Source organism: Streptomyces violaceoruber (genome assembly GCF_033406955.1).
GTDB lineage: Bacteria > Actinomycetota > Actinomycetes > Streptomycetales > Streptomycetaceae > Streptomyces > Streptomyces violaceoruber.
In genome coordinates this window covers 3309232-3366902 of sequence record NZ_CP137734.1, presented here as the reverse complement: position 1 = coordinate 3366902, position 57671 = coordinate 3309232, and the positions used below count along the sequence as shown (strand labels likewise).

Genomic DNA, 57671 nt, shown 5'->3' with positions numbered 1-57671 from the left:
CGGCTGAATGGGGCACCGCTTGTGATGAAACGGCGCGGGTCCCACCCGCATGTCTGCTGCGTGGCCGCCCCCTCACGTAGAGTGCCGAAGACGACACACAGCCCCGTAACTCTTTCGAGTGACCATCGTTGAGAGTGCGGAGGCGGTTGAAGGAACAAGTGCTCGGGCGGGCGTCCGGGACGGTCGACCGCACAGGTGACGATTTCGTACCAGCCTGGAGGCTCAACGTGACGCGCAAGAGCTGCGGAGGACGGCCATGACTTCCGTCCTCGTCTGCGACGACTCCCCGCTTGCCCGAGAGGCGCTCCGCCGCGCGGTCGCGACCGTGCCCGGCGTCGAGCGCGTGACGACGGCCGCCAACGGCGAGGAAGTCCTCCGCCGCTGGGGTGCCGACCGCTCGGACCTGATTCTGATGGACGTGCGCATGCCCGGCCTGGGCGGCGTCGAGACCGTCCGGCGGCTGCTGTCCGCCGACCCCGGCGCGCGCATCATCATGCTCACCGTCGCCGAGGACCTGGACGGCGTGGCCCTCGCGGTCGCCGCCGGTGCCCGTGGCTATCTGCACAAGGACGCCTCGCGCGCCGAGCTGCGCGCCACCGTGACCCAGGCCCTCGCCGACCCGACCTGGCGGCTCGCCCCGCGCCGGCTGCGCTCGGCCGAGATGGGCGCCGCGCCCACGCTCACCGCGCGGGAGATCCAGGTCCTGGAGGGCATGAGCCACGGCCGCTCCAACGCGGAGATCGGCCGCGAGCTGTTCCTCTCCGAGGACACCGTCAAGACCCACGCCCGTCGGCTCTTCAAGAAGCTCGGCGCCTCGGACCGGGCACACGCCGTGGCGCTCGGCTTCCGGTGGGGCCTGGTCCGCTAGGAGCGCCCCCGTGCGAGGGAGTCCGAAAGGGCCCGTCGGGGACGTGACGCTCCCCGCTTATCGCGAGGTGAGCGGGGGTGACAAGGCGACCCGCCGGACGCCCGCTGCTCGTTTCGCCGCGGATGACGCATCCTTGAGGTGTGGAGTTCCTCGGGGACGAGTCGGTCGAGCGGAAGGGGAGGGCGCAGGGGATGAGTGCCGGCGCACCTGCTCATAACGCTTCGGTGCACAACAACGGGCACGGAGCCACGGATCGGACGGCCGCAAGGCACCATGGACCGATGCGTGACGACGATGCGCCCCCGGACCAGGGGACGGTCGGTGGGCTCGTCCACCGCGCCGTGGACGGGGACGAGCAGGCCACGCACGACCTGCTCGCCCATGTCCACCCCCTGGCGCTGCGCTACTGCCGCACGCGCCTGTCCCGGCTGCCCGGCGACGCCCGGCACTTCGTCGAGGACCTCGCCCAGGAGGTCTGCGTCGCGGTGCTGCTCGCCCTGCCCCGCTACAAGGACACCGGACGCCCCTTCGAGGCGTTCGTCTTCGCCATCGCCGCCCACAAGGTCGCCGACCTCCAGCGCGCCGCGATGCGCCACCCCGGCTCCACGGCCGTCCCGTCCGACGAGATGCCCGAGCGGCCGGACGACTCGCTGGGCCCCGAGGAGCGGGCGCTGCTCAACAGCGACGCCGCCTGGGCCAAGAAGCTGCTGGCCAACCTGCCGGAGAACCAGCGCGAGCTGCTTCTGCTGCGCATCGCGGTCGGGCTCACGGCCGAGGAGACCGGACAGATGTTGGGAATGTCACCGGGGGCCGTGCGGGTCGCCCAGCACCGGGCGCTGAGCCGGCTGCGGGCGCTGGCGGAGCAGTAGTCCGGACGACGCCCCGCGCAGCGGCCCCTCTCGTACGAAAGCACGAAGGTCGCACGCTTCCTTGATCGTGGAATGAGCCACGTCCACTTCCCGTTAGCATGGACATCCGCACCGATCAAGGCCATTTGGGGAAGGTGTCATGACTGCCAACGTCGACGGAGTGCCCGAGAAATTCGCGACACTCGGGCTGACCTACGACGACGTGCTGCTGCTGCCGGGCGCCTCCGCGGTGCTTCCGAACGCGGTCGACACCTCGTCCCGCATCTCCCGCAACGTGCGGGTCAACATCCCGCTGCTCTCCGCGGCCATGGACAAGGTGACCGAGTCCCGGATGGCCATCTCCATGGCCCGCCAGGGCGGCGTCGGCGTCCTGCACCGCAACCTGTCCATCGAGGACCAGGCCAACCAGGTCGACCTGGTGAAGCGCTCCGAGTCGGGCATGGTGGCCAACCCCATCACCATCCACCCGGACGCCACCCTCGGCGAGGCCGACGCCCTGTGCGCCAAGTTCCGCATCAGCGGCGTCCCGGTCACCGACGGCGCGGGCAAGCTGCTCGGCATCGTCACCAACCGCGACATGGCCTTCGAGACCGACCGCAGCCGGCAGGTGCGCGAGGTCATGACGCCGATGCCGCTGGTCACCGGCCAGGTCGGCATCTCCGGTGTGGACGCCATGGAGCTGCTGCGCCGCCACAAGATCGAGAAGCTTCCGCTGGTCGACGGCGACGGCATCCTCAAGGGCCTGATCACGGTCAAGGACTTCGTCAAGGCCGAGCAGTACCCGCACGCCGCCAAGGACGCCAAGGGCCGCCTGCTCGTCGGCGCCGCCGTCGGCGCCAGCCCCGAGGCCCTCGACCGCGCCCAGGCGCTCGCCGAGGCCGGGGTGGACTTCCTCGTCGTCGACACCTCGCACGGCCACAACAGCAACGCGCTGAGCTGGATGTCGAAGATCAAGTCGAGCGTCGGCATCGACGTCGTCGGCGGCAACGTCGCCACCCGCGACGGCGCCCAGGCCCTGATCGACGCCGGCGTCGACGGCATCAAGGTCGGCGTCGGCCCCGGCTCCATCTGCACCACCCGCGTCGTCGCCGGCATCGGCGTCCCCCAGGTCACCGCGATCTACGAGGCCTCCCTCGCCGCCCGCGCCGCCGGGGTGCCCCTGATCGGCGACGGCGGTCTCCAGTACTCCGGCGACATCGGCAAGGCGCTCGCCGCCGGCGCCGACACCGTGATGCTGGGCAGCCTGCTGGCGGGCTGCGAGGAGTCGCCGGGCGAGTTGCAGTTCATCAACGGCAAGCAGTTCAAGTCGTACCGCGGCATGGGCTCGCTGGGCGCCATGCAGTCCCGCGGCCAGGGCCGGTCGTACTCGAAGGACCGCTACTTCCAGGCCGAGGTCGCCTCCGACGACAAGCTCGTGCCCGAGGGCATCGAGGGCCAGGTCCCCTACCGGGGTCCGCTGGCCAACGTCCTGCACCAGCTCGTCGGCGGTCTGCGCCAGACGATGGGCTACGTGGGCGCCGCCACCATCGAGGAGATGGAGTCCAAGGGCCGCTTCGTCCGGATCACCTCGGCGGGCCTCAAGGAGAGCCACCCGCACGACATCCAGATGACGGTCGAGGCGCCGAACTACAGCCGCAGCAAGTAAGCGGACGTAGCAAGCAAGCACACGGGCAGCGGCCTCCCGAGGGCGGCTCCGGAGCATCCGGGGCCGCCCTCAGCGGTGCCCCGGCGGGTCCGTCGGGGATACTGGAAGGCGCTGCAACGCATCAGGGAAAGGCCACAGACGTGACTGAGATCGAGATCGGGCGCGGCAAGCGCGGCCGCCGGGCGTACGCCTTCGACGACATCGCCGTCGTCCCCAGCCGCCGTACGCGGGACCCGAAGGAGGTCTCGATCGCCTGGCAGATCGACGCCTACCGCTTCGAGCTGCCGTTCCTGGCCGCTCCCATGGACTCGGTCGTCTCCCCGGCCACCGCCATCCGCATCGGCGAGCTGGGCGGCCTCGGCGTCCTCAACCTGGAAGGGCTCTGGACCCGGCACGAGGACCCGCAGCCGCTGCTCGACGAGATCGCCGAGCTGGACACCGACAACGCGACCCGCCGCCTCCAGGAGATCTACGCGGCTCCCATCAAGGAGGAGCTGATCGGGCAGCGCATCAAGGAGGTGCGCGACTCGGGCGTGGTCACCGCCGCCGCGCTCTCCCCGCAGCGCACCGCCCAGTTCTCCAAGGCCGTCGTGGACGCGGGCGTCGACATCTTCGTCATCCGGGGCACCACCGTCTCCGCGGAGCACGTCTCCGGCTCGCACGAGCCGCTGAACCTGAAGCAGTTCATCTACGAGCTCGACGTCCCGGTGATCGTCGGCGGCTGCGCCACCTACACCGCCGCCCTGCACCTGATGCGCACCGGCGCCGCGGGCGTCCTCGTCGGCTTCGGCGGCGGCGCCGCCCACACCACGCGCAACGTGCTGGGCATCCAGGTGCCCATGGCCACCGCGGTCGCCGACGTGGCGGCGGCCCGCCGGGACTACATGGACGAGTCCGGCGGCCGGTACGTCCACGTCATCGCCGACGGCGGTGTCGGCTGGTCCGGCGACCTGCCCAAGGCCATCGCCTGCGGCGCCGACTCCGTGATGATGGGCTCCCCGCTGGCCCGTGCGACCGACGCGCCGGGCAGGGGCAACCACTGGGGCATGGAGGCCGTGAACGAGGAGCTGCCGCGCGGCAAGAAGGTCGACCTCGGCACGGTCGGCACCATCGAGGAGATCCTCACCGGCCCGTCGCGCAACCCCGACGGCTCGATGAACTTCTTCGGCGCCCTGCGCCGCGCCATGGCCACCACCGGCTACAGCGAGCTGAAGGAGTTCCAGCGCGTCGAGGTCACGGTCGCGGACTCGCAGCACCGGCGGTAGCCGCGCTACGGCATGTGAAGGGGCCGGTCACCTGGTGGGTGACCGGCCCCTTTCGCGTGCTCGGGGGCTCTTGAGGGGGCGCGAGACGCGGCGCGGGGGCGTGCGGTGGTGTTCGGGGCGAATACGCCGGGGAGGGCCGTGCCGGATCGGTAATGTCCCTGCTCGGCGACCCAGTTCTCTGGGGCGCCCCCTTCCAAGGAACCGTTCCGGACCCCGCTCCTCGGGGCCCGGCCCGAATTCCAGACGGACCGCCTCACCGGGATATGGGCGGCATCGTGGAAGGGGGCGCGCCATGGGCCGTCACCGCAAGCCCACCCGCTGGGACCGGATCCGTCTGCGGATGGTGAAGTTCCGGAGGAGGTGGATCCTGCGGATTCACGGGAAGTGAGCGGCCACCCCTAAGAGAAGTAGGGGTGGACACTCCGTTCACTTCTCTGGAGCCTGCCGCAGGCCCACTGCGGTGGGCTCCACCTGCTCCCCCACCGTACCGGCGCAGCCTCCCTCTCACCACCAGCTCCGTGGCGCGGTCACCCCCGTGCGCCCCCGTCTCACAACCGGTGCGCCGCCCCCGTCGGTGTGGCGCCTCGCGTGTCCAGGAGCAGCTGGGCCTTGACCGACAGGCCCTGGAGGTCGTACGTGCGGTGCTGCTGGAGGAGGATCGTGAGGTCGGCGTCGGCGGCGGCCTCGTAGAGGGAGTCGGCGCGGGGGACGGGGCGGTCGGCGACGTTCCAGGACGGGATGTGCGGGTCGTGGTAGCTCACGGCGGCGCCCATGGACATCAGGCGGGTCGCGATCTCCTCGGCCGGGGTGGCCTGCTGGTCGGCCAGGTCGGCCTTGTAGGTGACGCCGAGCAGGAGGATGCGGGCGCCGCGTGCGGACTTGCCGTGCTCGTTGAGCAGGGCGGCGGCGCGCTGGACGACGTAACGGGGCATCTGGGCGTTGACCTGCTGGGCCAGCTCGACCATGCGCAGGCTGTGCGGGGCCCGGCCGGTGAGGTCCTGGGCGACGGAGTGGCCGCCGACGCCGGGGCCGGGGCGGAAGGCGTGGAAGCCGAAGGGCTTGGTCTCCGCGCAGCGCAGGACGTCCCACAGGTCGACGCCGAGGTCGTCGCAGAGCACGGCCATCTCGTTGACCAGGGCGATGTTCACGTGCCGGAAGTTGGTCTCCAGGAGCTGCACCGTCTCCGCCTCCCGCGGGCCCCGCGCGCGGACCACCTTGTCGGTGAGGCGGCTGTAGAACGCGGCGGCCGACTCGGTGCAGGCGGGGGTGAGGCCGCCGATGACCTTGGGGGTGTTGGCCGGGGTGAAGTCGCGGTTGCCGGGGTCGACGCGGCTGGGGGAGTAGGCGAGGTGGAAGTCGCGGCCGGCGCGCAGCCCCGAGCCCTGCTCCAGGAGCGGGCGCAGGAAGTCCTCCGTCGTCCCGGGCCGCACCGGCGACTCCAGGATGACGGTGGTGTGCGGGCGCATGTGGGCGGCGAGGGTGCGGGCCGCGGCCTCCACCTGGGTGAGGTCCAGGCCGCCGTCCGCGCCCGGCGGGGTGGGCGCGCAGATGACGGCGGTGCGGACCCGGCCCAGCTCGGCCGGTCCGGCCGGTCCGGTCGGGGTGCGGAAGCCCGTGGCGAGCATCCGGCGCACCTCGGCGGGGGTGAGCGGGTCGGCCTCGGGGCCGGTGCGGTAGCCGAGGGTGGGGATGCCGGCGGCGACGGCGGCCTGGGCCAGCGGCAGGCCGTACGGGCCGAGTCCGATGACGGCGAGATCTGCGGGCATGGCGTGGGCCGTCCTTCCCAGTAGCCGAAGCGGGACAGGTGCGCAAGCCCGGTGGACAGGACGGGCGAGCACAACGTCAGACTAGGAGTAAATATGACCGATTTGCGGTATTGATCTGCGGAGTTTCGGCGAGTGTCGACGGCGCGCTGCCTGCCGGTACGGGCCGGTGGGGAAGTTGTCCACAGGTTGGGGCCTGCGGCTGCCGAAGTCGGGCAGGCCGGTCAGAATCTGGGCATGGTGGGTACCAGGAACCGGGCTCGCCCGACGGGTGCGGCCGACGCGACCGACAGCGGGAGGCAGCAGTGAGGACAGCGACCCTTGGGCCGGCGCAGCGCGCCGAGTCACTCGCGGCCATGGCCGAGCGCGAACTCGACGTACTGGTGGTGGGCGCCGGCGTGGTCGGTGCGGGCACCGCCCTCGACGCCGTGACGCGCGGCCTGTCCGTCGGCCTGGTCGAGGCGCGGGACTGGGCCTCGGGCACCTCCAGCAGGTCCAGCAAGCTGATCCACGGCGGCCTGCGCTATCTGGAGATGCTCGACTTCGTGCTCGTGCGGGAGGCGCTGAAGGAGCGCGGACTGCTGCTGGAACGGCTGGCGCCGCACCTGGTGAAGCCGGTGCCGTTCCTGTACCCGCTCCAGCACAAGGGCTGGGAGCGGCTGTATGCCGGATCGGGCGTCGCGCTCTACGACGCCATGTCCATGGCCCGCGGGCACGGGCGGGGCCTGCCGCTGCACCGGCACCTGAGCCGCCGTCACGCCCTGCGCGTGGCGCCCGCGCTGAAGAAGGACGCGCTGGTCGGCGCGTTGCAGTACTACGACGCCCAGATGGACGACGCCCGCTTCGTAGCCACGCTGGTGCGCACCGCGGCGGCGTACGGCGCCAAGGTCGCCAACCGCGCCCGGGTCACCTCCTTCCTGCGCGAGGGCGAACGGGTGGTCGGCGCCCGGGTGCAGGACGTCGAGGCGGGCGGCGAGTACGAGGTCCGCGCCAAGCAGGTGGTGAACGCGACCGGGGTGTGGACCGACGACACCCAGGCGATGGTCGGCGAGCGCGGCCAGTTCCACGTCCGGGCCTCCAAGGGCATCCACCTGGTCGTGCCCAAGGACCGCATCCACTCCAGCACCGGGCTGATCCTGCGCACCGAGAAATCCGTGCTGTTCGTCATCCCCTGGGGCCGGCACTGGATCATCGGCACCACGGACACCGACTGGGACCTGGACAAGGCCCACCCGGCCGCGTCCAGCGCCGACATCGACTACCTGCTGGAACACGTCAACTCGGTGCTGTCGGTGCCCCTCACGCGCGACGACGTCGAGGGCGTGTACGCCGGACTGCGCCCGCTGCTGGCCGGCGAGTCGGACGCCACCAGCAAGCTGTCGCGCGAGCACACCGTCGCCCACCCGGTGCCCGGCCTGGTCGTCGTGGCCGGCGGGAAGTACACGACGTACCGGGTGATGGCCAAGGACGCCGTCGACGAGGCCGTGCACGGGCTCGACCTGCGGGTCGCCGACTGCGTCACCGAGGAGACGCCGCTGCTCGGCGCCGAGGGCTACCACGCGCAGTGGAACGCCCGGGCCCGGATCGCCGCCCGCACCGGACTGCACGTCGTACGCGTCGAGCATCTGCTCAACCGCTACGGCTCGCTGACGGAGGAACTGCTCGAACTCGTCGCCGCCGACCCCTCCCTGGGCGAGCCGCTCACCGGCGCCGACGACTACCTGCGCGCCGAAGTCGTCTACGCCGCCTCGCACGAGGGCGCCCGGCACCTGGACGACGTACTGACCCGGCGCACCCGTATCTCCATCGAGACCTTCGACCGGGGCACGCGCTGCGCCCGCGAGGCCGCCGAGCTGATGGCACCGGTCCTCGGCTGGGACAAGGGCCAGGTCGAGCGGGAGATCGAGCACTACGAGAAGCGGGTCGAGGCCGAGCGGGAGTCCCAGCGCCAGCCCGACGACCTGACGGCCGACGCGGCCCGGCTGGGGGCGCCGGACATCGCGGCGCGGTGAGGAGGGCGGGGCGGGAACCCTGCGGGCACCCTGGGCGTAGAGCACTTGTCGGGTGAGGGACAATGAAGGCTCTGTCAGGGCGGGTTGCATGAGGGGACGCATGTCGGAGGCGGAGCGGGCGGGGACATCCCGTACGGACAAGAGCGCACGTCTCCTCGCCGGGCGGTACCGGCTGGGAGACGTGCTCGGCCGCGGCGGCATGGGGACGGTGTGGCGCGCCGAGGACGAGACCCTCGGACGCACGGTCGCCGTCAAGGAGCTGCGGTTCCCGGGGAACATCGACGAGGAGGAGAAGCGGCGCCTGATCACGCGCACGCTGCGCGAGGCCAAGGCGATCGCGCGGATCCGCAACAACAGCGCCGTCACGGTCTACGACGTGGTCGAGGAGGACGACCGGCCGTGGATCGTGATGGAACTCGTCGAGGGCAAGTCGCTCGCCGAGGCCATCCGTGAGGACGGACTGCTGGAGCCCAGGCGCGCCGCCGAGGTCGGCCTCGCGGTCCTGGACGTGCTGCGCTCCGCGCACCGCGAGGGCATCCTGCACCGCGACGTGAAGCCGTCGAACGTACTGATCGCCGAGGACGGCCGGGTCGTGCTCACCGACTTCGGCATCGCCCAGGTCGAGGGCGACCCCTCCATCACCTCCACCGGCATGCTGGTCGGTGCCCCCTCCTACATCTCGCCCGAGCGCGCCCGCGGCCACAAGCCCGGCCCGGCCGCCGACCTCTGGTCGCTGGGCGGGCTGCTGTACGCCGCCGTCGAGGGCACCCCGCCCTACGACCGGGGCTCGGCGATCGCGACGCTCACCGCGGTGATGACGGAGAACCTGGAGGAGCCGAAGAACGCCGGCCCGCTGCGGGACGTCATCTACGGGCTGCTCACCAAGGACCCCGACCAGCGGCTCGACGACGCGGGCGCCCGCGCGATGCTGAACAAGGTCATCCACGCGCCCGAGCAGACGGCCGGGACCGAGCCGGTCGACGCCACCAAGGTCGTGCCGCTGCCCCCGCAGCCGGACGGGCGAAGGCGCCGCGGCGGCGGTTCCCAGGGCTCCGGCGGCAAGCTGGGCGAGGAGGCCGGGGAGAAGCTCCGCGGAGCGCTGCGTTCCGTGCGCAAGGCCGCGGTCGGGGCGGGTGCGGCGGGCGCCGCGGCCGCCTCGCGGGCCAAGCCCGGCGACGGCGGCCGGAGTGCGGCGGGAGCCGCGGGGACGCCCACCGCCCACGGTTCCACCGTGCACGGGTCCACGGCCCAGGGATCCACGGTCCGCCACGGATCCACGGCCCAAGGGGCCACCGCCCACGGACCCGCCGGGACGGCAGCCGCCCCGCCGGCGCCGAGGGCGGGATCGGCCTCGGGACCCGGCGCGAGTGCGGGCACGCGTCCCGGTGCTGTCGGCCCGGGGGCCGGTGCGGCGAACGCGGCCGGGGGAGCGCGGAGCTCCGGCTGGCCCGTCGTACCGCCGCCCGACCTGCCCGCCCGGCCCGTGCCCCGGGCCCCGCTCACCGACGTGGTGCCGCGCCGGACGCTGATCATCATCGCGGTGGTCGTGGCGCTGGCCGTGCTCGGCACCGTGCTGGCGCTCACGCTCGGCGGTGGCGACGACGACAAGGGCGCCGAGGGCGGCAACGGCGGCAAGGCGGTCGCCTCCGCCGGCGCGAGCGGCGACACCAAGCAGGACGAGCAGAGCGGCACGGGGACCGACGGCTCCGCCTCCGACCCCGCGGCGAACGGGGACCAGACCGGCGCCCCGGACACCGCGGCGGGCGCGTCCGGCGAGACCGGCGGCGAGTCGGACGACGCCGGGAAGTCCGACGACGACGAGGACGTGGCCACCACCCACCAGGGCGGCCAGGGCTACCGCATCGGACTGCCCGAGGGCTGGAAGTTCGCCTCCACGGGCTCCTCGGGCGACCGGTTCACCGGGCCCCGCGGGCAGAAGCTGCTGGTCGCCTGGACCTCCACGCCCAAGGGCGACCCCGTCGCGGACTGGAAGAGCCAGGAGCAGTACATGGTCCGCTCGAACTACCAGAAGGTCCGCATAGAGAAGGTGGGCTACCGGGACTGGAACGCGGCCGACTGGGAGTTCACCTACACCGACGGCGGCACCAAGTACCGCACCGTCGACCGCGGGTTCGTCGTCAACGACCACCAGGGCTACGCGCTCATGTACACCGCGAAGGCCGCCGACTGGGGCGACGATCTGCGCCGGGACACCTGGCGGACCCTGTCGAAGACCTTCGAACCCAAGTCCTGAGCGCAGGGACCCGGGCCCCGGGGCGACGGGACCCGGGCCCCGGGGCGACGGGACCCGGGTTTGAGCCGCCCGATATCTGGCATCAGCTCATTGCGGGTTGCCTCCGGCACGTATCGTGAGTGGTTGCGGACCGTACGCAGCCGGAACGGCCCGCCGGGCGAACGGAATTGACCGACGGCTGCCGGGGGTGGCGACGTGGACGACTACGCGGGACGGGTACTCGCCGACCGCTACCGCCTGCCCCTGCCGCCGTCCGACGAGTACGAACTCACCGAGACCCGCGCCTTCGACACCTACAGCGGCCAGGAAGTCCTGGTCCGGCAGGTGCCGTTGCCGGAGGTCGTCGAGGCCGAGGTGCTCGACGCGGACGGCCTGCCCGACGGCTTCACCGCCCGGGACGGCGGTGTCCGGCACTCCGGCAGGCGGCCCACGGCCTCGGGCGGGCCCAGGAGTCCGGCCGACCCGGTGGTGCGGCGTGCCGTCGAGGCAGCGCAGGCCGCGGCGGCGGTGCCCGACCATCCGCGCCTGGACCAGGTCTTCGACGTCTTCGCCGAGGGCGGCTCGCTGTGGATCGCCAGCGAGCTGGTGGCCGCGAGGCCGCTGGCCGCGCTGCTCACCGAACAGACCCTGACGCCGTACCGGGCGGCCGAGGTGGCCTCCGACGTCCTCCTGGCACTGCGGGTGCTGCACTCGTACGGCTGGGTGCACCGCAACATCACCGCGCGCACCGTGCTCGTCTGCGACGACGGACGGGTCATGCTGACCGGCCTGGCGGTCGGGGCGGCGGAGGAGGCGCTGTGCGGGTACGACCCGGTGCCCCCGCCGCCCGACGGCGAACCGGACGGTGCGCCCGAGCGCGACGCAGTCTCCGGTGCGGGCGGCGGCGTTCCCCGCGCCGGGGTCTTCGGTCCGGGGGACGCCGACCCCGAGGCCGCCCGGCGGGCGGCCATCGAGGCGCGGGGCGTCGGCGGGCTCCCGGTGCCCGGGACCCCGGCGCCCGGCACCGCCCCCGCAGGCCTCGCACCCGCCTCGCTCGACGCCGCCGCGGACGCCCGCGCCGCCCGGGCCGGCGCGATCGCCGCCTACCGTGCCGGAGCCAGGGCCGCGGCCCGCATCCAGGAGGCCCAGAACGGCCGCGCGGCCCTGCCGGGCGTCCGGCCCGCCCCCGACGGCGCCACGCAGGCCGGTGGCTCCGGCACGAGCGGCGGACGCCCGGGCCTCGCCACGGGTCCCGGCTCCTCGTACGACGACGACGGCGCCGGCCGGCCGCCGCACGGCAGCGCGCCCGGCGGGGCATGGCCCGGACACGGCGTCGAGGCGGGCGGCGGCGCGCCGGGCGCCCGGCCCGGCCAGGGAAGCGGCCGGGCCGCCTTCGCCGCCGGTTCCGGCCAGGCTCCGTATGCCATAGGGCCCGACGCCGCGTCCGGCGCACCGTGGGACGAGGAGAGCGTCGGCGACCCCGCCACGTCCGGTGCCGCCGTGCCGCCGGGGCAGATCACGGACCCCTACGGTGTAGGCACCACTGCCTGGCACGGCGCCACGCCCCGTACCCCCGGTGATCCGGCCTCCTCCGCCGCACGTCCCACGGGCGACCCGGCGTTCCCCGCCCCCCGCCCGGCCGGTGAACCGGCCGCCGGCTCCGGCCCGGCGGCCGGACGGGCCCTGCCCGGTGCCCGGCCGGAGGACACCGCGGGGTCCGCAGTTCCGTGGCGGGAGACCACCGCCGGGCCCGCCGCACGGTCGCGGGAGACCGCTTCCGAGGCCGCCGCCGGGCCGTGGCGGGCAGCGCCCCCAAGGGCGGCCGACCCGGAGCGCGAGGGCGGGCCCCGGCCCGCCGCGGGCTGGGACGACCTGGCCGGGCGTGCGCCCGGGCAGCGGAATCCGGCCACCGCGCTCGCCGCCGAGCGGGCCCGGCAGACACGGATGGCCGTGGTCGGTCCCGTGACCGAGCGCTGGGCGCCGGAACAGGCCGGGCCCGTGCACGAGAACTGGCAGTTGGCCGCGCCCATCGGTCCCGCCACCGACCTGTGGGCCCTCGGCGCGCTGCTCTTCCGTGCCGTGCAGGGGCACGCGCCCTACCCGGAGGAGTCGACCGCCGAGCTGGTGCAGATCGTGTGCGCGGAGCCGCCCGCCTTCGCCGAGGAGTGCGGGCCGCTCCGGCCGGTCGTGGAGTCGCTGCTGCGTCAGGACCCCACCGAGCGCATCGACTTCGAGGAACTGAGCGGCTGGCTGCGCTCCCTCGTCCGGTCCGCGCCCGAGCCGGAGGCCGGTCTGCACGTCATCTCGGCGCCCCCCGTCGAGACCGGCCGGCTGCCCATCGTGCGCCGCCGCGGCGAGCTGGTGCGCAGGCGGCGCGCCGGACTGCCCGCGCACCACGGACGGCACAAGCGGGGCAGGGGGGAGACCGACCGCTCGCCACGCAGCCTCGGCCGGACCCTGCTCCTGCTGATACTGCTCGCGATGGCCGGAGCGGTCGCCTACGCCATGTTCTTCATGCCGAAGAACGACACGAACGGGGCCGGGGCCCCCGACCGCACCGGCGCCGCCGGCGAGGCGAGCCAGGCACCGCCCGCGAAGTCACCGGACGCCGGCGGCGAGTCCCGGCCGGACCGGAGCTCCCCGGCGCCCGACCCCGGCGCCTCGCGGACGGCGGGCGGCTCCACCGAGCCCCAGTCCAACGTGGCCGACGGATTCACCCTGCGCAAGGACGCCGAGGGCTTCCGCGTCGCCGTCGCCGAGGGCTGGAACCGCACGCCCCGCAACGGCAGCGGTCAGGTCGTCTACGGCAAGGGCGACTTCGAGCTGATCGTCGTGCCGGGCCGCGACCGCGCCTCGGAGTTCGGCGACGACCCGATGGCCTACCAGCGCGACAGCGAACCCGAGTTGGCCTCGTACCGCGCCTCCAGCTGGGCCACCTCCAGCGGCCTGAAGACCATCGAGGTCGGCGGACGGACCATGGCGGAGGGGCAGTTCACCTGGACCGGAGCCGGCGGCGAGCTGTACGTGCGCAACGTCGCCGTCCTCATCGACGGCCGCTACCACGTGGTGCAGGTCCGCGGTCCGGAGGGGGAACGCGACGAGGTGACCCGGCTGTTCGAACAGGCCTCGGCCACCTACCAGTACACGCGCTGAACGCAGTTCGGCCCGATGGTTGCCTCCCGTCACGGAAAGCGACAACCGTCACAGAGCGGTTTCCATGCCACCCCACCCGTTCCCCGGGCGGGGGCCGGTCCCTAGTCTGACCCTGACAAGACCATTGCGGGGCAACGTGAATCAGATGCAGGGCCGGCTCGTCGCGGGACGCTACCGGCTCGGGGAAGCCATCGGCAGCGGCGGCATGGGCCGGGTGTGGCGCGCACACGACGAGGTGCTGCACCGGACCGTCGCCATCAAGGAGTTGACCGCCGCGCTCTACGTCTCCGAGAGCGACCAGGCCATCCTCCTGGCACGCACCCGGGGCGAGGCGCGCGCGGCGGCACGGATCAACCACTCGGCCGTCGTCACCGTGCACGACGTACTCGAACACGACGGCCGGCCGTGGATCGTGATGGAGTTGGTCGAGGGCCGCTCGCTGGCCGACGCCGTCAAGGAGGAGGTGCGGGTCGACCCGAGGGAGGCGGCCCGCGTCGGTCTGTGGGTGCTGCGCGCCCTGCGCGCCGCGCACACCGCGGGAGTCCTGCACCGCGACGTCAAGCCGGGCAACGTGCTGCTCGCCGACGACGGCCGGGTGCTGCTCACCGACTTCGGCATCGCGCAGATCGAGGGCGACTCCACCATCACCCGGACCGGCGAGGTCGTCGGCTCCGTCGACTACCTGGCGCCCGAGCGCGTCCGCGGCCACGATCCCGGCCCGTCCTCCGACCTGTGGGCGCTCGGCGCGACGCTGTACACGGCGGTGGAGGGCAGGTCGCCGTTCCGCCGCACCTCACCGCTGACCACCATGCAGGCGGTCGTCGAGGAGGAGGCCACCGAGCCCCGGTACGCCGGTGCGCTCGCGCCGGTCATCAGCGCCCTGCTGCGCAAGGACCCGGCCGAGCGGCCCGACGCGACCGAGGCCGAGCACCTGCTCGCCCAGGCGGCCGAGGGCCGGCGCCCGGACGCGGCCCAGGCCTATGTGCCGACCACCCGGTACGAGGGGCCGCCGCGCGCGGGCGACACGGCCGTCCAGGGGATGCCGGCCGGCGGGACCGGCGCCACGCCGTACCCGCAGGCCGGCGGGAGCGGCGCCACGCCGTACCCGCCGACGACCGGTCCCACGGCGGCCGGCCCCGCGCCGACCGGACACACCCGGGGTGGGTACACCCAGGGCGGACACACCGAGGGTGGGTACACCGCGCCGGGCTACGCGCCGGCCCCGGCGGTGGGCGGCGCCGCCCCCGGACGGGCACGGCGGGTCCGTATGCGCACGCTCGCCCTGGTCGTCGCCGTCGCCGCGCTGATCGGCGCGGGTACCGCCGTGGTGCTGCACCAGCGCGACGAGGGCGGCTCGTCGGCCGGCGCCGACCCCACCCAGGGTGCTACCGGTTCGGCCGCTCCCTCCCCCTCTGCCTCCGCCACGACCGGCAAGGGCCCCGGTGGTTCCGTCCCGGCCGACTGGACACGCCGCGACGACCCGCTGGGTTTCAGCCTCTACCTGCCCGAGAACTGGCAGCGGAGGGACTTCGACGGCGACAGCGGCGAACTCCGGCAGATCGACTACACCCCCGACGGCGGCAACCACGTCCTGCGCATATCCGTCGACACCGCTCCCGACTACAACGACCCGTACGCGCACCAGCAGGACCTGGACGCCCAACTGCTCCAGCGGCTCGTCGACTACCGGCGCGTCAAGCTCGAACGCGCCGGCTACCGCGACCGCGACAGCGCCCGTTGGGAGTACACCTGGACCGCGCTGGCGAAGGACACCGAGTTCCCCGGCCCGCGCCGCGCCGTGTCGCAGATGCACATGTCCCGCGACGGCGTCGAGTACGCCCTCAACATGACGGGACCGGCGGGCGACTGGCCGACCACGCAACGGCGGTTCAAGGCGGTGCTGCAGGGCTGGCAGGAGAAGACCGGCTGAACCACGCCCCCGTCGTGGGACCGTCCGCACGCCCGTCGGTTGTCGGCCACCCGTGTGACAGCGGCCCGGAGCCGGTGCGTCCGGTGGGGCATGATGGGGCGCATGGTGACCGAGGGGGCGGGCGGGCGTGTCATCGCGGGCCGTTACCGGCTCCATGAGCGGCTCGGCCGCGGCGGCATGGGCATCGTGTGGCGGGCCACCGACCAACTGCTCGCCCGCGAAGTGGCCGTGAAGGCCCTCCCCCTCGACGAGAGCCTCTCCGCGGCGGAGGCCCGACGGCGCCGTGAGCGCACCCTGCGCGAGGCCCGCGCCGTCGCACAGTTGCGGCATCCGCACGTCATCGTCGTGCACGACGTGGTCGAGGACGACGGACGCGCGTACATGGTCATGGAACTGGTCGACGGCGGCTCGCTCGCCGACCGCGTCCTCACGCGCGGTCCGGTCGACGCCGTCGAGGCGGCCCGCATCGGCGTCGCCCTGCTCGACGCCCTGGACACGGCCCACGCGTCCGGGATCCTGCACCGGGACGTGAAACCGTCGAACGTGCTGGTCGCCGACGACGGCCGGGTCGTCCTCACCGACTTCGGGGTGGCCCAGGTCGCGGGCGCCACCACGCTCACCGAGAGCGGTTCCTTCGTCGGTTCCCCCGAGTACACCGCGCCGGAGCGGATGTCCGGGGCCGGGACGGGTCCCGAGTCCGACCTGTGGTCGCTGGGCGTGCTGCTGTGCGCGGTCCTCAGCGGCGCGTCCCCCTTCCACCGCGACTCGCTGGGCGGTGTCCTGCACGCCGTGGTCACCGAGGAGATCCGCCCACCGGCGCAGGCCGGGCCGCTCCTCCCGGTCGTACGGGGCCTGCTGGAGCGCGATCCGCGACGGCGGCTGGACGCGGCGTCGGCCCAGCGGATGCTGCGCGCCTTCCTGAGCACGGGCCGAACGCCCGCGACACCGGAGGAGGCCACCGCCGCCCGGCCCCTGCGTGCGCGGCGGAGCGTGAAGCGGAGCGTGCTCCTGGCGGTGCTGCTGGTCGTCGCGGCGGCGGGCGCGGGCGTGTCCGCGGCCGCGCTGTTCGCCGACGGAGGCGACGACGGGGGCGGTACGCCGACCAGTTCGGTGCCCGCCACGCCGACATCGACACCGCCGACGTCGACACCGACGACGGCGAATCCCGGGCCTCCGGCCGCGTCCGGTTCCGGCAACAGCACCTAAACGGGAGATAAGCGGCATCGTGCGTCACGGGTCTGTGACCACCGGGCAACCGCGCTGGAAAGGGGCGCGTCCGGCGCGATATGGATGGACGCATGAGCAGCAACGGGGGGCCCCGCAGTGGGGCGGACGAGCCGACGAGTTTTGACCTGCAACCGCCGAACCGGCCGGCCGCGGTGCCGCATCCCGGCAATCCGTACGCGACACCGACCCAGGTCGTGCCGCCGCGGTCGCAGACCCCGCCGTCCACTCCTGCGGCGGCACCTCCGGCGGCTCCTCCGGCGACTCCGTCGTCCACTCCTGCGGCCGCGGTCCCGGACCCGGGTGCCGGGCGGCTGATCGCCGGCCGCTACCGGCTGATCGCGAAGCTCGGGCACGGCGGCATGGGCACCGTCTGGCGGGCCAAGGACGAGACCGTCGACCGCGAGGTCGCCGTCAAGGAGCCCCGCGTCCCCGACCACCTTCCCGGACGCGAACGTGCCAACGCCTTCGAGCGGATGCGCCGCGAGGCGCGCGCCGCCGCCCGGCTCGACCACCCCGCGGTGGTCGACGTGCACGACGTGGCGGTCGTGGACGACCAGCCGTGGATCGTGATGGAACTCGTGCGCGGACGCTCGCTCGGCGACGCCCTCCAGGAGGGCACCCTGAGCGCCCGCGAGGCCGCCCGGATCGGCCTCGAGGTGCTCGGCGCGCTGGAGGCCGCGCACGCCGCCGGTGTCCTGCACCGGGACGTGAAGCCGGACAACGTCCTGCTCGGCCGGCACGACCGGGTCGTCCTCACCGACTTCGGCATCGCCCAGATCGAGGGCGAGACCAGCCTGACCGACACCGGCGGCTTCGTCGGCTCGCCCGAGTACATCGCCCCGGAGCGGGTGCTGGGCCAGCGCCCCGGCCCGGCGAGCGACCTGTGGTCCCTTGGCGTGGTGCTGTACGCCGCGACGGAGGGCGTCTCGCCGTTCCGCCGCAGCAACACCCCGGCCACGCTCCAGTCGGTGCTCAACGCCACGCCCGCGCCGCCCGCCTCCGCGCAGGGCCCGCTGGCCGAGGTGATCACGGGCCTGCTGGACAAGGACCCCGCGCGCCGCCCGGACGCCGCCCGGGTCCGCGCCCTGCTGGACGCCGCGGTGAACCCGCCCGCGCCGCAGCCCGCGCCGCAGCCCACGCAGGTGGTTCGGCTCGACGGGCCCGAGGGGCCGGGCGCGGCGCCCGCGTCCCGCTGGAGCGTCCGGCTGGGCCGCAACGCGTGGATCGCCCTCGGTTCGGTGGTCGTCGCGGCGGCGGTGGCCTCGTACCTGGTGCTCGCGGACCCCTTCGCGGGGCCGCTGCCCGACGGCTGGAAGACCCCGCACGAGAAGCAGCTCGCCGCGACCCTGGCGGTGCCCGAGAACTACAAGCGCACCGTTCCCGAGGAGGCCGGCCAGCACTGGGTCACCTACACCGACGAGAGCGGCGCCGTCTGGATCGGTCTGACCCTGGACAAGAAGCGGGAGGACACCCTGGGCAACATCGCCGGGTCCGCCGCGGCCGAGATGTACGACGACGACGGGAAGTACAAGGAGAGCGGGGCGTACGACCTCGCCATGCCCGAGAACCCGAAGACCGCCCCCAGGGAGACCGAGTACCGGGGTGGCAAGTCCGCCGAGAACACGGTCGTCTACACCACCACCGACAGCCAGAACCCCCGCCCGCGCGAACTGCGGATCTTCTACTACCGCACGTCCGCGGGCGACATGTACAAGCTCACCGTCAGCTACCCGGGCAAGGGCGACTTCACCGCACGGGGGCGTGAGGTGGCCAGTACGGCCGTCGCCAATCTGGACATCGACGGCACCTGAGCGCTCCCGCTCGCACAACGCCCTGATCAGCGGGTTTGTTGCCAGCGATCACTGGCGGTGTGTGAGCACTCGGTGAATCACCGTGAATCACCGTTACCGACGGGTACACAAAGCACGCCCGGCGTCATACCCTGCGGCTCATGACGGACGCGCAGGCCCCGGAACTCACCGGCACGAACCCCCTCGCCCCCACCCCGGAGGGCGCCCGCACCGCTGCCGACGTGGTCACGCCCGAGCTGGTCGCCCAGCTCACCAAGGGCGTGGCCGGGTCCGGCCGCACCGCCAACCACACCCCGTTCACCGGCGAGAAGCTGGCCGACCTGCCCGAGTCGACGCCCGAGGACGTGGCCGGAGCCTTCGAGCGGGCCCGCGCCGCCCAGGCCGTGTGGGCGCAGGTGCCGGTGCGGCAGCGGGCCGCGGTCCTGCTGCGCTTCCACGACCTGGTCCTGGAGCGGCAGGCCGAGGTCCTCGACCTCATCCAGCTGGAGACCGGCAAGGCCCGCCTGCACGCCCACGAGGAGGTCCAGGCCGTCGCCGTCGCCGCCCGGCACTACGGCCGCAAGGCCCCGGCGTACCTGCGCCCCAAGCGGCACACCGGCGCCGTACCGACCCTCACCAAGGTCACCGAGCTGCGCCACCCGCGCGGCGTCGTCGGCCAGATCGCCCCCTGGAACTACCCGCTGGAGCTGTCCGTCGGCGACGCGCTCCCCGCCTTCGTCGCGGGCAACGCCGTCGTGATGAAGCCCGACACCGAGACCTGCCTGACCGCCCTGTGGGCCCGTGACCTGCTCATCGAGGCCGGGCTGCCCGCCGAGGTCTTCCAGGTCGTGCTCGGCGACGGCCCGGTCGTCGGCCCCGAGGTCGTCAGGCACGCCGACTACGTCTCCTTCACCGGTTCCACCCGCACCGGCCGCGAGGTCGCCCAGGGGGCCGCCGCCCGCCTGGTCGGCGTCTCCCTGGAACTCGGCGGCAAGAACGCCATGCTGGTCCTGGAGGACGCCGACATCGAGAAGGCCGCGGCGGGCGCCGTCCGCGCCTGCTTCTCCTCGGCCGGCCAGCTGTGCATCTCCATCGAGCGGCTCTACGTCCACGCGTCCGTCGCCGACGCCTTCCTGGAGCGCTTCGCCGCCCGCACCAGGGCCATGCGGCTCGGCACCTCCCTCTCCTACGGCGCCGACATGGGCTCGCTGGTGGGGGAGCGGCAGCTGGCGACCGTGACGGCGCACGTGGCGGACGCCGTGGAGCGGGGCGCGAAGCTCGTCGCCGGCGGTGTCGCCCGCCCGGACATAGGCCCGTACTTCTACGAGCCGACCATCCTCGACGGTGTCGTGGCCCCCATGACGGTGTGCGCCGAGGAGACCTTCGGCCCGGTCGTCTCCGTCTACCGCTTCACGACCGAGGACGAGGCCGTCGAGCACGCCAACTCCACGCCGTACGGCCTGAACTCCTCGGTCTGGACGAAGGACGCCCGGCGCGGCCGCGACGTCGCCGCCCGGCTGCGCACCGGCACCGTCAACATCAACGAGGGGTACGCGCCCGCCTACGGCAGCGTGCAGTCCCCGATGGGCGGCATGAAGGACTCCGGCCTCGGCCGCCGGCACGGCTCCGAGGGCATCCTCAAGTACACCGAGGCCCAGACCGTCGCCCACCAGCGCCTGCTGCCGATGGCGCCCTCGCTCGGCATGGACGACGAGAAGTACGCGGCGTTCATGAGCCGCAGTCTCCGGCTCATGAAGAGTCTCCGGTTCCGGTAGCCGACGCAGGGGCGCGCGGGGCCGTATCGATATGCGGCTCCGCCGCCTGGGCGCGACCAGCCACCAACTACCCGCACGCGACACTCAAAGAGGAGACCCCGTGCCCCAGGATGCATACGACTACGACGTCCTCGTCGTGGGATCCGGCTTCGGCGGCTCCGTCTCCGCCCTCCGCCTCACCGAGAAGGGCTACCGCGTCGGCGTCCTGGAGGCCGGCCGCCGTTTCACCCGGGAGTCGCTGCCCAAGAACTCCTGGGACCTGAAGAACTACCTCTGGGCGCCGAAGCTCGGCATGTTCGGCATCCAGCGCATCCACCTGCTCGGGAATGTCATGGTCCTGGCAGGCGCCGGGGTCGGCGGCGGCTCGCTCAACTACGCCAACACCCTGTACGTGCCGCCGAAGCCCTTCTTCGACGACCCCCAGTGGCGCGGCATCACCGACTGGCACGAGGAACTCACGCCGTACTACGACCAGGCCCGGCGCATGCTCGGGGTCCGGCTCAACCCGACGATGACCCCCTCCGACGTGCACCTGAAGGCCGCCGCCGAGCGAATGGGCTGCGGCGACACCTTCCACATGGCCCCGGTCGGCGTCTTCTTCGGCGACGGCGAGGACGCCGACGGCACGGCGAAGGCCGGGCCGGGCGAGCAGGTGCCCGATCCGTACTTCGGCGGCGCGGGCCCCGACCGCAAGGCCTGCAACGAGTGCGGCGAGTGCATGACCGGCTGCCGGCACGGTGCGAAGAACACCCTCAACGAGAACTACCTCTACCTCGCCGAGAAGGCCGGAGCCGTCGTCCACCCGATGACCACGGCCGTCTCCGTCACGGACGACTCGCGCGGCGGCTTCGCGGTCGCCACGCTCCCCACCGACCGCAAGAAGCGCGGGAAGCGCGGGAAACAGCAGGCGGGCCGCACCTTCACCGCCCGCCGCGTCGTCCTGGCCGCCGGCACCTACGGCACCCAGACCCTGCTGCACCGCATGAAGGCGGGCGGCCAGCTCCCCCACCTGTCGGACGTGCTCGGCGAGCTGACCCGCACCAACTCCGAGGCACTGGTCGGCGCCCAGACCGACGACCGGCGCTACCGCGGCGCCACCGGGGAGCCCCGGGCCGACTTCACGCGCGGCGTCGCCATCACGTCCTCCATCCACCCGGACGCCAACACCCACATCGAGCCGGTCCGTTACGGCAAGGGCTCCAACTCGATGGGCGGCCTGTCCATCCTCCAGGTCCCCTACGCCGGGCAGACCGCCTCGGGCGCCTCGCGCGTCCTGGGCTTCCTCGGCCACGCGGCCAAGCACCCGCTGCTGGTCCTGCGTTCGCTCTCCAACCGCAAGTGGTCGGAGCGGACCATCATCGGCCTGGTCATGCAGTCCCTGGACAACTCCCTGACCACGCACCTCAAACCGGCCGGCGTCGGCAAGGGCCTGCTCACCGCGCGCCAGGGCCACGGGTCGCCCAACCCCAAGCAGATCAAGGCCGCCACCGACGGTGCCTCCGCACTCGCCGCCGAGATCAACGGCTTCGCCGGCTCCAACGTCGGCGAGCTGATGGGCACCCCGCTCACCGCCCACTTCCTCGGCGGCTGCCCGATAGGCGCCTCCCGGGAGACCGGCGTCATAGACCCCTACCACCGCCTCTACGGCCACCCCGGCATCTCGGTCGTCGACGGCGCCGCCGTCTCGGCCAACCTCGGCGTCAATCCGTCCCTGACCATCACGGCGCAGGCCGAGCGGGCGATGTCGTACTGGCCCAACAAGGGCGAGAGCGACCCGCGCCCCGCGCAGGGCGCCGGGTACGAGCGGGTGGCCGCCGTCGCGCCCCGGTCGCCGGCCGTCCCGGAGCGGGCCTTCGGCGCGCTGCGCCTGCCGTTCGTGGAGATGCCGACGGTGCCGCCGAAGAAGTAGCGGCCACAACGGAGCAGCCGCTCCCCGGGCACGAGAAGGCGAAGAGGACCCGCACCCCCCTCCGAGCGCGGGTCCCCCTCACCCAGCCTGTGTCACGCCGCTCCGGCGAGCGTGAGCGTCACGTGTCCGAGCCGGCCCTGCGCCGCCGGACCACGAACACCGCACCGCCGCCGACCACCACGGCGAGCCCGCCGACGAGGCCGATCACCGGCAGCGCCGAGCTGGAGCCGGTCGCGGCGAGGCTCCCGGTGACCTCCGGGGTGCCGGCGGCCGGCTTCCGGACGGTCACGGGCGCCTTGCCGCCCTCCTGCGGCCGGGTGCCGTCCGTGTCCGTGCCGGGGGCCACGATCCTGAACCTGTAGGCGACGTCGCCGAAGCCGGTGCACTCGCCGTCCGCGTCGCCGTAGATCGTCGCGCCGAGCGTGAATCCGGCGCCGACGGGTGCGTCGACCCGCACGTTGATCCGCATGGGGACGGCGACCTCGTAGTCGGGCGCCAGCTCGTCGGTGTACCCGATGTAGCCCACCGCGTAGCCGAGCTCGTCGAGGTCCTCCCAGGTCCTGTCCTCGGGGTTCCAGGCCTGGAGACCGACCTTCTTGCTCTCGAACAGCTTCTCGCCGTCGCGGTCGGCGGAGGCGCCGGCCAGGTACTCGAGGTTCTGCAGCGTGGAGCCGGAGTCGTTCGCCACGTTCAGCGAGAACTCGTGCCAGCCGCTGCCCGCCGCGATCTCGCCGGGCAGGCCCTCGATGCCGACGTCGACCTTGGTGTCCTCGCACACGGACGGCTCGGGCGCCGGGCTCGCGGTCTCCTCCGGCCGGGAGGTGCTCGGCGAGGGGTTCGCGGGGGCGGACGTGGTCGCCTGCGTGTCGTCGGGGGCGGGGGTGCCCTCGCCCGTCGTGCTCGGGGAGAGCGGGGAGGTCGGGGAGGCGGAGGAACTCGAGGACGGGCTCGTCGAGTCGCTCGGGGCGGGCGAGGTCACGCTCGTCGACCCGCCCTGGGACGGTGCGCTGTCCGAGGAGGCGGACGGGGACGGCGACGGACCGCCGCTCGCGGAGGCGGCCGGGGCCGCGAGCAGGGCGACGGGGCAGATCACTGCCGTGGCGGCGGCTGCGGCCAGGGCGCGACGAAGCTTCATGCCCGTTTGATCACTGGAACCTGTGAAGGGTTGTCTCCGTATTCACAGAATCCTTATGTGTCCTGCGTCACTACCCGTTCCGTCGGCCGGCCCCGGGCGTCCCCGGAGCCGGCCGTTCTCATGGGTGACCGGGCTGCTGTCCCCTGCCGTCCGGTCACTTCCTGGAGCGAGGTCCCACGACGCACGGCACGATCCGTACGCCTCATCGCTCCAGCGAGCCACGCGTGGTTCTTTCGGGCCCGCCCCTGGCTGACGCGGACACCGGGACCAACGAAGCCGCTCGCGTGCCGGTCACGCGCCGTACGGGTGAGAAGGAGTCCGAACTCAGATGCGACCCCCCGGCCGCGCCGCGGCTCTCACACCTGCCCGCGGCACAGCTCCAGCATCGTCATCGCCAGCGCCGTGCCCGGCTTGCCCAGCGCCTCCCGGTAGTGGTCCAGCACCTCCATCTCGCGGGAGAGGTTCACGCGGCGGCCGCCGGAGGTGATCCGCGCATCCTGGATGACCGCGGAGACGGCCATCCGTTCCTGGATCAGCCCGATGATCCGGTCGTCCAGGGCGTCGATCCGCTCCCGGGCGCCGGTGATCACGTCGGCGGCCTCGGGGGTGCGGGCGCCGGTCTTGTCTGCTGCGGTGACGGTCATGTCGGTGGCTCCTCGCCGAAGGGTGGCGGCACCCCGGACCGGCACGGTCCGCAAACGCCAGGCGCCCCGGACCTTGTCGGCCCGGGGCGCCTGGGAAGTCGCTTGTCAGTTGCTCAAGCAGCACGACCATGGCAGCCGGTGGGCCGGTTGCCATAGGTAAACAGGAACGCCTGGTGCTTGAGCATGCGCCCAGTATGCCCCCGCGACGGTCGGTGTCCAAGCCGGTTCGCATGGTGAGACTCGGGGCAGGACCGGGGAGGGGCGCCGGCAGGGTCGACGGCCGAGGCCGACTGCGGGGCCGGGCCACCTTCCCCGCTCGGTAGAATCGGGAGCACAAGCCCCCCGCCCGACCCGCCGGAAGGCACCCCGTGTCATCAGCGACTCCCGCTGCCGCCGCCCCCGACACCGTCCTGGTCGTCGACTTCGGCGCGCAGTACGCCCAGCTCATCGCCCGTCGTGTCCGCGAGGCGCGGGTCTACAGCGAGATCGTGCCGAGCTCCATGCCGGTCGAGGAGATCCTCGCCAAGAACCCGGCGGCCATCATCCTCTCCGGCGGCCCCTCGTCGGTGTACGAGGCGGGCGCCCCCACCCTCGACCGCTCCCTGTTCGAGGCCGGCGTCCCCGTCTTCGGCATGTGCTACGGCTTCCAGCTGATGGCGCAGACCCTCGGCGGCACCGTCGACAACTCCGGCGCCCGCGAGTACGGCCGCACCGAACTGGCCGTCTCCAAGCCGTCCTCCACCCTCTTCGAGGGCACCCCGGCCGAGCAGTCGGTGTGGATGTCGCACGGCGACGCCTGCTCCGCCGCCCCCGAGGGCTTCACCGTCACCGGCTCCACGGACGTCGTCCCGGTCGCCGCCTTCGAGAACGACGAGAAGAAGCTCTACGGCGTCCAGTACCACCCCGAGGTCATGCACTCCACGCACGGCCAGCAGGTGCTGGAGCACTTCCTGTACCGGGGCGCGGGCCTGAGCCCCGACTGGACCACGGGCAACGTCATCGAGGAGCAGGTCGCGGCCATCCGCGCGCAGGTCGGCGACAGGCGCGCCATCTGCGGGCTGTCCGGCGGCGTGGACTCCGCGGTGGCCGCCGCGCTCGTCCAGAAGGCCATCGGCTCCCAGCTGACCTGCGTCTACGTCGACCACGGCCTGATGCGCAAGGGCGAGACCGAGCAGGTCGAGAAGGACTTCGTCGCCGCGACCGGCGTGCAGCTGAAGGTCGTGGACGCCAGTGAGCGGTTCCTGGGCGCGCTGGCCGGGGTGTCCGACCCCGAGCAGAAGCGGAAGATCATCGGCCGCGAGTTCATCCGGGTCTTCGAGCAGGCCCAGCTGGAGATCATGCGGGAGGACGGCCCGGAGGTCGCCTTCCTGGTGCAGGGCACGCTCTACCCGGACGTCGTCGAGTCCGGCGGCGGCACCGGCACCGCCAACATCAAGTCCCACCACAACGTGGGCGGGCTCCCGGACGACATCGAGTTCGAGCTGGTCGAGCCGCTGCGCCAGCTGTTCAAGGACGAGGTCCGGATGGTCGGCCAGGAGCTGGGCCTGCCGGACGAGATCGTCCAGCGCCAGCCGTTCCCGGGCCCGGGCCTCGGCATCCGGATCGTCGGCGAGGTCACCAAGGAGCGGCTCGACCTGCTGCGCGAGGCCGACGCCATCGCCCGCGAGGAGCTGACCGCGGCCGGCCTCGACCGCGACATCTGGCAGTGCCCGGTGGTGCTGCTCGCGGACGTCCGCTCCGTCGGCGTCCAGGGCGACGGCCGCACCTACGGCCACCCGATCGTCCTGCGGCCGGTCTCGTCCGAGGACGCCATGACGGCCGACTGGTCCCGGCTGCCGTACGAGGTGCTCTCCAAGATCTCGACCCGGATCACCAACGAGGTCACGGACGTCAACCGCGTCGTCCTCGACGTGACCTCGAAACCCCCGGGCACGATCGAGTGGGAGTGACCCTCAGGCGCGTCTGACGGTGCGCAGGGGCCTGCCGGGCTGCCAGATCTCGACGACGAGGTACTTGTCGTCCTCGACGCGGGTGCGCACGACCTCCGTCAGCTCGGTGCGGAAGAGGTGGAACGGCTCCGGCGGTTCCACCTCTCGCACGTATCCGGCCTTGGTCCGCGGGTCCTCGACCTCGACCGCCCGGCCGGCGATCCGCACGTCCCCGCCGCCCATGCCGGTGCCGTCCCCCGGGTTCGCCTGGAGGGCGAAGCGCGGATCGCGGCGCAGGTCGAGCGCCTTCAGCGAGTCCGGCATCATGCCGAGCCACAGCTCGCCGGTGAGGAACCGCACCTCCAGTCCGGCGGTGCGGGGCGAACCGTCCTTGCGGAGGGTGGCGAGCACGTGGTGCGGGTACGCGCCGAAGCGTGCCTCGACGGTGCCGGCCAGGCCCGGTTCGGCGGCGGCGAAACCGGCCCAGTTCACAGGGGAGCCTGAAGTCATACGCCGAGTGTGAACGCCAAAACCGACATCCTCTGTCGCGTATTGGCCCCCGACCCTGTCCTCCCGGCCGCACCGCCGGTAACTTCCGGCACGTAGGGCACATCCGGCGCCGAAGGACAGAGAACACATGCACGGGACGCCCGGGGCCGCCGAGCCCCCGCCGCTGCCCACCGACCGGCTGCGGTTCGCGATGCCGCCCAGGCACGACTCGGTCGAGGACGAACGCCGGCACCGCAAGGAGCGGCTCGCGGGCGCGCTGCGCCTCTTCGGGCGCCAGGGGTTCGAGGACGGGGTCTCCGGTCACATCACGGTCCGCGACCCCCAGTACACCGACTGCTTCTGGGTCAACCCCTTCGGCGTGCCCTTCGCGCACATCACGGTGAGCGATCTGGTGCTGGTCAACTCCGAGGGACAGGTGGTGGAGGGCGGCCACCACGTCAACCAGGCCGCCTTCACGGTGCACTCCCAGGTCCACGCCGCCCGTCCGGACGTGGTCGCGGTCGCCCACTGCCACTCGGTGCACGGGCGCGCGCTGTCGGCCCTCGGTGAGCCCCTCGAACCGATCACGCAGGAGAGCTGCGCCTTCTACGAGGACCACGCCCTGTACGACTCCTACTCGGGCGTCGCCGTCGACGCCGAGGAGGGGCGGCGCATCGCGGGGGTGCTCGGCTCCGGCAAGGCGCTCGTGCTGCGCAACCACGGGCTGCTGACGGTCGGCGACTCCGTGGACGCGGCGGCCTGGTGGTTCCTGTCGCTGGAGCGGTCCTGCCAGGTGCAGCTGCTGGCGAAGGCGGCGGGGCGGCCGGTGCCGATCGGCCACCGGCAGGCCGTGGCGACCCGGGAACAGCTCGGCGGCGACCTGGTGGCGTGGATCAACTACCAGCCCCTGTGGCAGGAGGTCACCCGACGCGAACCGGACCTGTTCGACTGACCGCGTCCGAGGCGGCCCGGGGCGGCCGTCAACACGGCGATCCGGGCATCACCCGCGCTGAGCAGACGTTGAGCGGGGCAGCGCGCGGGCGCGAGGCGGGATACGGCACAATTCGCTGTCGTTCCAAGGGACTTAGCGGGTGCGGGAAGGCGGGCGTCGGGCGTGGCGGTGCAGGAGGCGAGACGCGGAAGCGGCTCGGACAGGGACGCGTACGAGGCGGCGCACGGCGGTGGCTGCACCTGCGGGGACTGCCCGCACGGCGCCCGCGAGGGACACCGCCGGGCGGTCGCCGCCTTCCTGCTGCGGCGGGACGAGTTCGCGGCCGGTCAGGGGCTGCCCGCCGCGGTGGCCCACTCGGCCTCCGCCTCCCGCCAGTGGGTCTCGGAGGAGCTGACCCAGTCCGCGGAGGCCGTCGCCGAACGCGGCCGTGCCGAGGGCGACGCGTGGCTCGCGGCGCTGGGCCGCCGTACGGCGGCCGTCGTGTGGGCCGCTGTCGTCCTGCTGCTGCTCGGGCAGTCGCTCACCGCGGTCGGCACCGGCTGGTCCGCCGCGCGCACCGCCGGACTCGCGGCGGCGCTGGTGGTGGCCGGCGCGCTGACGGCGGCGTCCTGGTTCCACCGGGCCCGGGGCGGCGCGCTGGCCCCGGTCATCGGCGAGGACAACCGCCTGTCCACCTCCCGTGCCGTGGCGGCCGCCTGGGTCCTCTTCGTCGCCTACGCCGTGCTGGTGCTCGCCGGGCAACTGGCCGTCGCCTCGGGGCACGGCCGGCGGGACGCGCTGATCTCCGGTCTCGAACTCGGCCGCGGCACCGGCGCGGTGACCGTGCTCGCGGTGGTCTGCGGGATCGCGGTCCTGGTACGGCGGGTGGTCGGCCTCAGGGTGCTGGGACAGCGGCTGCAGAAGGTACGCGCCGACCGGCCGCGCGCCTCCGACCTGCTGACGGACGACGCGGGCCGCGGGACCTTCGCCGACATCCAGTACGTCGTGATCAGCACAGTGGCCCTGGTCTTTGCGGCGGTGCGGCTGGCCCGGCGCCCGGAGCAACTGCCGGACCTGCCCTGGGGGCTCGCGGTGGTGGTGCTGGTGTCGGCGGCGACCTACGTGGCCGGGAAGTACGCCGAGGGCGGCCGGCCGGTGATCCTCTCCGTGGTCCGGGCGCGCGAGGCCGGTGACCTGGACGCGCCGATCCGCACGGGCGACGACATCGAGATCCGCGGGGCGGGCTTCGTGCCGCCGGGTGCCCAGCGGGCGGACCGGCTGTCCCGCATGGTCGTCCGCATCGGCGCGGTGAACGTCCACGTCCCCCTGGTGCCGGTGACGGGCGGCTTCAGCAACCCCACGGACGACCTGCTGACGGTCCCCGTCCCGGCGGACGTGGAACCGGGCCGGGTGGACGTCCAGGTCGTCACGGGCGCGGGCGTGGAGACCAACCGGTACGCGATCGACGTGACGGACTGACACCCCACCCGCCTCCGGTCGCCGGCCTGTCGAGACCGGTGCCGGGAATCCGGGCGCCGAGGGTTGAGCCGGACCGCCGTGCCGTACGTATGGTCTGGTGGGGGGTCTGGGCACGCGCGGCGAGAGGCGGCTGGCAGTGATGACGCACGGTATGCGGACGGATGTGCACATCTCACCCGGGAGCGGGGGCGACTGGCGGGACCACGCCGCCCGGTACGCCCTTCTGCCCCTGCGGATCTTCCTCGGCGTCACCTTCGTCTACGCCGGTCTGGACAAGCTGACCGACAGCGCCTTCATGAAGGACTCCGGCGCCGGTTCCGTCGGCGACATGATGCGTACCGTGCGGGACTCCTCGGCCGTCCCCGCCCTGGTCGACCTCGCGCTGAAGAACCCGCCCGGTTTCGGGTACGCCATCGCGCTGGGCGAGCTGGCCGTCGGCATCGGCACCCTGCTCGGGCTGCTCACGCGCCTGGCGGCGCTGGGCGGTGCCCTGATCTCGCTCAGCCTGTGGCTGACCGTCAGCTGGGCCTCCGACCCCTACTACTACGGCAACGACCTCGCCTATCTGATGGCCTGGCTCCCCCTCGTCCTCGCGGGCGCCCCGCTGCTGTCCCTGGACGCCCTGCTGCGCTCCCGGCGCAGGCGGCGGACGGGCGGGTACCGCTAGGTCCCGTCCGGCGGCGGGTACCGCTAGGTTCCGTCCGGCGGCGGGTACCGCTAGGTTCCGTCCGGCGGCGCCGTGTGGAGCTCCGCGCGGCGCCGGTGCGCGGACCGGGCCACCATCCCGACCACGCCCGCCAGGCAGAGCCCGCCGTTGACGACGGGGACCACCACGAACCACGGCGTCTCCCAGAGACCGCCCGCGTCGCCCGCGTAGATGACGCCGGCCAGCATCAGGAAGACACCGGCCACCAGACGTCCGGGCTGGAACCTATGACGCAGCACGGGACACCTCCGCCTGGCCGACGCCGACCTGGAGGTCGAGGTCGAGCGTGCCGGAGCTCTTGCCGCCCTCGGCGGGGGGCAAGGTGATCTCCTTGTGCTTGCCCGGTGCCACGTCCACGTCCTTCTCGTTGTCGCCGGGCAGCTGGATGTCGCCCACCCCCACCTCGACGTACAGCCGCACGGTCACGTCCGGCGGCACGACGACCCGTATTCGGCCCATGCCCACGTCGGCCCGGGTGGTCACCGTCTGCCCCTCGGCCAGGTCGAGGCGGGACAGGTCGAGGGTGCCGCTGCCCGTGCCGAGGTCGTACTGGTCGCGGACGTCGGCCGCCACCACGGGCTTCCAGGTGGTCCGCACCCAGTCGGTGCCCACGTTCTCCGGGACGGCGGCCGACCCGGCCAGCAGGCCCGCCGTGATGACGGCCAGGAAGATCGAACCGGCTCCCGTGCGCCCGAGGAAGGAACTGACCGCGATACCGAGGCCGAAGACCGCCAGCGCGCACGCCAGGCCGGTCTGCAGGCTCGTGCCGAGCGGGTGGTCGTCCCAGGTCAGCCGGGCCCCGAGGAAACCGGCGAGCAGGGCCAGGAGGAACACCCAGCCGCCGATGCCGCGGGGGCCGCGGGTCTGCGCGGACCAGGAGTGCCGGTCGCCCGCGGTGGCGCGGTCGCGGCGGCCCGGGATGCCGCGGCCGATGTTGACGGCCGCCGCGATGTCGCGCTCCGCGGAGTCCGGCGGGCCCCACATGTAGCCCGTCCCGCCGTCGTGGGTGCCGTCCTTGACGATGGGGTCGCGCCACCAGGAGGGCCAGGTGTACATGATCGGCGGTGCCTTGGCCTCCGGCGGGGCGTCCGCGACGGCCTGCGCCGACAGCGGGTCCGGTTCGGGGGCCCTGCGGTGCCGCGACCAGTACCCGGCTCCCGCGAGGAGCAGGGAGAGGACGACGGCGAAGGTCAGCACCCCGCCGTTGCGCAGCATGGTGAGGAAGACCCCGCAGCCGACCAGGGCGAAGAGCACCGCCGCCAGCGCGTGGCCGTCCACCCGGCCGGTCAGCAGCTTGCGCACCTCGTTCTCCTCCTCGTCCTCGTAGGGGACGAAGAGCCAGGCGAAGCCGTAGAAGATCAGGCCGATGCCGCCGGTCGCGGAGAGGACCGCGAGCGTGATCCGGAAGATCACCGGGTCCATGTCGCACTGCCCTCCGAGGCCGGCGCACACTCCGGCCAGCGACTTGTGCCGCCGGTCGCGCCAGAACCGGTGCGTCGGCCCGGCGGCATCCGTGCCGCCGGCGGCGCCCGGGCCGGCCGCACCGGCATCCGCGGCGGGCGCGGCATCCTGCGGCCCGGCGCCCTGCGGGGGGCGCGGGCCGGAGCCGGGTCCCGGACCCGTCGCGGCGTGCTCGTGATCGGTCATGAGTCCATGGTGACGGCCGCGGCGCCGTGACGGCAGCCGGTTCGACCCTGGTCGGACCCTGATATCGGCCCTGACTCCGTGCCCGGGGAGCGTTCGAGCCCCGCACCGCCTTCCGCGGTCCGAAGATCAGGGGCGAGTGGGGGAACGACCCTGATGCCCCGGCTCCCGCACCCGTGTGAATATCGGTGTCATGCCGGAAGCCGCAGCAGCACCCGTCGTCGAACCGCGGCCGCCGCGCAAGCTCTACCGCAGCAGCGACGGACGCTGGCTCGGTGGGGTGGCGCGGGGGCTCGCCGGGCATCTCGGGCTGCCCGTCGTCTGGGTCCGGTTCGCCTTCGTCGGCCTGTTCATGGCCGACGGCCTCGGCGCGCTGCTGTACGCCGCCTTCTGGTTCTTCGTGCCGCTGGGCGTCGGGGGAGTGGAGGCACAGAAGCCGCCGTCCCTCGTCACCTCCGAGACCGGCCCCGACGGCCGCCGCCGACTCGTCACGCGCAAACCGGACAAGGGCCAGATAGTCGCCCTGCTCCTCATGGTCGTCGTCGCCCTGGTCTTCGTGGGCAACGTCGACCTGGGCGGCGGCGCCAAGGCCTACCTCTGGCCGACCGTGCTCGTCGGCGCCGGCGTCGCCCTCGTCTGGCGCCAGGCGGACAACGCGCGCCGAGCCCGCTGGGCCGAGGTCGGACGCCATCGCCGCACGGTCACCCTGCTGCGCTCGGTGGGGGGCGTCCTGCTGGTGACGGCCGGTGTCACCGGCATCTTCGTCCTCCAGGGATCCGCCGCCCACCTCGGCTCGGTCCTCCAGGCGGCCCTGGCCGTCCTCGTCGGCATCACCCTCCTCGCCGGTCCCTACCTGGTGCGGATGACGCAGGACCTCTCCGAGGAGCGGCTGATGCGCATCCGCGCGCAGGAGCGCGCCGAGGTCGCCGCCCACGTCCACGACTCGGTGCTGCACACCCTGACCCTGATCCAGCGCAACGCGGAGAACGCGGGCGAGGTGCGCCGCCTGGCCCGGGCCCAGGAGCGGGACCTGCGCTCCTGGCTGTACAAACCCGAGGGCAACGGCAAGGACGAGGACGACGAGCCCACCACCCTCGCCGAGGCCGTGAAGCGCAACGCCGCGGAGGTCGAGGACAAGCACGGCGTTCCCCTCGAGGTGGTCGTCGTCGGCGACTGCCCGCTCGACGAGCGGATCAGCGCACAGATGCAGGCCGCGCGCGAAGCGATGGTGAACGCGGCCAAGTACGGTGGCGAGGGCGGCGCCGTACAGGTCTACGCCGAAGTCGAGGGCAGGACGGTCTTCGTGTCCGTCCGGGACCGCGGTCCCGGCTTCGACTTCGACTCGATACCCGCCGACCGCATGGGCGTCAGAGAATCGATCATCGGCCGCATGGAGCGCAACGGCGGCACGGCGCGGCTGCGCGCGGTGCCGGACGGCGGCACGGAGGTCGAACTGGAAATGGAGAGGGCGGAGAAGACGTCATGAGCGACCCGACCGAGGCGAACGGAACGGCGGGAACGGCGGGGGCGGGCGAGGCGGCCCGGCCCGCGCAGCCGGCCGGTGACGGCGCGGGGGAGCGCCGCGTACGCGTGGTGCTCGTCGACGACCACCGCATGTTCCGCACCGGCGTCCAGGCCGAGATCGGCCAGACCGCCGAGACCGGGGTCGAGGTCGTCGGCGAGGCCGCCGACGTCGACCAGGCCGTCACCGTCATCACCGCGACCCGCCCCGAGGTCGTGCTCCTCGACGTCCACCTCCCCGGCGGCGGCGGAGTCGAGGTACTGCGCCGCTGCGCGCCCCTGATGAGCGACGCCGAGCGGCCCGTCCGCTTCCTCGCCCTCTCCGTCTCGGACGCGGCGGAGGACGTGATCGGGGTCATCCGCGGCGGCGCCCGGGGCTACGTCACGAAGACCATCACCGGCACCGACCTGGTCGACTCGGTCTTCCGGGTCCAGGAGGGCGACGCCGTCTTCTCCCCGCGCCTGGCCGGCTTCGTCCTCGACGCCTTCGCCTCCACCGACGCCCCGCCGGTCGACGAGGACCTCGACCGCCTCACCCAGCGCGAGCGCGAGGTGCTGCGCCTGATCGCCCGCGGCTACGCGTACAAGGAGATCGCCAAGCAGCTCTACATCTCGGTCAAGACCGTCGAGTCCCACGTCTCCGCGGTCCTGCGCAAGCTCCAGCTGTCCAACCGGCACGAGCTGACCCGCTGGGCGACGGCACGACGGCTGGTGTGACCGGGAGAAAATGCGATGGACGCCCTTCGGGCGGGTCGGCGAGCATCCGCGGGTGGCAGATGAAGCCCTTGCCGCGACTCCGGGCACCGTGGTTCGGGGCGTCACGCCACCCGCGTCGCCCCCGCGAACGGCATCTCGTCGACCGGGGCGACGCGGACCGGTGCCGACGGGTTCGGGGCGTGGATCATCCGGCCGTTGCCGACGTAGATGCCGACGTGGCTGATGCCCGAGTAGAAGAAGACCAGGTCGCCCGGGAGGAGTTCGGAGCGTGAGACGCGGCGGCCCGCGTCGATCTGGGCGTAGGTCGTGCGGGGGAGGGAAACCCCGGCGGCGCGGTAGGCGGCCTGGGTGAGGCCCGAGCAGTCGAAGGCGTTCGGACCGGTCGCGCCCCACACGTAGGGGCTGCCGAGCTTCTGGTAGGCGTAGGCGACGGCCGCTGCCGCGCGGGAGTCGGGGGCCGGGGACGAGGGGGTCAGGCCCTCCCGGGGGCCCGGCGCCGAGCGAGAGGCCCGGTCGCCGACGTCGGCGCGTTCCTCGGTGGTCAGCCGGGACAGCAGGCGGCGGGCCTTCTCCAGCTTGCCGATGACGGTCTCGCGGTGACGTTTCAGCTCGGCCCGGCGCGACCTCAGCGAGGCCGCCTCGACGCGGGCGGCGCCGCGCAGTTGCTCGATGTCGCGGAGTTCCTTGCGTACGCGGCCCACCTCGGCTTGCCGCCGGCTGCCCGCGCGCTCGGCGAACGCGGCGCCGTCGAGGTACCGGTCCGGGTCGGAGGAGAGCGCCAGTTGCAGGGCCGGGTCGAGGCCGCCGCTGCGGTACTGCGCGGCCGCGACCGAACCCAGCGCCTCCCGCGCCGAGTTCAGCCGGTCCTCCTTGCGGGCGGCCTCATCGCGCAGGTCCTCCAGGCGCCGTTCGGCGGCGTCCGCCTTCTCCTTCGCGCCGTTGTACTTCTCCGTGGCCACCTCGGCCTCCTGGTAGAGCTTGTCCACCTTGGCCCTGACCTGCGCTGCCGTCGGCTGCGGATCGGCGTGCACGGTCGTCCCGCCCAGGCCCGTCGCGGTGGCCGCCCCCGCGAGGGTGATCGTGGCCGCCGTACGGGCTCTGCCGCCGCCCTTCGCGCGCTGTCGCGGCCTGCGGTGCGTTCCCACCTGCGATCCACGTCCTTCCGTACGACTCGACTCCGGCCGGCGCCGGGTCGGCTCCGGTCCGTTCCGGCTGCCTGGGCCAGGACGCTAGGCGCGTCGGTAACGGTCCGGTGACGGGATGCGCGGAAGTGGCGGCAGCGGATCGGGCGGCGACCGCATCTGATCGGTACGCCCTCCGAGGCCCGGCGTCTTCACGCAGGGTGATGACCGATATGCCGGACCGGGGGCGGGTGGGGGACGTGAGCTGTTATGGGAGCGCCGGGGCGGGCCGGTGTCCGGGCGTGTCGGGTCCCTCATTAGGCTCCGGCCTCATGGACGTACTCATCCACCTCTTCGTCGGCCTGCACATCATCGGTATCGCCTCGCTCCTCGGGGGCTTCCTGACCCAGATGAAGGCGATGGGCCAGGGCGCGGCCCGGTTCACCCCCGCGATGCTGCACGGCGCGCTGACGATGCTGGTCACCGGTGCCGTCCTGGTCGGTCTCAACCAGGCCCAGGACTACTCCGTCGACAACGTCAAGATCGGCGTGAAGCTCGCCGTACTGATCGTGATCCTCGGCCTGGTCTACGTGAAGCGCGACGAGGAGAAGGTGGAGAAGCCGCTGTTCGGCCTGGTGGGCGCGCTGACCCTGGCCAACATCTTCATCGCGGTGCTGTGGACCTGACGGCCGGTCCCGGGTCCGCGTCCGCGGACCGCAGCCCGGAGCGGGCCCGGAGGACCGCTCCCGTCGCGACCGCCAGCCACCCGGCCACCGCGATCCACAGCAGCGCCCGGCCGGGCGCGTCCAGCCACGGGACGTCGAGGACGGCGGCCACCGACAGGGTCGCCGCCGCCGTCATGCCGAGCGGGAAGACGGTCGACCAGCGGCGCACGTCGTAGCGCAGGCGGGGCCAGGCGATCTCGGCGGCCAGGAGCACGGCGTACCAGGCGAGGTCGAGCGTGAGCAGCAAGACGGTCACGTCGTGCAGGACGGCCTGGTCGTCGGCGTTCCACAGGTACATGCCGGTCCCGGCCGCCGCGAGCAGCTTGGCACCGGCGAGCGCGGAGATGGCGAGCGCGCCGCCCGCCACCCAGTGGTCCCCGGAACCCCGGGCCACCTGCCGCAGGTCGAAGCGGAACAGCGCGATCAGGTAGAGCACGATCCCCAGCCAGAACGGCACCAGCGCCACGTGCGCCAGCCACGGCGTCGAGGTGGCCGCGGCCAGCGTGGCGGCGAGCACGGTGAGCCCCTCCGTGGCCACGCAGCCCAGGAACACCGCCCCGGGCATCCTCCGCCCCCAGTGCTGCACCACCAGGAACAGCAGCCACGGCCACAGCAGGGACGCAAGCGCCAGCAGCACCGCCGCCAGGAGCGTCCAGCCGAGCAGCGAGAACCGCGTGCCGAGCACGGTCGTCGCGGCGACGGCGGTGAGTGCCCCCGGCGTCCCCGCCCGCTTCACCCACTGGGCGTGGTCGGCCAGCAGCAGGTAGACGAAGTTCGCCGCCAGTATCAGCCAGGCGGCGCAGGCCAGGGCGAGGGTGATCCGCGACAGGACCTCGCGGCCCGTCAGATGGAGGGCGACCGACACGATGCCGGTCGCCATCACCGCGGCCCCGGCCGCCGGTGGACGCTGCGCCCACCAGGTGCGCAGCGCGGAGGGATGGGTGGCCGATGACATGCGCCCGATGCTAAGTACCTCGCCGATCAGGCCGGGCGCACCACGCTGTAGATCGAGGACTCGCCGTCGTAGAAGATCGACTCCTCGCGGACGTACGCGCCCGGCTTCGGGGCGTGGATCATCATGCCGTCGCCGATGTACAGGCCGACGTGGCTGATGTCGTCGTAGAAGAAGACCAGGTCACCGGGTTGCGCCTGGGAGACGGAGACGGTCGTCCCGGCGTTGACCTGGTCGTAGGTGACGCGCGGCAGCGTCACGCCGGCGGCCTTCCAGGCGGCCTGGGTGAGGCCCGAGCAGTCGTAGGAGCCGGGGCCCGTGGCGCCCCAGACGTACGGCTTGCCGATCTGGGCGCGGGCGAAGGCGATCGCCTTCTCGGCCTTGGTGCCGGTCGAGGTGCCCGGCGTCGACGAGCCCGAGGAGTCCGACGAACCGGTGCCGCCGGAGGTCCCCGAGGATCCGGAGCCGCTCTCCTGCTGCTGTGCGGCCTCCTCCCGCCGCTTGCGCTCCGCGTCCTCCTGCGCCGCCTGCTGCTTCGCCAGCTCGGCGGCCTTGCGCTCGGCCTCCTCCTGCTTCTTCCTCTCGATCGCCGCGAGCCGGGCCTTCTCCTCGGCGGTCAGTTCCGAAAGCAGCTCCCGCGCGGTGGCGAGCTTCTTCTGGACGGTCGACTTGGCCGTCTTCAGGTCGGTCTGCGAGTCGGTGAGCGTTTCGAGGCTCTCGGTGGCCTCCCGGCGCTTCTTCATCGTCTCGGACTGCTGGGTGACGTAGTCGTCGACGGCGGTCTTCTGCCGGCCGGTGAGCCGGTTCATCAGCTGGTTCTGGTCGAAGTAGTCCTGCGGCGAGTCCGCGAGCAGCAGCGTCGCGGTCTCCGGGACCGAGGCGCCCGTGCGGTACTGGGCGGAGGCGAAGGAACCCAGCTCCTCGCGCGCGTCGTTGAGCTTCTGGGTGCGCTGGGCGACGTCGTCGAGGAGGGTGTCGACCTTCTTGCGCTGCTTGGTGGTCTTCTCCTTGGCCGCGTTGTACTTCTCGGTCGCCGACCCGGCCTGGCGGTACAGGTCGTCGACCTTCTTCTCGACCTCCTCCAGGGTCGGCCGGTCGTCCGACGGCGTGGCGTTCGCCGTCTGGGACAGCAGGGCGACGGAGGTGAGGGCCGCGGTGGCGAGGGCCGGGGTCCGGATGCCCGCGACGCGGGGACCGGTGGGACGCGACTTGCGGTGCGACGCCAAGGAGGCGACTCCTTCCAGTGCTCCGCCTACCGGGTTAGCTGTCGGGTTCGGGCGGTGTGGCGCGGAAGGTTTGCCCTACGGCGGACCGTCCTCGCGTCGAGGGCGGTGAGGCCGATTCACCCCAAAGTTCTCGGTTGGGTCCCCGGCTCCGGTGCCGTGCGGGCAGGCCGGACTCGGCGGAGGCCGCGCGGCCCGGCGAGGTTCGCCGGAGGGGGTCGAGCGGCCTGCCCCGCACCGTAGCCAACTCGTGTGGCCGCTGTGAAGGTTGGTGGGTGATATGCCCGATACATTTTCGTGACCTTTCGTTCGGGTGCCTCCGGGGTGGTCGCGGGCGTCACTCTTCGTGGTTCCGCTGGTCGCAGGGCGTGTCCACGCCGGGGATGGTGGGCATTTTCCGGGGTGGCACCGGGTTGTCGGTGGGGCGCCCTAGACTCGGAGAGCGATGAGCAACCTCTTTGACGACAGCTTCCTGGCGAGCCTCCAGACCCCCCGGGGTCACGAGGAGGAACCCCCGCCGCCGCCCGAGGACGATCACGGACCGGAGCCGGTTCCGCACGATCTGTTCGGCGGGAAGTTCGACGCGCCCCCGCAGCGGGACACCCACTACCGGGACGGCGCCCCGCGGCCCGCCCTGGACGCCGCCGCGCTCCTGGAGGGGCTGAACGAGAACCAGCGGGCCGCCGTCGTCCACTCCGGCTCCCCGCTGCTCATCGTGGCCGGCGCCGGCTCCGGCAAGACCCGCGTCCTCACCCACCGCATCGCCCACCTGCTGGCCGAGCGGAACGTCCACCCGGGCCAGATCCTCGCGATCACCTTCACCAACAAGGCCGCGGGCGAGATGAAGGAGCGCGTCGAGCAGCTCGTCGGCCCGCGCGCCAACGCGATGTGGGTGATGACCTTCCACAGCGCGTGTGTGCGCATCCTGCGCCGCGAGTCGAAGAAGCTCGGCTTCACCTCGTCGTTCTCGATCTACGACGCCGCCGACTCCAAGCGGCTCATGGCGCTGGTCTGCCGCGACCTGGACCTGGACCCCAAGCGCTTCCCGCCCAAGTCCTTCAGCGCGAAGATCAGCAACCTGAAGAACGAGCTGATCGACGAGGAGGACTTCGCCGCCCAGGCCGCCGACGGTTTCGAGAAGACCCTCGCCCAGGCCTACGCCATGTACCAGTCGCGGCTGCGCGAGGCCAACGCCCTCGACTTCGACGACCTGATCATGACGACGGTCAACCTGCTGCGCGCCTTCCCGGACGTCGCCGAGCACTACCGCCGCCGCTTCCGGCACGTCCTGGTCGACGAGTACCAGGACACCAACCACGCCCAGTACGCCCTGGTGCGCGAGCTGGTCGGCGTGCCCTCGGAGCACCCCGTCGACGTGCCGCCGGAGGCCGAGGTGCCGCCCGCCGAGCTGTGCGTGGTGGGCGACGCCGACCAGTCGATCTACGCCTTCCGCGGCGCCACCATCCGCAACATCCTCCAGTTCGAGGAGGACTACCCGGACGCGACGACGATCCTGCTGGAGCAGAACTACCGCTCCACCCAGACCATCCTCAGCGCCGCCAACGCGGTCATCGAGCGCAACGAGTCCCGCCGCCCCAAGAACCTGTGGACCAACCAGGGCAGCGGCGCGCAGATCACCGGGTACGTCGCCGACACCGAGCACGACGAGGCGCAGTTCGTCGCCGACGAGATAGACCGCCTCACCGACGCGGGCGAGGCCAAGGCCGGCGACGTCGCCGTCTTCTACCGGACCAACGCCCAGTCCCGTGTCTTCGAAGAGGTCTTCATCCGCACCGGCCTGCCCTACAAGGTCGTCGGCGGCGTCCGCTTCTACGAGCGCAAGGAGGTCCGGGACGTCCTGGCCTACCTGCGGGTGCTGGCCAACCCGGAGGACTCGGTGCCGCTGCGCCGCATCCTCAACGTCCCCAAGCGCGGCATCGGCGACCGCGCGGAGGCGATGATCGACGCCCTCTCCCAGCGCGAGAAGATCAGCTTCCCGCAGGCGCTCAGGCGCGTCGACGAGGCGTACGGCATGGCCGCGCGCTCCGCGAACGCCGTCAAGCGGTTCAACACGCTCATGGAGGACCTGCGCACGATCGTCGAGTCCGGCGCCGGACCGGCGACCGTCCTGGAGGCCATCCTCGAACGCACCGGCTACCTCGCCGAGTTGCAGGCCTCCACCGATCCCCAGGACGAGACCCGCATCGAGAACCTCCAGGAACTCGCGGCCGTCGCCCTGGAGTTCGAGCAGGAGCGGGCCGAGGGCGAGGAGGCCGGGACGCTGGCCGACTTCCTGGAGAAGGTCGCGCTCGTCGCCGACTCCGACCAGATCCCGGACGAGGAGGACGGCGACGGCGTCGTCACCCTGATGACCCTGCACACCGCCAAGGGCCTGGAGTTCCCGGTCGTCTTCCTCACCGGCATGGAGGACGGCGTCTTCCCGCACATGCGCGCCCTCGGCCAGGCCAAGGAGCTGGAGGAGGAGCGGCGGCTCGCCTACGTCGGCATCACGCGCGCCCGCGAGCGGCTCTACCTGACCCGGTCGACGCTGCGCAGCGCCTGGGGCCAGCCGTCGTACAACCCGCCCTCGCGGTTCCTGGAGGAGATCCCGGCCCCGCACCTGGAATGGAAGCGGACCGGGGCGAACGGTCCCGCGCCTTCCGCTCCGGTCTCGGGCGTGGCCGCCTCGCTGTCGTCGTCCCGGTCGCGGTCCCGGTCCTCGGCGTCGGGTGCGTCCGGCTTCGCCACGGGCAGGTCGGCCGGCGCCGAGCAGCCCACGGTCTCGCTGGCGGTCGGCGACCGCGTCACGCACGACCAGTTCGGGCTCGGCACGGTGGTCGGCGTCAAGGGCACCGGTTCGAACGCGGAGGCGACGATCGACTTCGGGGACACCAAGCCGAAGCGGCTGCTGCTGCGGTACGCGCCGGTGGAGAAGCTCTGAGGACGGTTCGACGGGCGCGGCGCGGTCCCGGACGGTCGTCCGGGACCGGTCCGGGGACGGACCCGGCGATCTGCTGAGACGTTACGGCGTCACGTCGGGTTGAGACCGTGGCTGCGCAGCCACGGGAGCGGGTCGATCGACGAGCCGCCCGCAGGGCGCACCTCGAAGTGCAGGTGCGGGCCGGTGGAGTTGCCCGAGTCGCCGGAGTACGCGATCGCGTCGCCCGCCTTCACGGTGGTGCCGGAGGGAACCTGGTAGCTGGAGAGGTGGCAGTACCACGTCTCCGTGCCGTCCTTCGCGGTCACGATCATCATGTTGCCGTACGCGCTGTTGAACTGCGTCCGCACGGTACCGTCGGTCGCCGCCATCACCGTCGTTCCCTGGAGCACGGGGAAGTCGATACCGGTGTGCGAGGACATCCAGTTGATGCCGGCCTGACCGTAGTACGCGCTGAGGCCATGCTGCTTCACCGGGAGCGCGAACTTGGGGCGCAGTCGTTCCTTGCGGGCCGCTTCCTGCGCCGCCCGCTTCTTCTCGGCGTCCTGCTCGGCCTTGAGGTCGATGCGCTCCTGCGTCCGGCTGGCCCGGTCGGCGAAGTCGTCGGCCCCGGCGGCCAGGCTGGTGAGCTGGGTGTCCAGCTTGTTGTTGGCGGCGGACGGTTTCACCGGCGCCGCCTCGGCGTTGCCCGGGTCCGGTGCGGACGCCGCGGTCTCCGTGCCCTCGTCGCCGGTCAGGCTGCCGACGGAGGCGGCCGCGATACCGGCGACGCTCATCACGCAGGCCGACGGCACGGCGATGGTCAGCAACGCGGAGCGCTTGGCGGGCTGGCGGCGACGGGAGCGCGCCCCGGCGCGGGAGCCGGCGCGGGCGACCGGGATCCGCGCGGCCGGCGCGGCCTCTTCCTGGTCGTCCAGCAGAGCGGTCACGGCGGGGAGTTCACCCGTGGCGGCCAACTCCTCCCCGTACGGGGAGGGTTCGGTGCCCTCGGCCAACGGCGCGGCGTCCGGGGCGACATCGTCCGGTACGGGGTGCCCGGCCGGTCGGTCCGGATCCTCGGCCGTGCCGGTGGCGCCGGCCGGGTTCCACTGCGTGGCGTCGTAGGCGCCGGTGTCCACCGGACCACCCTCGAACGCGCCGGTGTGGAAGGTGCCGGTCGTGAAGGCGCTGGTCTCGAAGGCGCCGGCCGGGAAAGCGCCGGTGTCGAACGCGCGGGTGTCGAAGGCGCCGGTGTCGGTCGTACCCGGCTCGAAGGCGCCGGTGTCGAAGGTGCCCGTTTCGCAGGTCTGCGTGCCCCAGTCCCACTGCTGGGTCGCGTCGGCCGGAGCGGCGCAGTGGTCCGCACCGGCCCAGGCGCCGGTGTCCCACTGCCCGGTCCCCTCGGCGCCCGTGGCCTGCGGCGACACGGAGCCGGGCTGCTGGTAACCGGCCGTCCACGTCGTCGTGTCGTAGGCGCCGGTGTCGTAGGCGGCGTGGTGCTGGGCCGCGTACGCGTCGTAGTGCGGGGACTGCTCGCCGCCGGTGGACCACTGGGTGGTGTCGTACGAACCCGTCGCCTCGGGGCTCCCCGCGTAGTGGCCCGGCATGCTGCCGAAGAGGGGGTCCGCGTCGAAGGCCGAGCTGTCGGCACCGCCGGTGGCGAAACCGGCGGAGGCGTGGCCACCGCCGTACGTGGTGAGGTTGCCGTACTGGGCTTCCCCTGTGCCGTACGACGCGTAGGGCGCCGAAGCGGCGTCGGAAGCCGAAGCCGGGGCGGTCCTTGTCCCCGACGGGTGACGGTCGTTCACCAACTTCTCTTTCGCCTCGACAACAGGGGCTGCCAGAGCAGTGCGGCGACTGTACCCGGCGGTATACGGGCACGACAATCTTCGTCAGGTTTCGCGAGCGAAGGAAACGGGCAATCGGCCGTGTTTTGGGGGACGGCGGGCACGGGTTTGGCTTTGTGTTCGAGAATTGTTCGAGTCCGAACGGGTTGCTTCGTTCTCAGGCGACGGTCAGCCCGCCGGATCGTTTGCCCGGTTCCGCGTCCGTTTGCCCGGCTGTCTCCGGTCCGGCGGTGTCGAGTGCCTGCCGAATCCCGGTGGCCACGGCGGGGTGCACGGGCAGGGCGAGGTGGCCGATGCCGCTCACCCGTACGTTCTGCACGCTCAGGTCGGGGTGGTCGAGGCAGGCCGTCTCCAGCGGGTCCATCACGCGGTCCAGATCGCTCCAGAAGCTGACGAACCGGGTGCGGCAGCCGGGCGCCGGGCGGGTCAGCTCCTCGATCACGGCCGATCCGGGGCGCATCTGGCGCACGATCGGGTGCGCGTTCGCCAGCGGGACCACCTTGGTGCCGGTGTGCGGGGTACCGAGCGTCACCAGCGTGCGCACGCGGAGGTCTCCGCCGAGGCGCTGCACGTAGTAGCGCGCGATCAGCCCGCCCAGGCTGTGCCCGACCACGTCGACGCGCTCGCTGCCCGTCCGCTCGCAGATCTCCTCTATGTGCCGTCCGAGCAGCTCGGCCGCGGTACGGATGTCGCAGGTCAGGGGGGAGTAGTTCAGCGACTCGATCTCGTGCCTGCCGTGCTGGGCCAGGCTGCGGCGCAGCAGCAGGAAGACCGAGCGGTTGTCGATGAAGCCGTGCAGCAGGACGACCGGGGGGCTGGCCGGGGCCGGGAGCCTCGGGGGCGGAGGTGACGGCAGGGGGTCCTGGGCGCCCTGTGGGCGCAGGGTCTGGGCCGGGTGGCGCTCCTGGATGATGCCCGAGGGGTAGAGGAGGAGGTGCCCGGCGAGGATCGCGGCCTCCAGGGCGCTGGCCTTGAGCAGGGTCAGGGAGAGGCCGGTCAGCCGGCCCGGGAGGCTTGCCAGCTCCGGCAGTCCTGGGACCGCGGAGAGCCCTGGAACGCTGGGGAGCCGTTGCAGACCGGGGAGTCCCGGGAGCCCGGGCAGGAGACGCTGGAAGAGCGGGAGAAGGGGCAGTGCTGCCGTGGTGACCTTCATGGGCCGACCTCCTGTCGGCACGCAGGGACGCCTCTGTCCCCCGTGTGCCCTCGTGGAGCGCCGTGACACCAGTGACTGGTGCTGTTTGCGAGGTTTATGCCTACCCGTGATGCGGCATGCCGTATCAGAGACCGGTGGGTCTGATGAGGTCTGAGTGGCTCACGGCTCCCCGTGCGCGTGTTGCCGCCGCGCCCTGGAGCGGTGCCCGGCGAACGTGTCCCACCGTGTGATTTCCCCCTCTGTATCCACCGTGAAACTGCCGGTTGCGGGATGCTGGCGATAACGTTCGTTCACTTCCCCCGGACGCTGTGGTGCGGGGATCCGCGCCGCGAGGACGTGAAGTGTGCGGTACTTGTCGGTACGGATGGATGTAGTCGCTTCATGGAGGCAGTGATGGGTGTGGCAGCCGGTCCGATCCGCGTGGTGGTGGCCAAGCCGGGGCTCGACGGCCACGATCGCGGGGCCAAGGTGATCGCGCGGGCCCTGCGTGACGCCGGTATGGAGGTGATCTACACCGGGCTCCACCAGACGCCCGAGCAGATCGTCGACACCGCGATCCAGGAGGACGCCGACGCGATCGGGCTGTCCATCCTCTCCGGTGCGCACAACACGCTCTTCGCCGCCGTGATCGAGCTGCTCCGGGAGCGGGACGCCGCGGACATCCTGGTCTTCGGCGGCGGGATCATCCCCGAGGCGGACATCGCCCCGCTGAAGGAGAAGGGCGTCGCGGAGATCTTCACGCCCGGCGCCACCACGGCGTCCATCGTGGACTGGGTCCGGGCGAACGTGCGGGAGCCCGCGGGAGCATAGGCCTCCCCCCTCGGACCGCCGCCTGTGCGGGCGGCGGGTCACGGGGTGGTGGGCCGGAGGGCGGTGGCTCACGGGTGGTGGGTCGCAGGGCGATGGCTCACGACCCGGCGCCGAGCTCCGCGGCCATCGCCGCGCGCAGGCGCAACGTGGTGACGAGCCGCTGGAACGCCTCCGCCCAGTACCCGCCGGCCCCCGGTGACGCGTCCTCCGGTTCGTCCGGTATCGCCAGCAGGCCGTCGAGCCGGCCCGCCTCCGAGGGATCGAGGCAGCGTTCGGCCAGGCCCATGACGCCGCTGAAGCTCCACGGGTAGCTCCCGGCGTCCCGGGCGATGTTGAGCGCGTCGACCACCGCACGGCCCAGCGGCGTCGCCCACGGCACCCCGCACATGCCGAGCAGCTGGAACGCCTCGGACAGCCCGTGCGTCGCGATGAACCCGGCGACCCACTCGGCCCGCTCAACGGCGCCCAGCGTGCCGAGCAGTTTGGCCCGCTCGGCCAGGGAGACCGCGCCCGGACCGCCCGCCTCCGGTGCCGTGGGAGCGCCGAGCAGCGCCCTCGCCCACCCGCCGTCGCGCTGTCGTACGGCCGCGCGGCACCAGGCCGCGTGCAGTTCGTTCCGCCAGCCGTCGGACACCGGCAGGGCGACGATCTCCTCGGCCGTGCGTCCCGCCAGCCGGGTCGGCCAGGTGGACAGCGGGGCCGCCTCCACCAACTGGCCGAACCACCACGAGCGTTCACCCCGCCCGGCCGGCGGCTTGGCCACCACGCCGTCCCGCTCCATGCCCGCGTCGCACTCGTGCGGCGCCTCGACGGCGATCGCCGGCGGGGCGAGGGTGCGGTCGAGGGACACGCACGTCGCGGCCCGCGCCGCCATCCGCGCGGCCAGCGCCGAGTGCGGCAGGGCGGACAGCAACTCCGCCGCCGTGGCCCGTACGTTGCGGCTGCGGTCGGCCAGCGCCTGCTCCAGGAACGGCTCGTCCGCCGCCTCCAGCCCCGTCCGCAGCGAGTCGAGGAACATCAGCCGGTCCTCGGCCCGCTCGGTCGCCCAGGTCGACGCCAGCAGCTCGCGGGCGCCGGCCGGGTCGCGGGCGCGCAGGGACGCCAGGAGGGTGACCCGTTCGGCGAACAGGCCCTCGTGCCAGAGCCCGCGCACCCGCTCCGTGGCGTCGGAGCCCGGGAGTGCCGTCCCTCCGCCGGGCGTCGCGCGCAGGGCGAACCGCCAGTCCGGATTCAGCCGGGCCAGCCACAGGGCTCGGGGCCCCGCGAACGTCAGCGCCGCGGGCCGCAGGTCCGTACGGCCCCGGGCCGCGTCCAGCAGCGCCGGAAGCGCCTGGGGCGGTGCCGCGAAACCGCGGGCGTTCGCCGTCGCCAGCCACTGGGGCAGCAGCTCCATCAGATCGGGTGCGCTGCCTCTGCGGCCACCGCCCGCCGCGCCGGGGCGGTCGGCGAGCAGCGCCGTGAGCCGGCGGGCGGCGGCGGGCGGCAGCGGCGGGCGGGGGTCCTCGGGCGCGGGCTCGGGGCGCCGGGCCGCGCGGGCCGGCCGCAGCCCGGCGCGGCGGCGGACGGTCTCCGCGGCCGCCGCGTCCAGCAACGCGGCGGCGGCACCGGGCCCGCGCTCGCCGCCCGGTGGCGGACGCCGGTCCGTACCCAGCAGCGCCGAGGTGACCAGCCCCTCCCACACACCGGGACCGGGACCGGTACCCGGCCCGATTTCGGGATGGGGTCCGGTGGCGGCGGCTGCCCGGGCGGTGGCGCCGGGTTCGGCGTCGATCGGGGGACCGGTGTCCGACCCGGGGGCGGTGGGGTGCGTCGGCGCGCCGGCCGGCGGGGAGAACCCGGGCTCGGCTGCCGGCCCCGGCACGGTGGCCGGCGCCGGTGCGGACGGGTCCGTGGGGGCGGGCGTCCTGGTCATGTCGTTCGCCTCCGATTCGAAACACCTGGGACGGGTCAGCACAGCGGCACCGCGGGGCCCGGCCCGGCCGGCCAGGCCGTCAGCGGCGTGAAGCCCCGGTGGCCGCACTCGCCGAAGACCGTGACGGGCGCACCGCCCGCCAGCGCGACCAGCCGCCACAGCCCCGGATGGTTCCCGCCGGCCCAGGCGAGCGGCAGCGCCGTGTCCCCGTCGGCGTCCGCCAGTTGCCAGCCGTCGCCGTCCGGCACGGGGACCACCCGCTCCAGGGCCACCGGCACCGAGTCCAGCCACGGGTCGTCGCGGAGGGCCGCGCTGTACCGGACGGCCGCCTGCGACGTCGTCACCCCGGGCGGGCGTGTCCGTGCCGGCTCGGGCGGTGCGAACCGGCGGCCGAGGGCCGCCCGTTGTCGCCCCGGACCCGGATACGCGGAGATCTCGGCGTCCAGCTCCGCCCCCACCGGCAGCGTCAGCTCGGGTGCCCGGCCCGCGGCGCCGTAGGAGAGGAGCAGCGCCGTGCGGTCCGACTCCGCGCCGTACAGCCAGACGCGACGGGTCGTCAGCCGGGCGTCCGCGGTGTCGTACTGGGAGAGGACCAGCCAGTGGTCCCGCACCGGAGGGCCGTCCGCGGACGTGGGCAGACCCACGCGGGAACGGACCGTCGCCGCCAGGCCGTCCGGCAGCCGCTCGCGGCCCAGCCAGCCCCGGTCGAGCAGATGGAGCAGAGCGCACTCCTCGAGCAGCCGCACCGGCCAGCCCGGACCCGACGACGGTATGGCGGCCAGCTCCCGCACGCGCGAGGCCAGCCCCGGCGCCTGCGCGTCGACCATGCGGGCCGCCGTCTCCTCCCACAGCCCGTACCCCGCCTGTTCGGCGCCGGCCAGGCCGGTGCGCAGGAGGTCCGCGAGCCGCTGCTCCAGCTCCGTCGCGCCCGCGGTGACCCGCTCGGCCCGCCGCTCCGCCCGGCGCCGCGCCGCCTCGGGATCGGACGCGGCCGCGGGGGCGGACGGACCCGCGGTCCCCTCCTCCGCGCACCCGCGCCCGCCCTCCCCGCCCGGCCCTCGCACTGCTGTCCCCACATCGCCCCCTCGTCCCGGCTCCCCACCCCGGCGCACCCCGTGCCGAGCCATGCCATCGAAGGTAGGTCCCCCCACTGACAATGACCTGTGCGAGATCATTTCCGCAGGTCAGAGCGATTGTCAGTGGCGTGGTGCACCGTGGAGGACAGATCGGACCGGCCTAGCTGGAGGGGGAATCGGCCATGCCTGCATTCGTTGAACGGACGCCCGGCGCCGAAGTGCCGCGACAGGTGTTGCGGCCGCACGCGGAGCACGCGTTCGCGGCCGAACTGGCCTCGCTGGCCGGGCAGGACGACCGTCCGCGTCCGGCCCGCTGGAAGCTGTCGCCGTGGGCCGTCGCCACCTATCTGCTCGGCGGCACCCTGCCCGACGGCACGGTGATCACCCCGAAGTACGTGGGCCCGCGCCGCGTCGTCGAGGTCGCCGTCACCACGCTCGCCACCGACCGGGCCCTGCTCCTGCTCGGCGTGCCCGGCACCGCGAAGACCTGGGTGTCCGAGCACCTCGCCGCGGCCGTCAGCGGCGACTCGACGCTGCTGGTGCAGGGCACGGCCGGCACCCCGGAGGAAGCGATCCGCTACGGCTGGAACTACGCGCGGCTCCTCGCCCACGGCCCCGGCCGGGACGCCCTCGTGCCCAGCCCGGTCATGCGGGCCATGGCGGAGGGCGCGACCGTCCGGGTCGAGGAGCTGACCCGCATCCCGGCCGACGTGCAGGACTCCCTGATCACGCTCCTGTCGGAGAAGACCCTGCCGATACCGGAACTCGGCGAGGAGGTACAGGCGGTGCGCGGCTTCAACCTGATCGCCACCGCCAACGACCGCGACCGCGGGGTCAACGACCTGTCCAGCGCACTGCGCCGCCGCTTCAACACCGTCGTGCTGCCGCTGCCGGAGAGCGCCGAGGCCGAGGTCGACATCGTCACGCGCCGCGTCGACCAGATCGGCCGCTCCCTCGACCTGCCGTCGGCGCCCGACGGCACCGACGAGATCCGACGCGTGGTCACCGTCTTCCGCGAGCTGCGCGACGGGCTGACGAGCGACGGCCGTACGAAGGTCAAGTCGCCCAGCGGCCCGCTGTCCACGGCCGAGGCCATCTCCGTCGTCACCGGAGGTCTCGCGCTGTGCGCCCACTTCGGCGACGGGGTGCTGCGGGCCGGCGACCTCGCCGCCGGGGTCCTCGGCGCGGTCGTCCGCGATCCCGGCACCGACCGCGTCGTCTGGCAGGAGTACCTCGAGACGGTCGTGCGCGAGCGCGAGGGCTGGCAGGACTTCTACCGGGCCTGCCGGGAGGTGACCGCGTGAACGGCACGGGGATGCGGACGCGAGGCCGGGCGGACGCGGCGGTGGCCCGCACCGCGGGGGACGACGGGGACTCGAGCTGGAGCCGCAGGCGAGGGGGACGGTGTGACGGGCACTGACCGGGCCGGGGGCGGCGGGCCGGGTGGGCAGGGCGGCGCCGGTGAGCCCGGCGGCCGGCCGCTGCTGCTCGGGGTACGCCACCACGGGCCGGGGTCGGCCCGGGCGGTGCGGGCGGCGCTGGAGGCGACCCGGCCGGGAGTCGTGCTGATCGAGGGACCGCCGGAGGCCGACGCCCTGATCCCACTGGCCGCCGACGAGGACATGCGGCCGCCGGTCGCGCTCCTCGCCCACGCCGTGGACGAACCGGGCCGCTCGGCGTTCTGGCCGCTGGCCGAGTTCTCCCCGGAGTGGGTGGCCGTCCGCTGGGCCCTGGAGCACGACGTCCCGGCCCGCTTCATCGACCTCCCGGCCGCGCACACGCTGGCGTGGCGGGCGGCGGACGGCCACGGGGACGTCGATGCGGACGGCCGCGGGGACGACCAGGCTCCGCCCGGCCGGTCCGGTACCGCGCCCGCCGATGTCCGCCGCGATCCCCTCGCCGCCCTCGCCGCGGCCGCCGGGCACGACGACCCCGAGCGCTGGTGGGAGGACGTGATCGAGCACCGGGGCCGGGGAGCGGGGGACGCGCTCGCACCGTTCACGGCGCTGGAGGAGGCCATGACGGCGCTGCGGGAGACGGAGGAGGACGGCGAGGCGGAGGGCGGGGAGGACCGCGAGGGGGGTGACGGTGACGTACGGGACCTCGTGCGGGAGGCCCACATGCGGCTCCAGGTCCGGTCGGCGCGACGGGAGTTCGCCGAAGGTGTGGCCGTGGTCTGCGGGGCGTGGCACGTGCCCGCGCTGCGCCGCAGGGCCACCGTCGCCGCCGACCGGGCCCTGCTGAAGGGGCTGCCCAGGACCAAGGTGGACATGACCTGGGTGCCCTGGACCCATCGCAGGCTGTCCCGGGCGGGTGGGTACGGAGCGGGGATCGAGTCACCCGGTTGGTACGGGCACCTGTTCGCCGCGGTCGACCGGCCCGTCGAGCGCTGGCTGACCAAGGTGGCCGGTCTGCTGCGGGCGGAGGACAGGATCGTCTCCCCGGCCCACGTCATCGAGGCGACGCGGCTGGCCGAAACGCTCGCGGTGATCCGCGGACGCCCGCTGCCCGGGCTGACCGAGGCGACGGACGCGGTGCGGGCGGTGATGTGCGACGGCTCGGACGTGCCACTGGCGCTGGTGCACGACCGACTGGTCGTCGGGGACGTGCTGGGGGAGGTGCCCGCGGGGGCGCCGGCGGTGCCGTTGCAGCGGGACCTCACCCGGGCCCAGCGGCGGCTGCGGCTGCGGCCCGAGGCACCGAAGCGGGAGCTGGAGCTGGACCTGCGCAAGGAGACCGACGCCGGGCGCAGCAGACTGCTGCACCGGCTGCGGCTGCTCGGTGTCGGCTGGGGCGAGGCGGTCGCGTCGCGCAGCACGGGCACGTTCCGGGAGGCCTGGCGGCTGCGGTGGGAGCCGGAGCTGTCGGTGCGGGTGGCCGAGGCCGGGGTGTGGGGCACGACCGTGCTGTCCGCCGCGACCGCCAGGGCCCAGGCGGACGCCGTCACCGCACGGGGCCTCGCCGAGGTCACCGCGCTCGCCGAACGCTGCCTGCTGGCCGAACTGCCGGACGCGCTCGCGCCGGTGATGCGGATACTCGCCGACCGGGCCGCGCTCGACACGGACGTCGGCCACCTCGCCCAGGCCCTGCCCGCCCTCGTCCGCTCCTTGCGCTACGGCGACGTGCGCGGCACGGACACCCGCGCCCTGGCGGAGGTCGCCGAGGGGCTCGCCGAGCGCGTCTTCGTCGGCCTGCCCGCGGCCTGCGCCGCACTGGACGCCGACGCGGCCGAGGAGATGCGCCGGCACGTGGACGCCGTGCACACGGCCGTGGGCCTGCTCGGTGACGCCCCCGCGCCGGGCCGCGGCGACCTGCACTCACGCTGGCGAGCCGTGCTGCACACCCTTTCCGCGCGGGACACGGTGCCCGGCGTCGTCCGCGGGCGGGCCGTACGGCTCCTGCTGGACGACGGCGAGCTGGCACCGGACGAGGCGGCGCGGCTCATGGGCCTGGTGCTGTCCCCGGCGACGCCACCGGCGGACGCGGCGGCCTGGATCGAGGGCTTCGTCGGCGGCGGCTCGGGCGGCGGCATGCTCCTCCTGCACGACGAGCGGCTGCTGGCCCTGGTCGACGCCTGGCTGACCGGCGTGCCCGCGGACGCGTTCACGCACGTACTGCCTCTGCTGCGCCGTACCTTCTCCGCCTACGAGCCGGGAGTGCGCCGCGGCCTCGGCGAGCTGGTCAGACGGGGACCGGAGGCGCGGGGGAGTGTGACGACGGCCGGTTCCGGCGTACCGGGCTTCGCGGCGGGCCTCGACCCCGTGCGGGCCGACGCGGTACTGCCGGTGGTCCGGCTGCTGCTGGGCCGGCACCCGGCGCCGGACGGCCGCGACCTGGCGGGGGCGAACACATGACCGGACGCAAGACGGCAGACAAGACCGGAGACATGACCGGAGACAAGACCGTCCGCACGCCGGGGCCCATGACGGGGCCCATGACGGGGCCCATGACGGGGCCCATGACGGGGCCCATGGAGGGGCCCGTGACCGGACGCGGGACGGTGAGCGAGCCGGTGGACGCCGAGGCGGCACGGGAGCGGCTGCGGCGCTGGCGCCTCGTCCTCGGCGGTGACCCGGCCGACGGCACCGGCCACGTGCTCTGTGGACGGGACGCCGCGATGGACGGGGCACTCACCGCGCTGTACGGAAGAGGGGGCGCCCCCCGGGCGGGCCGGGACCGTGCGGCGGGGCTCGGGGCCTCGGCACCGGCGGTGGCGCGCTGGCTGGGGGACATCCGGACCTATTTCCCGTCTCCCGTGGTCCAGGTGATGCAGCGGGACGCGATCGACCGGCTCGGGCTCGCCACGCTCCTGCTGGAGCCGGAGATGCTCCAGGCCGTGGAGGCCGACGTACACCTCGTCGGCACCCTGCTGTCCCTGAACGAGGCGATGCCGGACACGACGAGGGAGACGGCACGGGCCGTCGTGCGCAAGGTCGTCGAGGACCTGGAGAAGCGCCTCGTCACCCGTACCCGCGCCACCCTGTCCGGCGCCCTGGACCGCAGTGCCCGCACCGCCCGGCCCCGCCCCCACGACATCGACTGGAACCGCACGATCGGGGCCAACCTCAAGCACTACCTGCCGGAGTACCGCACGGTCGTGCCGGAGCGGCTCGTCGGCTACGGGCGGGCGTCCCGTTCGGTCAGGAAGGAGATCGTCCTGTGCGTCGACCAGTCCGGGTCGATGGCGGCTTCCCTCGTGTACGCCTCCGTGTTCGGCGCGGTGCTGGCGTCCATGCGCTCGATCGGCACCCGGCTCGTCGTCTTCGACACGGCGGTCGCCGACCTCACCGACCAGCTCGACGACCCGGTCGACGTGCTCTTCGGCACGCGACTCGGCGGCGGTACGGACATCAACCGCGCGCTGGCGTACTGCCAGTCGCGGATCACCCGGCCCGCGGACACGGTGGTCGTGCTGATCAGCGATCTGTACGAGGGCGGCATACGTGAGGAGATGCTCAAGCGGGTCGCGGCGATGCAGGCCGCGGGGGTGCGGTTCGTGACCCTGCTGGCCCTGTCCGACGAGGGCACGCCCGCGTACGACCGGGAGCACGCGGCAGCCCTCGCGGCGCTCGGCGCACCGGCCTTCGCCTGCACGCCCGATCTCTTCCCGGAGGTGATGGCGGCGGCGATCGAGGGGCGGCCCCTGCCGATACCGGATGCCGGGTGACGATTTGTCGATCCGAGGTGACCCGATTCCCGCGTACAAAACGGATATGACGGGCCGTCCAGTGGGTCGGGCTTGCGCGACCTCCGGATTCCCGTGCGAGTATCGCGCGGCGTGTCGAGACCTTGCTCGACGCGCGGCCCGTTCTGCCGCACGGGAGGTAGCTCCCCCTCTTGATCTGGTCAGCAGTCCTGCCCGGAGCCGCTCTGCGCGTCCTGCGCACGGCGGCCGGGCGGCGTGCGCTGCACGTGGCACTGCTGGCGGGCGGGCTGTTCCTGCTCGGCCTGCTCTGCGGAGGGCGGGCACAGGCGGCCGACGGAGCGACGGAGAGTTCCAAGGAGACGGTCGGCCAAGTGCTCGACATCCCCGCGCGCACGGACGAACGCCCCGGCGCGGTGCTTCCGGACCTGCGCCCCGTCTCCGAGAAAGTCGTCCGGGCCGTGCGGGACCGGGTGGCGCGACCGGTCGGTGCCGCGGTGCGGACGGTGACCGAGGGGGTCGAGGGCGCCGAGGCGGACCTGCGGACTGAGGTGCCGCCGTTGCGGGTGCTCCCCGACCTGACGGGCCTGTCCGACCTGACGGACCCGTCGGGCCCGTCAGCTCCGAGCGACGGCGTGCCAGGCCTCACCGATGTCCCGGACCTGACCGATGGTTCCGGTGGTTCGTCGTCGTCGGCGGCGTCGGCAGTGCCGGAGCCGCGGGCCGAGCCCGCCCCGCCGGTGGCGGGCGCCTCCGGAGGCGAGGCCTCGTCCGACACCACCGACTCCCGAGCCGTCGACGGAGCCGCAAGCCCGGTACGCGTCGTCGGCTACGGGCCGGAACCCGGCGCCGGAGCGGCGCTCACCGCGCGCGCACGCACGCACCCGGCCGGGACCGCGTACACCGAGTACGCCCCCGCCCGCCCCGCGCCCACCGGCGACCCCGACGGCGCGCTCGGTACCGCGTCCGGCGCCGACCAGGGAACGTCGCGGCACGGTGACACCCGCGCGGTCACCTCGCCGCACCGGATCACGTTCCGGCTGGTGCCCGGCGCCCCGGAGCGGACCGACGCGGCCGGGGTCCGGGAGCCGCACCGGGACGTTCCCGTCTCTCCCGCCTAGAGCGGCCGCTTCCTCCGTCGCGCATCCGCCGCGCCCCCGCCGCACTCCGGCCGAACCGTCGGACTCCCCCGGCGGACGCACGAGTCGCCTGCGGTCGCCCACCCCGTCGCATCCGCCCCACCGGGCGACAGGTGCCGCTCGCCGTCCGGACATCCCGATCCGGACACCCGCCCCGGCCCCCCGCCCCGGACCCCGCGTTCCGGGCCCCGCGTTCCGAACGCACCCGGGACGGCTCCCGCGGGTCGGCTCCCGCGGGACGGCGCCGAGGCGGGCCGCTCCGTGTCCGGGGCCCGGCACCGGCACCTCGTGGCCCCGTCGCGCGGCGGGTACAGACCCCGCGGGGCGGCAGGCCCCGGACGGCCGAAAGCCGTCGGCCTCCGTCCGGCCGAAACCCCGCGGTCCGGTCCGGCTGGTCCCCATTGGGGTGGGGACCAGCCGGACCGCACCCCGGCGGACCGCATCCGTGCGGCCCGCCGGGAGCCCACGGGCCTCACCGGGTCAACCCCAGCCCGGTGAGGCCCTTCACCCGATCTGCGGAGCGCCCCGTGTCCACCTCACGCACGGCACCGCGTGCCAGTGAGCGCGGCATCATGTGACAGGCATCACCGCTCAGGTGTGACCCACGATTTAGAGACCCCCGGGAAGCGGCGATAACCTGCGAGACGGACATGCCGCGCGCTCGGACACCGTGTGCGCCCCCCTTGTGACTCACAGCGGACGTCACGTTGCCCTTCGCGGCACGCCCACGCATCCAACGAACCGCGAGATCACTGATAGGGACGGAAGCGCGTGGACCTGTTCGAGTACCAGGCGAGGGACCTCTTCGCCAAGCACGATGTACCGGTGCTGGCCGGTGAAGTCATCGACACGCCTGAGGCGGCGCGCGAGATCACCGAGCGTCTGGGCGGCAAGTCCGTCGTCAAGGCCCAGGTGAAGGTCGGTGGCCGCGGCAAGGCCGGTGGCGTGAAGCTGGCCGCCTCGGCGGACGAGGCCGTCGCCCGCGCGACGGACATCCTCGGGATGGACATCAAGGGCCACACGGTCCACAAGGTGATGATCGCCGAGACGGCCCCCGAGATCGTCGAGGAGTACTACGTCTCCTTCCTCCTCGACCGTGCCAACCGCACCTTCCTCTCCATCGCCTCCGTCGAGGGCGGCGTGGAGATCGAGGAGGTGGCGGCCACCCGTCCGGAGGCCGTCGCCAAGACCCCGATCGACGCGATCGACGGTGTGACGCCCGAGAAGGCGCGCGAGATCGTCGAGGCCGCGAAGTTCCCGGCCGAGGTCGCCGACAAGGTCGCCGACATCCTGGTCAAGCTGTGGGACACCTTCATCAAGGAGGACGCCCTCCTGGTCGAGGTCAACCCGCTGGCCAAGGTCGTCTCCGGGGACGTCATCGCCCTCGACGGCAAGGTGTCGCTGGACGACAACGCCGAGTTCCGTCACCCCGACTTCGAGGCCCTCCACGACAAGGCCGCGGCCAACCCGCTCGAGGCCGCCGCCAAGGAGAAGAACCTCAACTACGTCAAGCTCGACGGCGAGGTCGGCATCATCGGCAACGGCGCCGGTCTCGTCATGAGCACCCTGGACGTCGTCGCGTACGCCGGTGAGGCGCACGGCAACGTCAAGCCCGCCAACTTCCTGGACATCGGTGGCGGCGCCTCCGCCCAGGTCATGGCGAACGGCCTGGAGATCATCCTCGGCGACCCGGACGTCCGCTCCGTGTTCGTCAACGTCTTCGGCGGCATCACCGCCTGCGACGAGGTCGCCAACGGCATCGTCCAGGCGCTGAAGCTCCTGGAGGACCGCGGCGAGAAGGTCGAGAAGCCGCTCGTCGTCCGTCTCGACGGCAACAACGCCGAGCTGGGCCGCAAGATCCTCACCGACGCCAACCACCCGCTGGTCCAGCGCGTCGACACCATGGACGGCGCGGCCGACAAGGCCGCCGAGCTGGCTCACGCCGCCGCCAAGTAAGCACTCAGGACGAGGACACCAACACACCATGGCTATCTGGCTCAACAAGGACAGCAAGGTCATCGTCCAGGGCATGACCGGTGCCACCGGCATGAAGCACACCAAGCTCATGCTGGGTGACGGCACCGAGGTCGTGGGCGGCGTGAACCCGCGCAAGGCGGGCACCTCCGTGGACTTCGACGGCAACGAGGTACCGGTCTTCGGCACCGTCAAGGAGGCCATCGAGAAGACCGGCGCCAACGTCTCCGTCATCTTCGTGCCGGAGAAGTTCACCAAGGACGCCGTCGTCGAGGCCATCGACGCCGAGATCCCGCTGGCCGTCGTCATCACCGAGGGCATCGCCGTGCACGACTCGGCCGCCTTCTGGTCGTACGCCGGCAAGAAGGGCAACAAGACCCGGATCATCGGCCCGAACTGCCCCGGCATCATCACGCCGGGCCAGTCCAACGTCGGCATCATCCCGGGCGACATCACCAAGCCGGGCCGCATCGGCCTGGTCTCGAAGTCCGGCACGCTGACGTACCAGATGATGTACGAGCTGCGTGACATCGGCTTCTCGACCGCCGTCGGCATCGGTGGCGACCCGATCATCGGCACCACGCACATCGACGCGCTCGCCGCGTTCGAGGCCGACCCCGAGACCGACCTGATCGTCATGATCGGCGAGATCGGCGGCGACGCCGAGGAGCGTGCGGCCGAGTACATCTCGAAGAACGTGACGAAGCCGGTCGTCGGCTACGTCGCGGGCTTCACCGCGCCCGAGGGCAAGACCATGGGCCACGCCGGCGCCATCGTCTCCGGTTCGTCCGGCACCGCCCAGGCGAAGAAGGAGGCCCTGGAGGCCGCCGGCGTCAAGGTCGGCAAGACGCCGACCGAGACGGCGAAGCTCGCCCGCGCCATCCTGGCCGGCTGACACCGCCGCGCACCGAAGGCCCGGCGCCTGTCGCACACCGAGTGGCCCGTCCTCTGTTCCCAGGGGTCGGGCCACTCGGCGTTCCGGGCGCCGGCCCGGCGGGCAGACCTCCTCACTCGGGCCTCGGCAGCAGCCGTTCCGGGCCGTCCTGCACCTGGTCCCGCAGCTTCTGCCGCAGCTCCAGCTCCTCGTCCGACAGCGCGCCCGGTGCCACCCGGTGCGGCACACCGCGCACCGCCTGCCCGGGTGACACGGGCGGCTCGTAGTGGGTGGGCGCCGTGCGCACGGTCAGGGCCGTGGTCCCGATGAGGGCGACCGTGAACGCGATCGCGGCCCGGGTCCGCAACCGCGCCCGGCGCTCGCCGCCCCTGCGTACGGCCGGCGGCTCGGCCGCCCGCAGCCGCTCGTTCGACGCCAGCTCGGCCAGCCGCCGGTGCAGCACCTGCGGGTCGGCCAGCGCGGGCAGCCGGGCGGCGACGGCCTCGCGGGCGTGCAGCAGCCGGTTCGCCGCCGCGGGGGTGCTCGCCTCCGTCTCCGCCGCCGTCTCGGGCAGGTCCAGGCCCACACCGTCGTACAGCACGAGCGTGCGCCGGTGCCTCGCCGGAAGCCTGAGCAGGGTGTTGAGCAGCGTGCGGTCGCCGGGGTCGGCGGGCGGCGGCTCCGGGTGCCGGTGCCGCGGCCGGAACCGCTGCCAGGGCGACAGCGCGTACTCGTACGCCGTCGCCCGCACCCAGCCCACCGGGTTCCGGTCGCGGGCCACCTCGGGCCATCGCTCCCAGGCCGCCTGGAAGGCCCGCTCCACCGACTCGCGCGCCTGCTCGCGCCTGCCGGTCAGCAGGAACGTCTGCCGTACGAGGGCGGGGGCGCCGAAGGCGTACAGCGCGTCGAAGGCCTGAGCGGGGGTCAGCGCCGTGGGCCCGGGCGCCGCAACGGGCTGCGGCTGAGGTTGCGGCTCCAGCTCCGGCTGGGGCTGAGGCTCCGCCTCAGGTTTCGGCTCCTGCTCCGGTGCCTGTGCCTGCGCCTGTGCCGCCTCTTCCTCGGCCAGCGTCTTCAGCAACTTCGCGTACGCCTCCCGTTTCCGGCCTCGCGGAGTCGTGCGGCCGCTCTCCCACGCACGGACCGTCCCCGGGGCGACGCCCACCTGCGTCGCA

At 73.4% G+C, this 57671-nt stretch carries 42 protein-coding genes and 1 riboswitch (1 of these 43 running past the window's edge); of the genes, 28 read left to right on the top strand and 14 right to left on the bottom strand.

Annotated elements, in window-relative coordinates:
• Window positions 1-256 precede the first annotated feature (256 nt).
• The 4 genes from R2E43_RS14685 to R2E43_RS14670 all read left to right on the top strand — a co-directional run bounded on the left by R2E43_RS14685 (window position 257) and on the right by R2E43_RS14670 (window position 4647).
• The gene (locus R2E43_RS14685; RefSeq protein ID WP_003948568.1) at window positions 257-868 is read left to right on the top strand and encodes a response regulator transcription factor; all 612 of its coding nucleotides are present in this window, start codon (window positions 257-259) and stop codon (window positions 866-868) included.
• Window positions 869-1149: 281 nt separating this feature from the next.
• Entirely contained in the window at window positions 1150-1737 is a 588-nt protein-coding gene (locus tag R2E43_RS14680) for a sigma-70 family RNA polymerase sigma factor (protein ID WP_003974204.1), read from the top strand.
• A gap of 139 nt (window positions 1738-1876) precedes the next feature.
• Window positions 1877-3382: an IMP dehydrogenase gene (gene guaB, locus R2E43_RS14675; RefSeq protein WP_003974203.1), complete on the top strand. Its 1506-nt coding sequence runs from the start codon at window positions 1877-1879 to the stop codon at window positions 3380-3382.
• Between the two features lie 140 nt (window positions 3383-3522).
• Window positions 3523-4647, top strand: coding sequence for a GuaB3 family IMP dehydrogenase-related protein (locus R2E43_RS14670; RefSeq protein ID WP_003974202.1), 1125 nt, complete (start codon window positions 3523-3525; stop codon window positions 4645-4647).
• Window positions 4648-5195: 548 nt separating this feature from the next.
• Here R2E43_RS14670 and R2E43_RS14665 read toward each other — a convergent pair.
• Window positions 5196-6413: a nucleotide sugar dehydrogenase gene (locus tag R2E43_RS14665; protein ID WP_003974201.1), complete on the bottom strand. Its 1218-nt coding sequence runs from the start codon at window positions 6411-6413 to the stop codon at window positions 5196-5198.
• Window positions 6414-6715: 302 nt separating this feature from the next.
• On the opposite strand from R2E43_RS14665, the gene R2E43_RS14660 reads away from it, so the two are divergent.
• The 8 genes from R2E43_RS14660 to R2E43_RS14625 all read left to right on the top strand — a co-directional run bounded on the left by R2E43_RS14660 (window position 6716) and on the right by R2E43_RS14625 (window position 22439).
• Complete coding sequence (locus R2E43_RS14660) at window positions 6716-8422, top strand: glycerol-3-phosphate dehydrogenase/oxidase (protein WP_003974200.1); 1707 nt, start codon at window positions 6716-6718, stop codon at window positions 8420-8422.
• 100 nt (window positions 8423-8522) lie between these two features.
• Window positions 8523-10676, top strand: coding sequence for a serine/threonine-protein kinase (locus R2E43_RS14655; RefSeq protein ID WP_030867585.1), 2154 nt, complete (start codon window positions 8523-8525; stop codon window positions 10674-10676).
• Between the two features lie 195 nt (window positions 10677-10871).
• Window positions 10872-13808, top strand: a complete 2937-nt coding sequence (locus tag R2E43_RS14650; protein WP_332056270.1) for a protein kinase — start codon at window positions 10872-10874, stop codon at window positions 13806-13808.
• Window positions 13809-13953: 145 nt separating this feature from the next.
• Complete coding sequence (locus R2E43_RS14645) at window positions 13954-15738, top strand: serine/threonine-protein kinase (protein ID WP_332056269.1); 1785 nt, start codon at window positions 13954-13956, stop codon at window positions 15736-15738.
• Window positions 15739-15831: 93 nt separating this feature from the next.
• On the top strand, window positions 15832-16944 hold the full coding sequence (locus R2E43_RS14640; protein WP_332057119.1) for a serine/threonine-protein kinase: 1113 nt from the start codon (window positions 15832-15834) through the stop codon (window positions 16942-16944).
• Between the two features lie 92 nt (window positions 16945-17036).
• Window positions 17037-18776, top strand: a complete 1740-nt coding sequence (locus tag R2E43_RS14635) for a serine/threonine-protein kinase (protein WP_332056268.1) — start codon at window positions 17037-17039, stop codon at window positions 18774-18776.
• Between the two features lie 140 nt (window positions 18777-18916).
• Entirely contained in the window at window positions 18917-20530 is a 1614-nt protein-coding gene (locus R2E43_RS14630) for a succinic semialdehyde dehydrogenase (protein WP_011029859.1), read from the top strand.
• Window positions 20531-20630: 100 nt separating this feature from the next.
• Window positions 20631-22439, top strand: a complete 1809-nt coding sequence (locus R2E43_RS14625) for a GMC oxidoreductase (RefSeq protein WP_189284358.1) — start codon at window positions 20631-20633, stop codon at window positions 22437-22439.
• 118 nt (window positions 22440-22557) lie between these two features.
• Here the strand turns inward: R2E43_RS14625 and R2E43_RS14620 are convergent, their stop codons facing one another.
• Window positions 22558-23217 (bottom strand): LAETG motif-containing sortase-dependent surface protein, encoded by a 660-nt coding sequence (locus R2E43_RS14620; protein ID WP_136209040.1) that lies wholly within the window; start codon window positions 23215-23217, stop codon window positions 22558-22560.
• On the opposite strand from R2E43_RS14620, the gene R2E43_RS14615 reads away from it, so the two are divergent.
• Window positions 23204-23584 (top strand): hypothetical protein, encoded by a 381-nt coding sequence (locus tag R2E43_RS14615; RefSeq protein ID WP_234328657.1) that lies wholly within the window; start codon window positions 23204-23206, stop codon window positions 23582-23584. The genes R2E43_RS14620 and R2E43_RS14615 overlap by 14 nt on opposite strands.
• Window positions 23585-23930: 346 nt before the next feature.
• Here R2E43_RS14615 and R2E43_RS14610 read toward each other — a convergent pair whose 3' ends face one another.
• Complete coding sequence (locus tag R2E43_RS14610) at window positions 23931-24218, bottom strand: chorismate mutase (protein WP_016327073.1); 288 nt, start codon at window positions 24216-24218, stop codon at window positions 23931-23933.
• Between the two features lie 368 nt (window positions 24219-24586).
• Here R2E43_RS14610 and guaA point away from each other — a divergent pair, with 368 nt between their 5' ends.
• Window positions 24587-26167: a glutamine-hydrolyzing GMP synthase gene (gene guaA / locus R2E43_RS14605; protein ID WP_003974187.1), complete on the top strand. Its 1581-nt coding sequence runs from the start codon at window positions 24587-24589 to the stop codon at window positions 26165-26167.
• Between the two features lie 3 nt (window positions 26168-26170).
• Here the strand turns inward: guaA and R2E43_RS14600 are convergent, their stop codons facing one another.
• Window positions 26171-26656 (bottom strand): pyridoxamine 5'-phosphate oxidase family protein, encoded by a 486-nt coding sequence (locus R2E43_RS14600; RefSeq protein WP_037897580.1) that lies wholly within the window; start codon window positions 26654-26656, stop codon window positions 26171-26173.
• Window positions 26657-26783: 127 nt separating this feature from the next.
• On the opposite strand from R2E43_RS14600, the gene R2E43_RS14595 reads away from it, so the two are divergent.
• The 3 genes from R2E43_RS14595 to R2E43_RS14585 all read left to right on the top strand — a co-directional run bounded on the left by R2E43_RS14595 (window position 26784) and on the right by R2E43_RS14585 (window position 29712).
• A complete protein-coding gene (locus tag R2E43_RS14595) occupies window positions 26784-27587 on the top strand; it encodes a class II aldolase/adducin family protein (protein ID WP_003974185.1) in 804 nt (267 codons plus the stop codon).
• 162 nt (window positions 27588-27749) lie between these two features.
• Window positions 27750-29045 (top strand): membrane protein, encoded by a 1296-nt coding sequence (locus R2E43_RS14590; protein WP_011029864.1) that lies wholly within the window; start codon window positions 27750-27752, stop codon window positions 29043-29045.
• A 139-nt stretch (window positions 29046-29184) separates the two neighbouring features.
• The gene (locus R2E43_RS14585; protein WP_037897578.1) at window positions 29185-29712 is read left to right on the top strand and encodes a DoxX family membrane protein; all 528 of its coding nucleotides are present in this window, start codon (window positions 29185-29187) and stop codon (window positions 29710-29712) included.
• Between the two features lie 50 nt (window positions 29713-29762).
• Here the strand turns inward: R2E43_RS14585 and R2E43_RS14580 are convergent, their stop codons facing one another.
• Together R2E43_RS14580 and R2E43_RS14575 are read right to left on the bottom strand one after the other, a co-directional pair.
• Window positions 29763-29990 carry a hypothetical protein gene (locus R2E43_RS14580; protein ID WP_003974182.1) on the bottom strand — a complete coding sequence of 76 codons (228 nt, stop codon included), beginning with the start codon at window positions 29988-29990 and terminating at the stop codon, window positions 29763-29765.
• Window positions 29977-31398: a PspC domain-containing protein gene (locus tag R2E43_RS14575; protein ID WP_332056267.1), complete on the bottom strand. Its 1422-nt coding sequence runs from the start codon at window positions 31396-31398 to the stop codon at window positions 29977-29979. The genes R2E43_RS14580 and R2E43_RS14575 overlap by 14 nt, the downstream gene beginning before the upstream one ends.
• A gap of 190 nt (window positions 31399-31588) precedes the next feature.
• Here R2E43_RS14575 and R2E43_RS14570 point away from each other — a divergent pair, with 190 nt between their 5' ends.
• Both R2E43_RS14570 and R2E43_RS14565 read left to right on the top strand, forming a co-directional pair.
• Window positions 31589-32881, top strand: a complete 1293-nt coding sequence (locus R2E43_RS14570) for an ATP-binding protein (protein ID WP_003974180.1) — start codon at window positions 31589-31591, stop codon at window positions 32879-32881.
• Entirely contained in the window at window positions 32878-33633 is a 756-nt protein-coding gene (locus R2E43_RS14565; protein WP_011029866.1) for a LuxR C-terminal-related transcriptional regulator, read from the top strand. The genes R2E43_RS14570 and R2E43_RS14565 overlap by 4 nt, the downstream gene beginning before the upstream one ends.
• 101 nt (window positions 33634-33734) lie before the next feature.
• Here the strand turns inward: R2E43_RS14565 and R2E43_RS14560 are convergent, their stop codons facing one another.
• Window positions 33735-34778, bottom strand: coding sequence for a C40 family peptidase (locus tag R2E43_RS14560; RefSeq protein WP_319125121.1), 1044 nt, complete (start codon window positions 34776-34778; stop codon window positions 33735-33737).
• 308 nt (window positions 34779-35086) lie between these two features.
• Here R2E43_RS14560 and R2E43_RS14555 point away from each other — a divergent pair, with 308 nt between their 5' ends.
• Window positions 35087-35440, top strand: a complete 354-nt coding sequence (locus R2E43_RS14555; RefSeq protein ID WP_016327076.1) for a hypothetical protein — start codon at window positions 35087-35089, stop codon at window positions 35438-35440.
• On the opposite strand, the gene R2E43_RS14550 is transcribed toward R2E43_RS14555, so the two are convergent.
• Together R2E43_RS14550 and R2E43_RS14545 are read right to left on the bottom strand one after the other, a co-directional pair.
• A complete protein-coding gene (locus R2E43_RS14550; RefSeq protein WP_003974176.1) occupies window positions 35418-36434 on the bottom strand; it encodes a tellurite resistance/C4-dicarboxylate transporter family protein in 1017 nt (338 codons plus the stop codon). The genes R2E43_RS14555 and R2E43_RS14550 overlap by 23 nt on opposite strands.
• Before the next feature lie 26 nt (window positions 36435-36460).
• A complete protein-coding gene (locus tag R2E43_RS14545) occupies window positions 36461-37657 on the bottom strand; it encodes a C40 family peptidase (RefSeq protein ID WP_332056266.1) in 1197 nt (398 codons plus the stop codon).
• Window positions 37658-37663: 6 nt separating this feature from the next.
• Window positions 37664-37846: riboswitch (cyclic di-AMP (ydaO/yuaA leader) on the bottom strand.
• A gap of 253 nt (window positions 37847-38099) precedes the next feature.
• Here R2E43_RS14545 and pcrA point away from each other — a divergent pair.
• Window positions 38100-40595, top strand: coding sequence for a DNA helicase PcrA (gene pcrA, locus R2E43_RS14540; RefSeq protein WP_030867532.1), 2496 nt, complete (start codon window positions 38100-38102; stop codon window positions 40593-40595).
• Window positions 40596-40684: 89 nt separating this feature from the next.
• Here the strand turns inward: pcrA and R2E43_RS14535 are convergent, their stop codons facing one another.
• Window positions 40685-42379 (bottom strand): peptidoglycan DD-metalloendopeptidase family protein, encoded by a 1695-nt coding sequence (locus tag R2E43_RS14535; protein ID WP_030867529.1) that lies wholly within the window; start codon window positions 42377-42379, stop codon window positions 40685-40687.
• Between the two features lie 196 nt (window positions 42380-42575).
• Window positions 42576-43571 carry an esterase/lipase family protein gene (locus tag R2E43_RS14530; RefSeq protein WP_030867526.1) on the bottom strand — a complete coding sequence of 332 codons (996 nt, stop codon included), beginning with the start codon at window positions 43569-43571 and terminating at the stop codon, window positions 42576-42578.
• Between the two features lie 393 nt (window positions 43572-43964).
• Here R2E43_RS14530 and R2E43_RS14525 point away from each other — a divergent pair, with 393 nt between their 5' ends.
• On the top strand, window positions 43965-44381 hold the full coding sequence (locus R2E43_RS14525) for a cobalamin B12-binding domain-containing protein (protein ID WP_003974171.1): 417 nt from the start codon (window positions 43965-43967) through the stop codon (window positions 44379-44381).
• A 97-nt stretch (window positions 44382-44478) separates the two neighbouring features.
• Here R2E43_RS14525 and R2E43_RS14520 read toward each other — a convergent pair whose 3' ends face one another.
• Both R2E43_RS14520 and R2E43_RS14515 read right to left on the bottom strand, forming a co-directional pair.
• Window positions 44479-46293: a DUF5691 domain-containing protein gene (locus tag R2E43_RS14520; protein ID WP_332056265.1), complete on the bottom strand. Its 1815-nt coding sequence runs from the start codon at window positions 46291-46293 to the stop codon at window positions 44479-44481.
• A gap of 35 nt (window positions 46294-46328) precedes the next feature.
• On the bottom strand, window positions 46329-47468 hold the full coding sequence (locus R2E43_RS14515) for a hypothetical protein (RefSeq protein WP_332056264.1): 1140 nt from the start codon (window positions 47466-47468) through the stop codon (window positions 46329-46331).
• Between the two features lie 83 nt (window positions 47469-47551).
• On the opposite strand from R2E43_RS14515, the gene R2E43_RS14510 reads away from it, so the two are divergent.
• The 6 genes from R2E43_RS14510 (at window position 47552) to sucD (ending at window position 56520) form a co-directional block, all read left to right on the top strand.
• The gene (locus R2E43_RS14510; RefSeq protein WP_030871926.1) at window positions 47552-48673 is read left to right on the top strand and encodes an ATP-binding protein; all 1122 of its coding nucleotides are present in this window, start codon (window positions 47552-47554) and stop codon (window positions 48671-48673) included.
• A 102-nt stretch (window positions 48674-48775) separates the two neighbouring features.
• Window positions 48776-51223, top strand: a complete 2448-nt coding sequence (locus R2E43_RS14505; protein WP_332056263.1) for a DUF5682 family protein — start codon at window positions 48776-48778, stop codon at window positions 51221-51223.
• Between the two features lie 116 nt (window positions 51224-51339).
• Entirely contained in the window at window positions 51340-52536 is a 1197-nt protein-coding gene (locus R2E43_RS14500) for a VWA domain-containing protein (RefSeq protein WP_332057118.1), read from the top strand.
• A gap of 170 nt (window positions 52537-52706) precedes the next feature.
• The gene (locus R2E43_RS14495) at window positions 52707-53633 is read left to right on the top strand and encodes a hypothetical protein (RefSeq protein WP_265697427.1); all 927 of its coding nucleotides are present in this window, start codon (window positions 52707-52709) and stop codon (window positions 53631-53633) included.
• 789 nt (window positions 53634-54422) lie between these two features.
• Window positions 54423-55607, top strand: coding sequence for an ADP-forming succinate--CoA ligase subunit beta (gene sucC / locus R2E43_RS14490; protein WP_003974164.1), 1185 nt, complete (start codon window positions 54423-54425; stop codon window positions 55605-55607).
• A gap of 28 nt (window positions 55608-55635) precedes the next feature.
• Entirely contained in the window at window positions 55636-56520 is an 885-nt protein-coding gene (gene sucD, locus R2E43_RS14485) for a succinate--CoA ligase subunit alpha (RefSeq protein ID WP_003974163.1), read from the top strand.
• A 112-nt stretch (window positions 56521-56632) separates the two neighbouring features.
• Here sucD and R2E43_RS14480 read toward each other — a convergent pair whose 3' ends face one another.
• Window positions 56633-57671 carry the 3' portion of a helix-turn-helix domain-containing protein gene (locus R2E43_RS14480; RefSeq protein WP_332056262.1) on the bottom strand. 86 nt of this gene lie beyond the right edge of the window, so only the last 1039 of its 1125 coding nucleotides appear in the window; its start codon lies off the right edge, out of view — the gene reads right to left on this strand; its stop codon occupies window positions 56633-56635.

Coding starts and splice junctions, on each gene's coding strand:
- R2E43_RS14665 (WP_003974201.1), bottom strand. CDS start 6,413: ATGCCCGCAGATCTCGCCGTCATCGGACTCGGCCCGTACGGCCTGCCG.
- R2E43_RS14595 (WP_003974185.1), top strand. CDS start 26,784: ATGCACGGGACGCCCGGGGCCGCCGAGCCCCCGCCGCTGCCCACCGAC.
- R2E43_RS14520 (WP_332056265.1), bottom strand. CDS start 46,293: ATGACCAGGACGCCCGCCCCCACGGACCCGTCCGCACCGGCGCCGGCC.
- pcrA (WP_030867532.1), top strand. CDS start 38,100: ATGAGCAACCTCTTTGACGACAGCTTCCTGGCGAGCCTCCAGACCCCC.
- sucD (WP_003974163.1), top strand. CDS start 55,636: ATGGCTATCTGGCTCAACAAGGACAGCAAGGTCATCGTCCAGGGCATG.
- R2E43_RS14530 (WP_030867526.1), bottom strand. CDS start 43,571: ATGAAGGTCACCACGGCAGCACTGCCCCTTCTCCCGCTCTTCCAGCGT.
- R2E43_RS14680 (WP_003974204.1), top strand. CDS start 1,150: ATGCGTGACGACGATGCGCCCCCGGACCAGGGGACGGTCGGTGGGCTC.
- R2E43_RS14585 (WP_037897578.1), top strand. CDS start 29,185: ATGACGCACGGTATGCGGACGGATGTGCACATCTCACCCGGGAGCGGG.
- R2E43_RS14570 (WP_003974180.1), top strand. CDS start 31,589: ATGCCGGAAGCCGCAGCAGCACCCGTCGTCGAACCGCGGCCGCCGCGC.
- R2E43_RS14655 (WP_030867585.1), top strand. CDS start 8,523: ATGTCGGAGGCGGAGCGGGCGGGGACATCCCGTACGGACAAGAGCGCA.
- R2E43_RS14640 (WP_332057119.1), top strand. CDS start 15,832: ATGGGGCGCATGGTGACCGAGGGGGCGGGCGGGCGTGTCATCGCGGGC.
- R2E43_RS14685 (WP_003948568.1), top strand. CDS start 257: ATGACTTCCGTCCTCGTCTGCGACGACTCCCCGCTTGCCCGAGAGGCG.
- R2E43_RS14525 (WP_003974171.1), top strand. CDS start 43,965: ATGGGTGTGGCAGCCGGTCCGATCCGCGTGGTGGTGGCCAAGCCGGGG.
- R2E43_RS14510 (WP_030871926.1), top strand. CDS start 47,552: ATGCCTGCATTCGTTGAACGGACGCCCGGCGCCGAAGTGCCGCGACAG.
- guaB (WP_003974203.1), top strand. CDS start 1,877: ATGACTGCCAACGTCGACGGAGTGCCCGAGAAATTCGCGACACTCGGG.
- R2E43_RS14515 (WP_332056264.1), bottom strand. CDS start 47,468: ATGATCTCGCACAGGTCATTGTCAGTGGGGGGACCTACCTTCGATGGC.
- R2E43_RS14610 (WP_016327073.1), bottom strand. CDS start 24,218: ATGACCGTCACCGCAGCAGACAAGACCGGCGCCCGCACCCCCGAGGCC.
- R2E43_RS14500 (WP_332057118.1), top strand. CDS start 51,340: ATGGAGGGGCCCGTGACCGGACGCGGGACGGTGAGCGAGCCGGTGGAC.
- R2E43_RS14555 (WP_016327076.1), top strand. CDS start 35,087: ATGGACGTACTCATCCACCTCTTCGTCGGCCTGCACATCATCGGTATC.
- R2E43_RS14635 (WP_332056268.1), top strand. CDS start 17,037: ATGAGCAGCAACGGGGGGCCCCGCAGTGGGGCGGACGAGCCGACGAGT.
- R2E43_RS14630 (WP_011029859.1), top strand. CDS start 18,917: ATGACGGACGCGCAGGCCCCGGAACTCACCGGCACGAACCCCCTCGCC.
- R2E43_RS14645 (WP_332056269.1), top strand. CDS start 13,954: ATGCAGGGCCGGCTCGTCGCGGGACGCTACCGGCTCGGGGAAGCCATC.
- R2E43_RS14575 (WP_332056267.1), bottom strand. CDS start 31,398: ATGACCGATCACGAGCACGCCGCGACGGGTCCGGGACCCGGCTCCGGC.
- R2E43_RS14565 (WP_011029866.1), top strand. CDS start 32,878: ATGAGCGACCCGACCGAGGCGAACGGAACGGCGGGAACGGCGGGGGCG.
- R2E43_RS14600 (WP_037897580.1), bottom strand. CDS start 26,656: ATGACTTCAGGCTCCCCTGTGAACTGGGCCGGTTTCGCCGCCGCCGAA.
- R2E43_RS14550 (WP_003974176.1), bottom strand. CDS start 36,434: ATGTCATCGGCCACCCATCCCTCCGCGCTGCGCACCTGGTGGGCGCAG.